The following is a 57,671-nucleotide window of genomic DNA, read 5'->3' as shown; positions in this document are numbered from 1 at the left end:
CGCCGCTTTGACGCGGTGTACGCCTTGGGCGTGTACTCCTGTTTCAGCTGGTCGAAGGTCAGTGCGGCTCCGTGCTGTACCACGTTCACCAGCAGCGTGGCCAGCTGCTTCACGTCGTTCTCGATGACGTAGGTGCGATCGACCGCCTCCTGGGCGCGTGCCGCCTCGTAGGCGAGCTTGTCCTCCCGGGCCTTGCGCTTGGCCTCAGCCTCATCCGCCCTGCGTTCCTTCTCCTGCTCCCGTGCCCGCCGCGCCAGTTCCCTGGCGTACGGATCGCTTCCGCCCGCCCCGTATCCGCCTGCCACCGCACCCCCAGGTCAGTGCCTGCTCCGCCAGCCCCACGTCCGCGGTACTGCTCGCCCGTACGACAGCGTCAAGGGCCACCGGAAATCGCGCAAGACCCACCGGCCGCTCCCAGGGGCACATCCGGCGCACCGGCGCTGTGCCGGGGATTCCGCAACGCCTCGGCGCTGGCCAGATTCGCGCCGGGGTCTTGATGCGGTCGGATGAACTTCAGCGGTCCTCGACGATGAAGCGGGCCCGTTCGTAGAGTTCGTCGAAGGTGATGACTTCGATGTCCTGGAGGGAACGCCTGTACTGCTCGAAGGAGGTGATCCTTTCCGGGTTGGTCGCGCCGCTGTCGGTGAACTCGCTGAGGCTTCCGATCACCAGCACCTGCCGGGGGCGGGCCGTGGAGATTTCAGTGCCGGTCGGGGTGCCGTCGTCCCGGTAGAGCCTGTGCAGTTCGTCACGGACCAGCCGTAGAGCCTTGTGTGCGGTCTTCTGCACCTGCGCCACGGCGCCGACGACATCGGTCGAGACGTGGTACACGTCGGGAGGCCGGTACGGAGTGCGGGCCAGCAGAGGCGTGGTGTGGATCTTAATCTCGCAGAGCAGCAGGCTGCTGATGAAGCCCTTGGAGCGCATGACGGCGTCACTGCGCTTGCCTGCCCCGGTGAAGATGTTGGCGCCGGCCGTGATGCGCTCCAGCTTGCCGTCGTCGAGGGGTTCGCAGGCGACGAGGTTGAGCCCGTATCCGAAGATCCACGGGTTCTCCTCGAAGAAGCCCTGCCAGACCGCCTCCGGTCCTGCAGCCTTGTTGCGCTGCGACTCGAAGTACTCCGGGTCTTTCAATAGTCGGCTGAAGCGCTGGAGCTGCGACTTGCGATTGCTGATGCGCCGGATGTCCGCTTCCGTGAGGGCGCCGCCGATGGCGGTCCTGACAGCTTCAAGGAGCGTGGTGCGGTCCTGGCCGGAGAGTAGCCGGGCCAACTCGGCTTCGTCTCCAACGGTCACCTGGAGGCTGCTCGCTGGGATTTGCAGCCCGACGCAGCTCTGGAGGAATCCGATGACCTTCCAGAAATTCTCGTGGACGTCACTGGTGTCGACGAGCGCCTTGACGATCTGGGCGGCCTCGGCGCCGGGTATCGCTTCCCTGGCCACGGTCCGCGCAACCTTGGTCTTGTCCCTCTTCCACAGCTTGATCCTGGGTGAGAGGGCGCCGTCCTTGTGGATGAGGGTGACGTTGCAGAGCGTGGCAACCTGTGGCCGGTCGTCGAGGAGGAAGTCGGTGATCATCCGGTTCGTGCGGGTGTCATAGAAGTAGGAGAATCCGCTGCCTTGGATCTCCAGGTCGGAGAAGTCCTGCCGTGCTACGTCGAACTCCTTGGACGGAAAGGTGATGCGCAGGCCCCGAACGAACGAGGGGTCCAACTCGGCCGCCTGGTTCCTCCAATCCGCTGCCACGGCCGGCACCGGCTTGATATCCCCTTCGACCACAAGGGACTGCACATCCTCGCGCTGGAGCCGGGTGAGTACGGGTTCCATCCGTTGCCAGATCGCATCGGTGATCGCTTTGGTGAATGCGGGTAGGAGGGCGCGATCCACGGTGAGGACGGCCTCGTACGTGTCGGCCGTCCATCCGTCGCCGGGCATGGGGTGGAAGAAGCCGCCGTCGCGGCGCAGCGTCAGGGTGCTCGGGCGCAGCAAGTCCCGGGCCGCCTCCTCGCCGTCGCGGTCGAGGAGGGAATGGATCTGCCCGAGCACGAGGTCGAGTTTGCCTGTGTCGTCGTCAGCCAGTGGCAGCGGGATCAGTGGGCCGGTGGCCGGTATGGGGACCGCCGTGTAGATCGGCCGGCCCGACAGGAACTCGAAGGTGCGCAAGGCCCAGCCGTCAGGACCGAGCAAGCGGTTCAGGAGCTCGACACGCCGGGTTGACTGGTCGACGTCTGGCTCGTTTTCCGGATGAACCAGCCTTGCAAGAAAGGAAAGGAGCATCACGTCGGGACCGTCGAGGAGCTCGAAGCGCGGGTCCTCGAAGACCCAGTCGTCGGGCCAATCCTCTGGGTTGTTGTACCGGTGCTGGATGATGTCGCCACGGGCGGTCGCGAACCGGGGGTCGGTGGACACCAGCTTGTCGAGGTCGTACAGGCCCTCCAGGAAGTCGATCTCGTCGAGCCGTCCCCACAAGGGGCCGCCTTCGTCGCGCAGGCAGTCGAAGATGTCACGTCGCGTCACCGCCGTGATCCGCGGCTGGTTCTCCGGTGCCGGGGAGGTATTGGGCTGGGTCATGCACTCAGGATGGATGCCGATGGAGTCGCCCGATGGCTATTGGCGACTCTTCGCCGGTTGGAATCAGCCGGGGACATCGCTAATCAAGGCTCTATTGGGCTCCTGGCCCTCGCACCGCCAGGCAAGGGGTGGCGTCATGTTGGGGCAACGGCATATGCATCGCCAGACTACGGGTCAGTGAGGGCTCCTCAGGGATCAGCGCGAGCGAAATCCTCCTCGTCATCGACAATGCGGTTCGCGCAGGTTGTTGGGTCTGATGCCGCTCCGGCTCTGGAGGGCCGGTCGGGCTGCCACGCGAGCCTGGCAGCCCGACAGCCGCGCACGCAGAAGGCACACGCCACGCTCGCGCAGAAGCCGCCCTGCAGATCAGATCTTGCTGGGTAGGGTGATCCGTGTTGCCGCAGGGCTTGGCAACGAGTCAGGAGCGGGGGTGGGGACGGGTGGCGATACCCGCATCGCAGGCTATGGAGCGCGCCAGGGCCGCCGGAGGCCGCCTTGTGGATTTCATTCAGCGGGAGAGCCGCGGCATCGGACAGGTGTGCCCGTGGGACTTGGTGGTAACCATCGGGCCGGAGCCCGAGGACCTTGATGCGGCAGCCTGGATCATCGCTGATGAGATCATGCGGGCTCGCACCGACCTGGACAACCTCGCATACCGGCTCTGGCGCGACAGCGCTCTGGTCGGCACCCCGCTGACCGGCCCCGATCGCACCCACGTCCTGCTGTACGCCGGCCCGGTATTCGAGGCCAACGACACCACCGGCGTTACCGGCTACGTGGGCGAGTGGCTCTGGTACCTCTCCACCCGCGACCTTCCCCCCGAGTCGGGGCGCAGCGTGGAGATCCTGGACCCGCCCTCATCGACGGTGACGGACAGCGGGCCGGACGGGTTGGTGATCCACCGAGTGCCCGGCAGCGAGCTGGGGTTCGTCTTCCGGTTGTGGGAGATGAAGAAATTCACCGCGGAGAAGACGAAGCCGAGCGACACGATCCGCAAGGCATGGATGCAGTTGAACACGTGGGGGGCGCGGTACCTGGGCCAGATCTCGTGGGGAGGCCGGGAGCTGGCCCCCGACACCCGGGAGTTCGTCTCCTCAATCGCTCGGCAATGGGTGGACGCGAAGGCGTCGGGGAACGGCGGGGTCAGCGTCGCACTCGACGCCGCATACACCCCGGATACGGCCTTCGAGCGCTCACACCAGCACTTCACCACCCACACCCACCCGGGCGCGCTGCAGGGCGTGGTGGTGGCGATCGAGGATCTTGAAGACTTCGCGAAGGACGTGAGGAGGTACGTGTGGAGCGCACTCTAGACCCAGAGGTACTCGCGTCCGCGCTCGGCGAGCACCGGGCGGGCGGGGTGCTGCCCAGCGCACAGGACCTGCTGGCGGCGATGACCGAGCTAGAGGTCGCGGCCTTCCGCGGTGAGCGGGAGATCGAGGACGAGACCCTCGCCACGGCGTGGTACCTGCACGGGCTCGCCGCGCTCGCCCCGGAGACTCCTGGCTATGACGCCGTGCGGGTGCGGCAAGCCTTCGCCACAAGCGCGCACCTGATGGACCTCGCCTTGGCCGACGAACGCAGACCCAAGGCTGAACGGCTCCAGATCGCCTTCGCCGCCCAAGCAGGGTACCGGCGCAGCGAGCAGGACCCGAACGCCACCGCTGTCTACCGGCAGGTTCGCGCTCTCGTCGACATCACTGGTGAACTGCGTGGGCACATCGGCACCCTGGCGGTGGAGGCCGGCGTTGTCTTCCTCGGCTTCGACCGCCCGGAGCTGGGCCGCGCGCTGCGTGCGTGGCGGCGGCAGTTGCGCGGGCTGCGGGAGGTGATGCGCCGCGAGTCCCTGGCGGGGACCATGTACGGGCCTGCAGAGGCCGTCGTGGAGGCGGTTGTCCACCTGTACCAGTTCCTGGGGTTCGGCGAGGAACGGGATCTGCTGGCCGCGCAGCGGCTGCTGCGGGACGTGATGACGCAGACGGCTGGCCGAGGCGACCGGCTGGCGCGATGGGTTGCCGCGCACCTGATCCAACTGAGCGAGGAGATAGCGGCCAGCAGCCTGTATCAACTGCTCCCCCCGGGAACTCCCCCAGAAGTGGCGCGGAGCTTCGCACTGTCGAAGCCGCCGGTGATGACGCTCTGGCCGCCGCAGCGCCAGCTCCTGAAACTCAAGCGTGGCAACCCGCTCGACCCGGCGACGTCACGAAGCCTGATCAGCGTGCCGACCAGCGCGGGCAAGACGCTGATGGCCCAGCTGGTGATCTGTTCGCACCTGGCGCAGCGCCCCGGGCGCGTGGTGTACGTGTCCCCGATGCGCAGCCTGGGGCGAGAGATGCGCGGGACGCTGCGAGGCCGGCTGCGGGTGCTCGGGCGGCGCCTGGCCGCAGAGCAACCGGAGTTCCCGCTGGGCTCCTGGACCTCCCCGGCCGAGCCGGACGGCGCGGACGTGGAGATCGTCACCCCCGAGCGGCTCATGCACATGATCCGCAACAACCCCGGCGAAGCACTGGCGGAGGTCGGGCTGGTCGTCGTCGACGAGGCCCACCACCTGGGCCAGGGGCGGCGCGGCTTCGTGCTGGAGAGTCTGCTCACGCTGCTGCAGGCCCGTAGCGACATCCGACTCGTGCTGCTGTCCGCGGCAGTCGGCAACAAGGGCGACATCGCCTCGTGGCTCGACCCGCACCGCCCCGAACGAGAGGTCTACTTCACCGACACCTGGCGGGGCCCGCGCCGGATGCACGGGCTCATGTACCCGAACCTCATGGCGGAGCACGCCGAGCTGACGGAGCGACGGCCGACCGCGAAGCACGCCTCGCCGGTGCTCGCCACCGTGCCCGTCGAGACCCTCCTCGATGTCCGGCCCACCGCCTCGTCCACCATCGCCCGGCTGACCACCGGCGAGGTCGGCACGCGGCGTTTCGCCGACTCCGCAGGCCGATGGAACGCGCGGACCCGTCTGCCAGGCGGGATCGCTGACTACCAGGTCTTCGCCGCCGGCGCCGCGGAACTCACCGCGAACGGCAGCGTCCTGATGGTCGTCGGCACCCGGCGGGCCGCCCGCGACGCGGCACTCGCCATCGCCGAACGCCTGCCCGACCGGGCCGAGTCCGCCGCCCTAACCGACTACCTCGCCGACACCCTCGGCGCAGAGCACCCGCTGGTGCGCTGCACCCGGCACGGCGTCGCCTACCACCACGGCGCCCTACCCGAAGACGTCCTCCACTCTGTCGAGGGCGCGCTGCGCCGCGACGAGCTCCTGGCGATCGCCAGCACCAGTACCCTCACCGACGGCGTCAACCTGCCCGTGCGCACCGTCATCGTCCACCACAAGGTCGACGGCGACCCGCTCGCCTACGACGGCCAGCGCGCTCTGTCCTCCGCTGAACTCCTCAACGCCATCGGCCGCGCCGGGCGGGCCGGCCGGGAGAGCGAGGGGTGGATCTTCCTGACCCGCCCCTACCCGCCCCGCCCCGTCGAGTTCGACTCCCTCAACCCCGACCCGGAGCAGTTGCGCGTCGTCTCCGCGCTGCTGACCGGCGAGGCCCTGGCTGAACTCGCCGCCGCCGAGGACACTCTGCGGCAGGACGCTGACGGAGTCTTCGCGCTGACGGACGGCATCGCCGCGGACTTCGCCTCGTTCGTCTGGCTCGTCCTGCACCTCCATGCAACCTCGCTGGCGCCGCAGGGCAATCCCATCGACGCCCTGGACGCACTGTTCGCCCTGTCCCATACCGGCAACGGGCGGCACACCAGCCGGTGGCTCGCCCTCGCGGACAAGGTCGCCACCGTGTTCGAGAGCACCGACCCCACCCAGGCCGGCCGGTGGGCCGCCACCGGTACCAGCCTGGGGTCGGCCCGCTACCTCGACTGGCTCGCGAAGCAGCTGGCCGTGCTGCTCGAGCGGCACACGGCGGACGACGCCACCGGAACCACGGGGGGCGCCCGGATCACCGAGCCGGAGGAATGGCCGCTACAGCGCACCCTCGACTTCTTCACCGAGCACCAGATTCTCGAGCGTCTGCTCGGCCACGTCCCGGAGGTCGCCAAGACCTGGAGCTTCAAGGACAAGGAGACGCGGGGCACTCCGATGAACGTCCCGATCGCCCCCGCGCTCCGCGAGTGGATCTCCGGCACCACGATCCCCGACCTCGCCCGTTCCTGGCAGCCCGGCGTCGCTGCCGCATGGGCGCTCGAACAGGCGGTACGCAACATCAGCACCGCCTTCGGGCACGCCCTGAGCTGGACCGTTGGCGCTCTGATCAACCTGGTCAACACCAGCCCCGCGCTCCCTCCCGGCGCACCCAGGCTCAACACACACACTGCCTGGCACATCCGCCACGGCGTCGACACCGAGCAGGCCCTGACCCTGCTCACCTCTGGCATCACCTCCCGACGCATCGCCCACTTCCTCGGTCGCGATGCCGCCGGTTTCGGGCACCGGTCGGCCAGCCTGCGGCAGTGGACCGCCCAGCACCACATCGACGGCTGGACGCAGAAGTATGGGGCGAGCGACTACGAGATCCAGGATCTCCTCGACTACGTCCGCACTCCCTCCGACCCGATCAACCAGCTTGTCGACAACCGCGCCGCCACCACTCCGCTGACCCGGCTGATAGCAGGGACACCTGACGGCCCGGTCAGCGTCGCACAGCCCAGCTTGCGTCACCCGACCATCCGCGTTGTCCGCGACCGCCGTCGGGTGGCGATCGTGCCAGCCGACCGCCACCTCGATGTCCTCGCGATGCTCGACAGCGGACTCGACCTCGACCACCATCTTCAAAACGGCCAACTCGTCACTACCCGGCGCACCCGGTAGCACCTGGCCCTGTCGCAGGGAACCAAGCGTGGGACTGCGGGTCAACAGGAGGGCGATTCGCCGCAGCGTCACCAAATTGCCGCCGCCCGTGGAGGCGTTGACACGGACGCACGCACTCCGCGCCCAGGTTGACTGAGACGTCCGGGCACGCTCCGGTAGAAGTGGTCCACCACGTTGGGCGTGAGGTCGACGTCTTCGCCGATGGGTTCATTGATCGGGTCCCGGTAGGTCACCACGGGGGAGTCGAGAAGGGTGTGCTGCGCCCAATGTGGCACAGGGGATTGACCCGTTGGGCGTAGACACGTCACTCCCGACCCGAACTGGGCAGGGGGCTGGGGCACCTGGTGACGCAGTGAGGCGGTCAACAGTGGCCGATGGATCACGCCTCGTGCTTCCTACGGCACGAGAAGTGCTCGGGAAGCCCTTCGGGACCTTGAAGGCTTGCGGGCTGACCGCAGCCGAAGCGGCAGAGCGGGATCGGTTGGCCCGACGCGTCGACTGGAACCCTGGCGGCCTCGGTTTCCTGAGGGCGGGACTCAAGGACGATCGCGCGGCTGCCACGTCTCTGATTCGGCTCACTCCGCACCTCTGAAGCCGGACGGTCCTCGGTGCACCTGTCGCGTCGGTCCCCGCGTCGTACGGATGACCGGCGCTCCTTGTCGTCCAGGGCGGGCCCGTTCGCCTCGAGGTATCGCTGCCACTGCCGTGCGGGGAGCCAACCGTGGTGGCCGCCGTGCTGGAACGGGATCCGTTCACCGGCCGCCGCTTCCACGATGAACCGAGTGAGAGTCAGACCGCCTTCTCCTGTGAAGGTGCTCGACTGATGGGCGGGCATGAGGACGCGGTGCCAGCCCCCGCAGTACCCGGCGTCGGTCGGGTTCTCCGGGTCGTAGGGCCTCTCCGGGCACCGGGTGAGCGCGCCGTTTTGGCTGCACTGGCCTTCCTCCAGGACGAAGTTGCCGTCCTGCACCGCGATGGGGTTCTTCTGTACGCGGATAACGGAGGCTGGCAGGTTGGGCGTGCGGACGTAAGGGACGGTGCCGATGCCTGCGTGGTCGGGGTCGGCGAAGTCCCAGACCGACTGGATACCGCCGCGGCGCCGGAACCCTTCCCGTGCACGCATACCACGGGCTGTCTGAGCGCTCAGCTGAGGCTCGTAGCCCAGGACGAGGCCGTTGGCGCCGCTGATGCGTACATCGAGGCGCGCGTGCCCGTCGGCGGTTTGCGACTCGATGTCGGCGTGGAATCCGTGATCTTCGGAGTCCTTCGCGATGCGTTCCTTGCGTGCGAGATGCTCGTCGGATTCGTGGCTGATGGGCTTCTCCCCGGGTTTGCGGTAGTGGGAGGCAAGCCATACACCGTCCCGCTGGACGAGGTACATGGGGACGCGTCGGCCTCGGAGGGCTCGGCAGTCGGGACAGATGAGCCCGCGCTTTTCGACGGGGACACGCCCCCTCATGCGCAGCAACACGTTCAGGAGGTCTTGGCCTTGCGGGACGCCGAGGTCAGGACGGTCCAGGTCGAGGTTCCGGCCGGCCGGTTCGTAGTACACGGGGTTGCGGAACAGGTCTTCGTCGCTGTCGATCTGAAGGTCGTCGTCCATCAGGGCACCCCGCAGCCGCCACAAGTAGGAATCACAACGCTACGGGGAAGGTCTGACAATCGAGACTGAACTGCGGAAACAGGGCGCACCGAGCGGCACACGGGGCAGTTGGCCACGGTGCAGGTGAAGGAGTGGACGTCGACGCCGGGCCGGTGCGGATGGGCCACAGACGCGGAACGGGGCTGCAGTGTGATGTTCTGAGCGCGGGCATGCGTTCGGACTGGGAGCACTCGCCGCATAGGCGGCATGTCGCGGACGAGGCAGTGGACGGCTGCCCAATGGTGATCGACCAGCCCGTACGTCGATTGACTGCGAGAACGCGAAGCGCTGGAAGGCTCGCTTTCGTGGCGCGCGGGTGGCCGGGCTGACAGTCCGCTACCAGCGGCGTACCCCGGCGTGGAAGCGGGTGGTTGCCGCCGTCGCGGTGGCACTTGCCGGGTCGGCGGGGCCCGTGTGCTGGTAGTGCTATATGACGTGCTGTCCTGGGCGGCAGTGCTGAACTGCTTGATACCCATCGCCATGCCGACGTGCCCGGCCCCGCGAGCGCTGGGGATCGACGAGTTCACCCTGCGGCGCGGGCACCGCTACGCCGCCATCCTGATCGACACTGGCGGCGGCGCAGGCCTGCGTCCGGTTTACATTCGGTGCGGCTTCGTGTGCCGACCGGTGTGGTGTGGCCTTGTTCCCGCCATCATGGGGGTGAGCCAGCGCCCGGATCCCATCGACGTCTATCCCGGGATGGAGCGATCCCGGAACAGGGGAGATGCCTGCCATGACCCGTACCCTGATCACCGGTGGCCTTGTCATCACGGCCACCGACGAGATGCACGCCGACGTTCTCATCGAGGGCGGGCGGGTGGTGGCCCTGGCGGCGCCCGACACGCAGAGCTGGACGGCGGAGCGCACGATCGACGCCACGGGGAAGTACGTGATTCCCGGTGGCGTCGATGTACACACGCACATGGAGTTGCCATTCGGTGGGACGTTCGCGTCGGATACGTTCGAGACGGGGACGCGGGCGGCGGCGTGGGGCGGCACGACGACGATCGTCGACTTCGCCGTGCAGAGCGTCGGGCATTCGCTGCGGGAGGGCCTGGACCTGTGGCATGCGAAGGCCGATGGGCGCTGTGCGATCGACTACGGCTTCCACATGATCATGTCGGACGTGAACGAGTCCTCGTTGAAGGAGATGGACGGCCTCGTGGCAGAGGGGCTGACCTCGTTCAAACTCTTCTCTGCTTATCCTGGGGTGTTCTATTCCGACGACGGGCAGATCCTGCGGGCGATGCAGCGGGCTTCGCTGAACGGCGGGATGATCATGATGCACGCGGAGAACGGCATCGCGATCGACGTACTGGTCCAGCAGGCGCTGTCGCGGGGCGAGACGGACCCGCGCTACCACGGCGAGGTGCGCAAGGCGCTGCTGGAGGCGGAGGCAACGCACCGGGTGATCAAGCTGGCCCAGGTGGCCGGCGCCCCGGTGTACGTCGTACACGTCTCAGCCCGCGAGGCGGTGGCGGAACTGGCCCGGGCTCGCGACGAGGGTCTCCCGGTGTTCGCCGAGACCTGCCCGCAGTACCTCTTCCTGTCCACGGACAACCTCGCCGAGCCGGACTTCGCGGGCGCGAAGTACGTGTGCTCCACGCCGCTGCGCCCGAAGGAGCACCAGGCGGCGCTGTGGCAGGGGCTGCGCACCAACGACCTCCAGGTGGTCTCCACCGACCACTGCCCGTTCTGCTTCGTGGGCCAGAAGGAACTGGGCCGCGGCGACTTCTCGAAGATTCCCAACGGCCTGCCCGGGGTGGAGAACCGCATGGACCTCCTCCACCAGGCGGTCCTGGACGGCCACATCACCCGCCGGCGCTGGATCGAGATCGCGTGCGCCACCCCGGCCCGGATGTTCGGCCTGTACGGCAAGAAGGGCACCATCGCCCCGGGTGCGGACGCGGACGTGGTGATCTACGACCCGGCGGCCGAGCAGACCATGTCAGCGGACACCCACCACATGAACGTCGACTACTCGGCGTACGAGGGCAAGCAGATCACCGGGCAGGTGGAAACAGTCCTCTCCCGCGGCGAACCGGTCATCGACCAGCGCAAGTACGTCGGCCGCGCCGGCCACGGGGTGTACCTGCCGCGGGGTGTGAGCCAGTACCTCGGTTAGCAGTGCCGGGCAGTGCCGGGCAGTGCCGGGCAGGCCGGAGGGGGCGGAATTCCTCCGTGCAGTCGGACTGGAGCTCAGCTTCGTGCGGAGGCAGGAGTTGACGGGCGCATTGGGGGAGCGCGCCACGCCGTTGCTGGGCGGGCGGGCGGGCGGGCGGACGGGCAGGCAGGCAGGCAGGCAGGCAGGCAGTGCGCCGATCCTCGCCGGGGCGTCGACCGTATGAGAGCAGCGCCCTGCGACACCGATCACTCGCGGTGGGTTGTCACGGTGGTCCGTCAGGCTTAACGAATGTTCGGTATACAATCGCCGTGCTGCACCCGAACCATCCGCCACTCCGGACCTTGCACGAGGAGTCACGCCATGGCTGACGTCGTACTCGCCGAACCGCGTGTCTGCGGGATCGCGTTCGCGTGGGAGGTCCGGTGAACGGGCGGCTTCGTTCCCTCCTCTCCGTACCCGGCAGCAGCGAGCGGTTCATCCGCAAGGCGCGGGACGTCTCCGCCGACGCGCTGGCCTTCGACCTGGAGGACGGTGTCGCGGCTGCGGACAAGGCGGCGGCCCGTGAGCGCGTGGCCGGTGAGCTCGCCGGGTTTCCCGCGCGGGGGCGGGAGCTGTGGGTACGTCCCAATGGGCTCGACTCGGGGCTGCTGGAAGCAGACCTCGACGCCGTCGTCGGCCCCGGACTGCACGGCTTGCATATCCCCAAGGTCGACACCGCGCAGGACCTGGTGCAGATCGACCACTACCTCACCTATCTGGAAAGCACCCGGGAGCTCTCTCTCGGCTCCATACGCCTCATGGCCTGGATCGAGTCCCCCCAGGGGCTCGCACGGATCGAGGACATCTGCCGCGCCTCGCCACGGCTGACCGCAGTGTCACTCGGGTCCGAGGACTACACGGCCGCCCTCGGGGTGAGCCGCACCCGGGGCGCGGACGAGCTGACCTACGCGAGGGCCCGGATCGCCAACGCCGCCGCGGCCGCGGGAATCGGTGCCCTCGACGGGGCCGAGGCCGACTTCCGCGACCTCCACCTCTTTCTGGAGCAGGCCCGGCGGGCCCGCGCAATGGGATTCGGCGGGAAGTTCTGCGTGCATCCCGATCAAGTGGCCGCCGCACACGAGGTGTTCGCGCCGGACAGTCATGAAGTCGCCTGGGCGCGTCGGATCGTCGAGGCGTTCGAGGCGTTCGAGGCGGAAGGGGAGAGGGCGGGGGCCATCGCCCTGGACGGCGCGATGATCGACCGGCCCGTCTATCTGCGAGCACTCCGTGTGCTGGGGCGGTGAACCCTGGCCGGTTCGTGCCGCTCGCCCGACCTCACGCGCACGGACGCCGCGTTTCGCCAAGGTGGCCGACTGCGGTCAGGACGTCCCCGGTCTGCTCGCGGAGGTGGATCGGCGGCAGGTAGCGCACGTTCTCCGTGCGGAACTGCCACGCCGTCGTCCCCTGCCGACGAGGTCACCGGCACCCCTGAAGGCGCCGCCACTCTGTTGGGCACGTGGCCTTCGATCGCTCCGGCGCCTCCCGGGGGGATGGGGAGGTCGGGTGACCTGCGAGGCTGAACTTCGGGCTCGGAGGTCACCCGCGGGCCCGCGTTGGGCGAGGGTGCGTCAGCCGGCCCATCGCCCCGTGAGGAAGGTGAGGGCGAAGACCGTGCTCAGGGGTGTGACGAGGCAGAGGTAGACCGTCTTGACCCGGGTTCTGCGCAGGCTCCAGGTGGCCAAGGCGATCCACAGAGGCCACCACAGGAGGGTGGCGCGGGGGATGGACATGTACCAGTAGGAGGTTCCCAGCGCCCACAGCGTGAGGCCGACGTAGGTGGCTTCGGGCCAGCGGCGTTGCTTCAGCAGCAGGGCGAACAGCAGGAGCCCGACGAGCAGGGCGAGCAGTTCGGCCTGGAACATGAACGCGTAGCCGGTGCTCTGGGTCTGGCCGAAGGCGCCGGTCCAGCTGTGTGACCACGTGCCCCAGGGGGCGTGGACGTCGCGGTACCAGCCGCGTTCCTGGGCGTGCTTCCACGCCAGCCAGTCGCCGGTGTGCGCATGCAGGTACCAGGCGTAGAGGGCCGCGGGAAGAGCCGGCAGGGCCAGCCATGGCAGTGCGCGCCAGTGCCGGTGCGAGCCGAGGAGGAAGTGCACGGCGACAGCCGCGGCGAGGAAGAGGCCGCTGATGCGTACGGAGGTGGCCAGGGCGGTCAGCGCGGCGGCGAGGGGCCAGTCGTGGCGTTGGGTGGCGAGCCAGGCAGGCAGGGCGAGGGCGAGGAAGAGCGCCTCGGTGTAGCCGAGGGCCAGGAAGACCGCACAGGGGGAGAGGAGGAAGAACAGCACCGTGCGGCGGCCCGTGTCCGCGCCGGGCAGGTGCAGCCGGGCGATCCGGGCCAGTGCCACGACCGCGACGCCTCCCGCGACGAAGGATATGAGCAGTCCGGCCGCCGTCCAGTCGGGGACGACGACGTGCACGGCGCGCAGCAGGAGAGGGAAGCCGGGGAAGAACGCCTCCCGGTTGTCCCAGTTGCTCAGCCACGGGCCTGACCCGTCGGGAAAGTAGCCGTCGCGGGCTATGTGCAGGTAGTGGTGCCAGTCCCAGTGCTGGAAGGGTGCGAGGACCGAGCTGGACCGGTGGGTGTCCGGGTCCGCGGGGAACAGCCACCGCGCGCAGTACGCGGTGACCCACAGGCCTGCCCGGGTCAGCAGGTACAGCCACAGCACCTCACGGTCGTCAGGCGGCAGCCGGAACACTCGTCGGCCCAGGGGCTCGGGAGGGGCTTCCGCCTGTCCACGGGAGTGCCGCTGGGGCGGTTCGGCCGGTTCGGCCGGTTCGGACGGTTCGGACGGTTCAGGGCATCTTCCGAGCGGGGACGGATGCCGGCGCAGCTCGGGTGACATAGAACGCATAAAGGGATCTTTCGCAAGTTCCTGGGCGTGCGGGGCCACCCCGCGACGACCCGTCGGGTCACCGGGAGGGTCGGGCCGCGATCAGGGCGGTGAGGTGCTGGCTCCGGGAGCCGGGGACTGTGTCGCCGACGCCCCGCTGGGAGGCGAGGCCGACGTCCGGCCGGGAAGGGGCGTACCGCTCACCGTCGGCAGAGGTTTCAGCGGGTCGGGCGTACTCGGCGAGGGGGTCGTGGCCGGGGCGACGGGCGCCGGGCGCTGAGTCAGGAGAGCAGCCGTGGCCGCGCCGCCGCCGGCCAGCACCAGGCACGTTCCCACGGCCGCGACGGCAAGCCGGCGCCGGTGGGACCGCTTTCCCCGTTCGACGATGCTCGCGGTGGGTGCCACGCCGGCGTGGGTCTGCCCGTAGTCCGCGGCCTGCTGGAACAGCGACCGCAGCGGATCGTGGTGCTCAGTCACCGGAAGCCTCCTCGCGGCGGGGGTCCTGGAGACGCAGCGCGAGCGCACCGCGTCCGCGCGCCAGATGCGTCTTGACGGTGCCTGCGGACAGGTTTGTCTCATGGCTGATCTGCTCGACGGTGAGATCGCACAGATAGTGCAGGGCCAGTGTGCGGCGCTGCTGCGGAGGCAGCTCCCGCAACGCCGTCATCATCGCCACCTGCCCCGGCCCGGGACCCTCGACGTCCGGTGGCGCGCCGCTGCGGCGCCAGGCCTCCGCGGTGCGCCGCCGAAACCGCCACCGGCTCACCGCCAGCCGCCAGGCGACGGTACGGATCCATGCTTCGGGCCGGCCGTCGGGGTCCAGTTGCCGGCGTCGGCTCCAGCCCTTGACGAACGCCTCCTGTACAACGTCCTGAGCCTCGTGCAGGTCACCGAGCATCACGTACAGCTGTCCCGTGAGCCGTGAGACCGTCTCGGCATAGAACTCTTCGAACTCCTCGACAGTCAACAGCCGCTCCCGGGTATCTCGTTTCACAGGGCATACGCCCGGCCCGGGGCATCCGGTTGACACCGGGCGGGAAAATGAAGAGTGGCGCTCATCACGGAACCGGACGCGGCGGACACGCGTGGAGTGGCTCTCCCGGCGGGGTACCGTACGTTCGATCAATGCTGATTGCAACGCCTATGAGCGCAGCGGCAGGAGCCGCGAGGCGGACGGTGGAGAGATCCGGGCATGATCAGTGATTTGGGCTTCAGCCGTGAGGACGAGATCGTGTACGAGGCCCTGCTCGCTCTCCGGAACGCCACAGCGGTGGCGCTGGTCGACCGGTGCGGCCTGCCGCCGGACGCGGTGACCGGCTCCCTCACCGCCCTGGTCGCAGGAGGGCTGGTCGACGGCCCCCGTTCCGGGGACGACTGTTCCGTCTACGGTGTGCTCAGTCCGGACCTCGCCTTCGAGAGCCTCATCGCACAGCGGGAGGCCGTCCTGAAGCGCGTCAGGCTCGAAGCGGCGGCCCTGACGGACCGGCTCCGCGACCGTGCTGCCGGTGAGAGCGCGGACGACGTGGTCGCGGTGATCCGGGGGGCGGGCGACCACCGTGATTGCTTCCACGAACTGCAGATGTCCGCGCGCAAGCAGCTCCGCTTCTTCGACAAGCCGCCCTATGTGGTGGGTCAGGGGAACGACGCCGAGCCGCTGCTGCTGCGCCGGGGGCTGGCCTACCGCACGGTGTACGCCAGTGAGATCTGCGACATACCCGGCAAGTTGGAGGGTATCCGCGAGGCGATCAGCGCGGGTGAGCAGTGCCGGCTGTCACCCGAGGTGCCGGTCAAGCTGGTGATCGCCGACGAGTCGACCGCACTGCTCGCGCTGGATCTCACCGAGCAGCCGACGAGCGCTCTCGTTCGCCGGTCCCCTCTTCTCTCTGCACTGTGCGCGCTGTTCGAGCTGGTGTGGACGCAGTCTCTGCACATCCCGGGAGCGCGCCCCGCGGGCGCGGCGGACAGCCTGGCCGACGAACGCAACGTCCTGCTGCAGTTGCTCGCGGCCGGCCAGAGCGACCAGGCCATAGCCCGGCGTCTGGGGTTGAGCCCGCGCACCGTTCAACGGCGCGTCAGCAGGCTGATGCAGGACCTGGGTGTGGTCTCCCGCTTCCAGCTCGGCATGCGTGCCGTCGCCATCGGCGACCGTGCGGTCTGGGGCGACCCCGATGGTGCCTCCGTGCGGACACACCCGCCCGGGGAACGGCCCTGACCGCGACGGAGCCCGGCCGCCTCCCCGATGAGGGTGGGGCCGGGCTCCGGGTGCGCGCTCCTCGTCAGCGGATGGCCACCGCGTGGAGCACGGTCTGCTCCAGCGTGCTGCCCGCCGAATCGGCCGCCTTGATCCGCACCGACATGCCCTCGGCGTTCCGCGGCACGCGGATCGTCGCGGTGAGCTCGGACGTGTCGCGCCACACGTGCTGCGACGTCCAGGTGGCGCCGTTGTCGTACGACACCTCGATGCTGCCCCCGGTGAGCCGCGCCGACGTGTCGCCGGCGTTGCGGATCTTCACGGTCAGCGTCTGGCTGCTGCCCGCGGCCACGCTGGAGCTGAGGTCGACGCCTGTCAGCTCGTACGAGGGCTGGAGGAGCCCCAGCGGGATCTGCTCATCGGTGCCGGACGCCTCGGACTCGAAGCTCCAGGACGTGTGCGATTCCGCACTCACGGTCCACCAGTCGGCGACGCGCTTCGCGTCGGTCTCCAGGCGGTAGCGCGCCTTGCCGTCGGGCAGGCCCTTGAGGAGGAAGGAAGGCAGCGCGGTGGTGGCGGCCAGCTCGTCGTCGATGTACATCCTCGTGGCGTAGGTGTCCCCACTGCGCTGACGGGGGTGCTCGTACGACGGAGCCGTGCCGGACGCCCACAGTGGCACCTGGACGCCCACGTCCGCGCCGCTGCGGTAGCTCTGGAAGGCGCCGACGGGCGCTCCGGGGTGCATGAGCGGCTGGAAGAAGTCGAGCTTGTAGCGGCGCCCGGCCTCGTACGTCACCGCCGGACTGGTGTACGAGATGCCGCTCACGTACGGGTTGACCGAGCGGCCCCAGATCACGCCGTTCGACGTGTCAAGGTACGTCGTGCGCTGGACGCCCATGGTGACCCAGCTCGGCAGGCCCGCGCCGCCGTTCGGGCCGATGCCCGACCACAGCTCCTGGGTGCGGCGGTCGGACCCGGACGGGACGGTGTCGTAGTCGCGGGTCGTCACGGCGGCCATGTCGTCTTGGTCCGCCTCGTACACCGCGTCCTTCGGGATGCCGTCGGCCGAGTAGTTGTACAGGCCGTAGCCGTAGGCGGCAGTGGTGCGGAACGCCAGACGCACCTCCACGGTCCCGTTCTCGGCTGCCGCGGCGACCCGGTCACCCTCCTGCGAGGGTACGGTGAACACCGGCATCGGCGCGGCGACCTGCTCACCTGCGGTGAGCGCCGGGCTGCCCACGATCATGATCGCGTACGGTCCTGCGGCCGCGACCCGCGCGACCATGTCCGATGTCGTCCCCTGACCCGCTCGGACCAGCGCCAGCGCGCCGGTGACGGAGTGGGCCGCGAGGTCCTCCGCGGTGCCGTGACCCGCGTCGACCACCTTGACCGACCGCCGCTGGTCGGCGAGGCTGCCGCCGGCCACCGGGTCGGCGGTCATCGCGAGGTCGCCGGAGGGCAGTTGGGCGGTGGCGTCGACGAGCGGGCCGAGGTGCCGGGTCTGCAGCGAGTAGGTCAGGCTGCCGCCGTCGTTGGCGGGCGTGGGCAGCGCGGAGAGGGGGCCGACGTTGCCGATGAGTATCGAGGACACGCCGACCTGCTGCTCGTCGGACCTCCTGGAGACGGTGGACGCGGCGTTGGTCAGAGTGGTGCGCTGCGGGGTGACGTTGCGCACGGGGACGGCGTCGGCGGTGTCGAGACTGACCGTGATCTCCTCGTCCTGGTCGGAGACGTAGATGTCGGGGACCGAGAGGGCCATGAACCCCTGGCCGGTGCGGACGTGGCCGATCAGGGTGTAGCGGCCGGCCTTCACCGACAGCGTGGTCTCACCGTCGGCGTTGAACGCGGGGAAGGACACCGGGGGGACGAAGTCGGTGCGCAGGTTGTACAGCGAGGGCGTGAGGGACGGGCTGAGCTTGACGCCCTCCGGGGTGGCGATCTTGAGCTTCACCTTGATGTCCGGAGTGTCCCGCACCATGCCCAGCACGGCGTGCGCCGTGACACCGGCGCCGGTCGCGGTGACGAAGCCGGTGTAACTGCCGGGCTGCGGCGCCGCGTCGGGCGCGACGGTGACCGCGACGTCAGCGGTGCCGCCCGCGGGGACGGTGATCTGGTCCGCGCCGAGTGTGAGCGCTCCGGTGACCTCCTGGCCGGTGCTGTCGTTGCGCAGCTTGCCGCTGACCGCCAGGGTGACCTGCTGGTCGGCGGTGTTGTGGAAGGTCACGGTCCGGGTGACGGGTGCCGAGGTCTGCTTGGACGTGAACACGCCGATCGAGGCGTTGCCGGCCCACACCGACTCGCCGAGGGCGGCCGGGACGTCGACCCGGCCGGAACCCACCTCGAAGGCGCCGCCCGTGACGGTCTTCGCCGACGACATCAGGACGCCCTTGATGTCCGCGGGGCTCCAGCCGGGGTGCTTCTGCACGAGGATGGCCGCGGCGCCGGCGAGGTGCGGGGTGGCCATGGACGTGCCGCTGGCCGCGGTGTAGTTCGCGTTCACCGGGCTGCCCATCGAGGTGCCCGCGGCGCGGGCGGCGACGATGCCGACGCCGGGGCCGGCGATGTCCGGCTTGACCGCGAGGTCGCGGAAGCGGGGGCCGCGGCTGGAGAAGGACGCGGTGGCGTCCTGGCGGTCGACGGCACCGACGGTCAGCGCCGCGTCCGCCACGCCCGGCGTGCCCAGCGTGGTGGCCTTGGGCCCGGCGTTGCCGGCGGCTATCACGAACAGGGTGCCCGTGTCCGCGGTGAGCTGGTTGACCAGGACGCTGATCGGGTCCGTACCGTCCGTCTTGTTGCTGGCGCCGAGGCTCATGTTGACGACGTCCGCGCCGCTGTGCGCGGCCCAGTCCATCCCGGTCATCACGACGGAGGTGGGGGCGGAGCCCGAGTCGCCGAGGACCTTGCCGATCAGCAGGTCCGCCTGCGGTGCGACCCCTTTGTTGCGGCCGTCGGACGCCGCGCCGCTGCCCGCGATGGTGGAGGCGACGTGGGTGCCGTGGCCGTGCCGGTCGACGGTGTCGGGGGAGTCGCTGAAGTTGCGCAGTTCGCTGATGCGGCCCTGCAGATCGGGGTGGGTGGCGTCGACCCCGGTGTCGAGGATGGCGACCTTGACGCCCTTGCCGTCGTATCCGGCCTGCCAGGCCTCGGGGGCGCCGATCTGCGGCACGCTGCGGTCGAGGGCCGGGGTGATCAGCGCGTCGAGCCACAGCTTGTCGACACCGCCGCTCAGCGTCGTCTTTCCCGCACCCCGCCTGCTGTCGCGCAGCTCCTTCCAGAACGCCCCGGCCTTGGTGGCCGGCACCTTGGCCGCCAGCGACCGCGCGCTCCGCAGCTTGCGCAGCCCACGCGACTCGCTCGGCAGGGCCGGTGCTCCCTGGGCGTCGCGTGCGATCACGGGCAGGTCGGCGCCGTCGGCGTACCCCTGGGCGATCAACCCGTCGACATCGAAGAACTGCTCGTCGAGGACGCCGGCGTCCAGCAGGGGCCGCACACCATCGGGTATGACGGTGATGTCCTTGCCGTGGCGGAGCACTTCGGCGGTCTTGCCGGGGTTACCGGGCTCCGCGAGGAAGCTCACCGTGGGGTTCGCACCCTCGCCCACCAGGACGGTGTCACCCGTCACCAGGGTGACGGAGTGCTGCGCGGCCCCCGCCGGGGGCCGACTGAGCGCCTGGACGGTGGCCGGGGATCGCCCGGCCGCACCGCTGGCGGGTGCCGTCGTACCCGCCAGCGCCGCGACCGCGATGGCCGCGGCCAGCGCCGCGGCCGGTCTCCTTCTGATCCACATGGGGTCTCCGTACTGGGTGAAGGGGTGTGTTCGGGCCTACGGCGCCAGAGTTGGCCGTGGGGCGGTCGGGTCGCAAGGGTGTCCGGTGTCCTCTTTAAGACAGGCGACCGAGTGCGACACGAGGCACTCGGTGTACGCGACAAGGACGTAACGGTTCGGAGGGTTATGGCCTTTGGTGGGCGGTATCCACCGGTCGGCCTGTCTGTGTCGTCCGCGGCGCGCGATGCCGCCGGAGCTCGGAGGGGCGCTCCAGCAAGAACGTTTAATCATCTGCGTCGCACAGGGTTGCCCCCGGCGGGAGGTGGCTGGTAGAACTCTCGCCATCAGATGATTAAACGTTTAGGGGATGCGGCATGGCGAAACGCTCCAGGCCCACCGTCAGGGACGTCGCGCAGCGCGCGGAGGTCTCCGTGGCCACGGTGTCCGTCGTCCTCAACAACCCCAGCGGCGGCACCGTCCGCGTCGCGGAGGAGACCCGGCGCCGGGTACTCGCCGCGGCGGCCGACCTGGGATACGTGGCCGACCAGGCCGCGCGCGGGCTGCGCAGGGGCAAGACGGAGCAGCTGTGCCTGGTCATGCGCTGGCCCGACTCGCCGTGGGCGCAGCAACTCGCCACCGACGTCTCCCGGTTCGGGGAGCCCAGGGGGTACTCGACGCTGATGTTCGTCGGCGGCGACTGGCGCCGGCATGTGCTGCGCCGCGGCGCTGACGGCGTGATCGTCGACGCCGTCGGCCAGCAGCAGCCGGACTTCGAGGACCTGCGTACGGCGCTGCGCGGCGGCCTGGCGATGCTCGTACTCAACGACGAACTGGAGCCGGACGGTTTCGATGTGCTGGCGACCAACGAGTACGCCTCCTGCCGCGAAGCCGTCGAACTGCTGGTCGCCGCGGGGCACCGGCGGATCGGCTGCCTGCGCCAGCGCCCGGAGGAGCCGCCGCTGTACGCGGCCGCCCGCTTCGCGGCCTGGAGCGACGTGCTACGGGACGCCGGGCTGCCGCACGACGACAGCCTCGTCCGCGACGGCTTCGGATCCCGCGAGCGCGCCTACACGGAGGCAGTCGACCTGCTGACCGGGCCGTCGCGGCCCACCGCTGTCTTCGCGACCTCGGACCAGGCGGCCATCAGCGTGATCTGGGCCGCGCGGCACACCGGGTTGTCCGTGCCGGACGACCTGGCCGTGATCGGTGTCGGCAACGCCGCAGAGGGCCGCCTCATCGAACCGGGGCTGACCACGGTCGGTCCCGCGGAACCGGACTTCACCGCGGTCGCCGAGCGGTTGTTCCGGCGCATCACCGAAGGACCGGAGCTGCCGGGGGAGCGGCTCCGCCAGCACTGGTCCCTGATCCGCCGCGGAACCGCCTGAGCGGAGCCCGGCCCACCCCACCACCCACCCCACCCATCACCCCCAACCCCCTGCGGGCGGACCGTCATGCCCTGGTCCAGGGCCGCCTGTCGCGTACCCGCCCGCTCCGCACCTCCCTGCCTGCTTCTCGCCGACCTCCTGGAAAGGCCCACTCATGCCCGGAATATCACGCCGCGCGATCCTCTCCTCCTCCGTCGCGGGCGCCGCCGCCCTCGGCCTCGCGGCCTGCGGTCAGAAAGTCGACGGCGACGGCGACTCCGGCGCGGACAAGCCGTCCGGCCCCGTCGTCTACTGGTCCGCCTGGGCCCAGGGCACCCCGCAGCAGAAGATCCTTGACGCCGCCTGCCAGGAGTTCACCAAGGCGACCGGCATCGAGGTCGACATCAACTGGCTCGGCCCCAACCTGGCCACCAGCCTGCCCACCGCCGTCCCCGGCGGCACCGGCCCCGACCTCTTCGACTGCACCGCCGACAAGCTGGGCGGCTACCACGTCTCGGGGTTCACCACCGATCTCTCGGACCTGCTCACCACCAAGGTCACCGGTGAGGCGAAGACCCTGGGCGAGGTGCTGCCCGAGGGCGCCCTGAAGGTCTGCCGCACCGCCGACGGCCAACTCGGCTTCGTCCCCCACACTTTCCTCTCCACCACCCTGTGGTTCGACGGTGCCGCCCACGCGGATCTGGCGAAGAACCCGCCGAAGGACTGGAACGCCTTCCTGAAGGCGCTCGACGCCGCCGCGCACGACAAGCTGGTACCGATCGCCCAGGACGGCACCGTCGACAACCTCAACATCCGCTGGTTCTACTGGCCGCTCCTGCGGCTGAAGGGCGCCGGCGCCCTCGCCGCGCTGGGTACCGACAAGACAGCCGCCGCCTGGCGCGACCCGGCCGTCCGGCAGGCCGCGGAGGCCGTGGAGACGCTGGCGCGCGGCGAGTACTTCCAGCGGGGCTACGCGGGCTCCAAGTACCCCAACGCGCAGAACCAGTGGGCCGGCGGGGAGGTGCTGTTCAACCTCAACGGCAGCTGGCTGCCGCAGGAGACCGCCGCCCAGCAGAAGTCCGGCTTCAAGCCCGTCGCGCTGCCCTTCCCCCAGCTGCCCGGGGGCGGCACCCGGCCGGTCGTCGAGGTGGGCGCGCTGGGCTGGGCGGTGAGCGCCAAGGCGAAGAACGCGCAGGCCGCGCGCCTGCTCATCCCGTTCCTCATGCAGAAGAAGTACGAGGAGCAGATCGCCGGGCAGGCGCAGAACATCCCGGCGCGCAGCGACGTCCAGGCGCCCGAGGTGCTGGCCGGCGTGCGCGAGCAGATCATGACGGCCACCGAGCCGTTCCCCAGCTTCGACAACGCCCCTGCCGCCGCCGGGACCTGGTATGTCGACGTGATGGGCCCGCTGGCCACCAAGCTCGCCACCGGTCGGATCAGCGCCGGTAAGTTCGTCGCCGAGGGCGCCGCGCAGACCGCCGCGTACTGGAAGAACCACGGCTGATGAGCCAGCTCGCACCACTCCGGAGGCCGGCGACGGCCCGGCCTCCGGCGGCCGTCGCGCCGAAGACCCGCAGCCGTGCACCCGGTGGACCGCTGGACCAGGCCAGAGCCCGCCTGTTCTGGCCGTTCCTCGGCCCCGCGCTGGGGCTGTACGTGCTGCTGTTCATCGTCCCCGCGCTGTTCAGCGTGGCGGTCAGCCTCACCCGTTGGTCCGGCCCCGGCACGAGCGCACAGTGGCGCGGACTGGACAACTACGTGCGCCTGTTCGGCGACCCGGTCTTCCTGCGCTCCTTCCGCAACACCCTGGTGCTGCTGGGGCTCGGCGCGGTCCTGGTCGGCGCGGTCACCGCGCTGTCCATGGTCGTGCTGCGCCGCACCCGCGGCCGCCGCTTCCTGCGCGCCGTGGTCTTCTTCCCGGTCATCGTCTCACCGATCGCCGTGGGTACGGCCGTCGGCTTCATCCTCGACCCGCGCGGTCTGCTCAACCAAGGCCTCGGCACGATCGGGTTGCAGGCACTCGAACAGACCTGGCTGGCGCCCGACATGGTGATGTGGTGCATCGTCGCCACCCTCGCCTGGGCGAGCGGCGGGTTCTACGTGGCGCTGCTGATGTCCGCCGTCGACGCCGTGCCGCAGGAACTGTACGAGCAGGCGCAGATCGACGGCACCACCCGCTGGGAGCAGTTCCTGCACGTGACCTGGCCCGGCTGCCGGGAGATGGCGTCCGTCGCGGCGGTGCTGTGCCTGGTGAACCTGCTGAAGGTCTTCGATCTCGTGTACGCCTTCACCGGCACCACCGGCAACCCGCCCATCGAGGCGCGGACGCTGTCGGTGCAGCAGTTCCTCACCGTCTCCGGCGAGGGCAGCGTGCCGGACCTCGGCTACGGGTCCGCCATGGCCGTCTTCCTGGTCGTGGTGGCGGGCGTGCTGCTGATCGTGATGCACCGCTTCCCCGGACGACAGGAGGAACGATGAGCACCGCCACCGAACCGGGGACCACCGCCCGGGACCGCCGGCTGGCCTTCCTCGTCGGCGACCGGCTGCTGCCCGGTGCCGTGACCGGCGGGCTGTGGCTGTGGGGTGCGCTGAACATCGCCCTCGTGGTGTGGATCGCGGCGACCTCCCTGAAGACCTCCAAGGACATCTTCGCCCACCCGTTCTCCGTGCCGCTCGACTCGCAGTGGGACAACTTCTCCCGCGCCTGGTCCACCGCCGGCTTCGGACAGGCGTTCCTCAACACCGCGCTGGTCGCCGTCGTCGCGGCCGTGCTCGGCGTCGTCGTCGCCGCACCGGCCGCGTACGCGCTGTCCCGGTCGCGGCGCCGGCTGTCCGCTTCCGTGACCTTCCTGTTCGCGCTCGGGATGAGCATCCCCCACCAGGCGCTGCTCGTGCCGTACTACTTCGGCAACGTCGAACTCACCCGGCTGATGGTCGACTGGGTGACGGGCTGGTGGGACCCGCGCGTCTCGCTGACTCTCGCGTACGTCGTTATGTCGCTGCCCTTCACGGTCTTCGTCCTCACGGGCTACTTCCGCGGGCTGCCCGCCGAGCTGGAGGAGGCGGCGGCGCTGGACGGCGCCACCGGATTCACCGCGTTCCGCCGGGTCATGCTGCCGGTGTCGATGTCCGGGCTGCGCACGGTCCTGGTCATCAACCTCATCGGGCTGTGGAACGAGACGCTCCTCGTGCTGCTCCTCATCCAGGACAGCGACCGGCGCACGCTGGGCGCCTCGCTGCTCAACTTCTACGGCTCCATGCAGTACACGGCCGACTGGGCCGGACTGTTCGCCGGCATCGTCATCGTCGTCTTCCCCATGCTGGCGCTCTACGCGTGGCTCAGCCGCCACATCGTCGAGGGCATGACCGCAGGCATCGGCAAGTGACCGCCACACCGCACCGCTTCTGATCCACCCGATCCCAGGAGAGGTAGTACAGGCATGCCCGAGAACCACCCCCGCACCGTGGACCGCGCCCGCCGCCGCGTCGTGACCGGGGCGCTCGCCCTGTCGCTGGCCTTCGCCGGCGCCGTCTCGGCCGCCGGGTCCGCCATCGCCGGGAGCGCGCCCGCCACGGGCACCTCGGCCGTCGGCGACTTTGCAGAGCGGCCCGTCGACGACGTCCTCGCCCAGGGCGGCTACCAGCAGGTCTGGGCCGACGAGTTCGACTCCACCGCCCTGGACGGCACCCAGTGGAGCCCCGTCTTCCGGTCGAAGGCCGGGGACTTCATCCACCCCAACGACAACTTCGGCTACTTCGCCGACCAGGTGTCGGTCGGCGGCGGCACGCTACACATCGACACCACAGCGGCGTCCGGCACAGTCGACGGCCGCACCGTCTCCTTCAGGAGCGGCTCCGCCTCCACCGCCGGGCACCGCACCTTCACCTACGGCTACCTGGAGGCGCGCATCCGCTACAGCGCCATCGCCTCCGGCTACGGCCCGGCGATGTGGCTGGACGGCGTCGGCGACGCCGACAACCGCCGCTACCACGACCCCGACCTGCCGAAGGCGGCGCTCGCCCCGGGCGGCGCCCAGGAGGTCGACGTGCTGGAGGCGTACCCCGGCTACTCCGACTTCGTCGTCCACCGTACGGACGGCGAGGTCCGCGCCGAGTCGAGGCTCGGCTACTTCTCGTACGCGCAGACGGCCAAGGCGGGCGAGTGGCACACCTACGGCCTGATGTGGAAGCCCGGCGGATACGAGCTCTACTTCGACGGACAGCTCGCCGGAACGCTCAACGGCACCGCCACGGACCCCGTCTCGAACACCCCGATGTACCTGATGCTGTCGGCCGCCGGCCACACCGCGCCCGGCGGCAAGGCAACGATGGACGTGGACTGGGTGCACTACTACCAGACGAGCGCCGACGACACCGCCCGGGCCGCGATGCCGCAGTGGACACAGGTCGACCGCGGCCCGTGGCTGACCCGCGCCTCCTCCACGGACGGCACGCAGTACGCGGCCAGGACCGTCAAGGTGCACGGGGTCGGTGCCAGCCACTACTGGCGCAGCGCCGACAGCCAGAGCGGCGACGAGTGGTTCATGGTCGACACCGGGAAGGTGCAGGACCTCGGACAGCTGCGCGTCGTCGCCCCGCAGGCGGTGACCACCGGCGGCACCGGGTCGAGCGACGCCACGGGCGCACCGGCGACCTCGTACGAGGTGTACGCGACGGACGATCCGGCCGGCTGGTCCGACGCGTCCTCACCGTCCTGGGGCACCCCGCTCGCCTCCGGCGCCGGCTCCCCGACCATCGACGCCTGCCTGCCGCAGGGCACGCAGGGGCGCTACCTGATGATCCGCCAGACCGGCATCAACGCCGCCAAGAAGTGGTCGGTCCGCGACGTGTACGCCTTCAACAGCGCACCGCTGACCGGCGTCTCCTGCTTCTAGCGCACCGGTCAGTGCCCACCCGCACGCCCCGTGGTGCGCGCCGCCCGGCCCGGCGCGCACCACACGCATGGAGAACTCCACGCATGCCTGCCGCAGCCCTCAACACCGCCCACGCAGTCCTCACCCGCCGTCTCGGCCCGGCGCTCGCCGCCCGCTTCGGCCTGGCCCTGGTGTCCGAGGCGCCGCCCGGCTTCGAGGTGGCCCCGGACCTCCGCGACAACCGCACGGTCACGGTGACCGCCGCGACCGTTCCCGACCTGCTCGCCGGCGTCCGTCACCACGTGACGCACCACGGCGGGGGCCACCTGGGCCGGCACGGCGACCGGCTCCCGGCCGACCTGCCGCCCACCCCGGCCCCGTACCGCCGCGGCTCCCCGCTGATCGTCCGCTACGCCCACAACCCCTGCGTCACCGGCTACTCCGCCCCGTACTGGACCTGGGAGGAGTGGGAACGGGAACTGGACCTGCTCGCCCTCACCGGCTACACCCACGTCTTCGCCCCCGTCGGCCAGGAGGCCGTCCTCGCCGACTTCCTCACCGCGCACGGATACACCCGCGCCGAGGCGCTGGCCTGGATCAGCCTGCCCGCGCACCAGCCGTGGCAGTGGATGGGCAACCTGTACGGCTTCGGCGGCGGCGTCAGCGAGGACCTCCTCACCCGCCGCGCCGCGCTCGGGAACCGGATCGTCCAGCGCATGCGCCGGCTCGGCATCACCCCGGTCATGCCGGGCTTCGCCGGTTACGTGCCCGCTGACCTCGCCGCGCGCGCGGCGGACTGCGTTCCCGTACCCCAGAGCGACTGGCAGGGCTTCGACCGGCCGCTGTGGCTCGACCCCGCGGCCTCCGCCGCCTTCCCGCGGCTCGCGCGGTCGTGGTACGAGGCCCAGCGGCGGCACTTCGGCGAGGGTCGTGCCTGGTCGGCCGACATCCTGCACGAGGGCGGCACCGCGGGCGGTGTCGACATCGCCGCGGCCGGGGAGCGCATCCAGCGCGGCATGCTCGACGCGTGCCCGGACGGCCTGTGGGTCGTCCAGGGCTGGGGCGACAACCCGTCGAAGGAACTGCTCTCCCGGCTAGACGCGGACCGGCTCCTGATCGTGGACCTCAACGCCGACGACACGCCGCGCTGGGCGCGCAAGGAGGCGTTCTGGGGCGCCCCCTGGGCGTTCGGCACGATCTCCAACTGGGGCGGCAGGGGCTACGTCTTCGGCAAGCTCCCCGAGATCGCCTCCGGTCCGCCCCGGCTGCTCGCCGCCGGTACGGTGCTGCGCGGCCGGCTGACGGGCCTCGCACACGTGCCGGAGTCGCTGGAGAGCAACCCCGTCGTCGACGAGCTCGTCGCCGACATGGTGTGGCGCGACACCCCGCCCGACCTGGACGCCTGGGCCGCCGACTACGCGGCCCGCCGCTACGGCGTGCGCGATCCGCACGCGGAGCGCGCCTGGCGCGGGCTGATGCGCACCGCCTACGGGCTGGGCATCGGCGACGACGTCGACGGTTCCAACGCCGGCCCTGACTCGCTGTTCAACGCGCGCCCCGACCTCGCGGCCGAGCGGGCGCTGCCCTGGCGGCCCCGGATCCTGCCGTACGACGCCGAGGACTTCGAGGCGGCGTGGCGGGAGCTGCTGGCGGCGTCCCTCGCCGGCAGCGACGCCTATCTGCACGACCTGGTGGACGTCACCGTCCAGGTGCTGTCCAACCACAGCCGCGACCGGCTGCCCGCCGTGCGCGCCGCCGCCGAGGCAGGCGACGTCGAGGAGTTCGACGTACAGTCCACCGCCTTCCTCGACCTGCTCGACGCCTGCGACCGGATCCTGGCCACCCGCGCCGAGTTCCGCCTCGGCGGCTGGCTGGCCCGGGCACGCCGCTGGGCCGCCCCGGACGCCGGCACGCCTGCCGAACCCCTGCTGTACGACGCGCTGAGCCTCCTCACCACCTGGGGCGACACCCGCGAGACGGCCCGCGTCCTGCACGACTACGCGGCCCGGCACTCCGCCGGGCTGGTCGCCGACTTCTACGGAATGCGCTGGCGGCGTTACTTCGCCGCCGTCCGCGAGGGCCTGGCCGAGGGCCGGCCGCCGCGGGACATCGACTGGTACGCGGTCGAGGAGCAGTGGTCCCGTGACGCCTGCACCCGGCCGTACGACCCGGCACCGGAAGGCGACACGCTCACCGTGGCCCGCGAGATCGCTGAGGTGCTTGAACCCGCTGTCACCCCGCACGACCTGCGCCTCGACCTCGCGGCCGGTCCGGACACGCCCGGAGCGGCCAGGGTCGAGCTTCTCGTGGTCAACCGCTCCGCCACGACCCGCCTCGTCGACCGCGCCCGCCTCACCGCCCCCTGGCCGCTGCGCGGCGCCGGCCTGGCGCCGTACCGGCCGGTGGAGCTGCCGCCCGGCGGCCGGCTCACCTTCACCTGGTCCCTCACGGGGCCCGCCCCGGACGACGGCGCCCTGGAAGCGGCCGTGAGCTACGACCCGTCCTCCCCGACCACCCGTACCGTCCGCACCACCTGCCCGCTGCCGCGCGGCCTGGGCACGGCCGACGCCTCTGTGGAGACCGCACGTTGACCACCCTGACCCACACCGTCCTCGACATCCCCGCCGCCCCGCTCGGCGACCTCGACCCGCTGCCGCCCGTCGCGGGGCTGCTGGGCCCGCCGTACACCCTGCGGACGGACGACCTGCCACCGGAGATCGCCGAGGCCGCGGCGTACGGGGGCGTGCCGAACGCCTTCCCGTACCGGACACAGAACGGCTACGGCCGCGAGCTGCGTGACGCCCGACTGCCCGCCGTGGTGCTGGAGAACGAGCACCTGCGTGCCACCTTCCTCACCGGTCTCGGCGGCCGCCTGTGGTCGCTGTACGACAAGGACTCCGGCCGTGAGCTGCTGCACCGCAACCCCGCCGTGCGTCCCGCGAACCTGGCGCTGCGCGGCGCCTGGGTGAGCGGCGGGGTCGAGTGGAACATCGGCACCCGCGGCCACTCGCCGCAGACCTGCGACCCGCTGTTCGCCGCCCGGGTGCGCACCGCCGACGGCACACCGGGACTGCGGATGTGGGAGTACGAGCGGATCCGCGGACTCGTGTACCAGCTCGACGCCGAACTCCCCACCGGCTCACGGGTGCTGTACGTGCACGGCCGCGTCACCAACCCCGGCTCCGCCACCGTCCCGCTGTACTGGTGGACCAACGCCGCCGCACCCCAGTCACCCGGCACCCGGGTGCTGGCGCCCGCCGACTCGGCGTTCCACACCTCGTACGCCGGGGAGATCGAACGGGTCCCCGCCCCCGCGGCGGCGGCCGGTGACTGGACGCGGCCCGGGCGTACGCCGTACGCCGGCGACTGGTTCTTCGACATGCCGGAGCTCGACCGCCCCTGGATCGCGGCGGTCGACCCCGAGGGCGGCCACGGAGTGGCGCTGGTCTCCACCCGGCGGCTGCGCGGACGCAAGCTGTTCTGCTGGGGGACCTCTCCGGGCGGGCAGCGGTGGAACGACTGGCTGGGCGCTCCGGCGGACGGCGGCGCCGCGCGGCCGTACATCGAGATCCAGGCGGGCATGACCCGCACCCAGTACGAGCACCTGCCGATGCCCGCGGGCGCCGAGTGGACCTGGACCGAGGCGTACGGCGCGGTCCGCGCCGGCGCGGAGGCGTTCGGGGCCGACTGGGGCGTCGCGGTGGCCGCCGGGGCCGAGGCCGTCGACGGCCTGGTGCCGGCGCGGGAGCTGGGCGACGCCCGCCGGCGGGCGGACACCTGGACAGTGGCGCCCCCCGAGGAGCTGCTGCGGTACGGCAGCGGGTGGGGGGCGCTGGAGGCCGCGCGCCGCGCCTGTGCCGCGGAGCCCTGGCCGGACGACCCCGCTGTCCCGTTCCCGGCTGAAACCCTTGGCGACGAGCAGCGGCCGTGGCTGGCGCTGCTCAGCACCGGCGCACTGCCGGCGTCCGCGCACGCGCCGGTCTCCGCGCACGCGCCGGTGTCCTGGATCGCCGGAGCCGACTGGGAGGCCCGCCTCGAGCACGCGCCCGAGCAGGGCGGCCGGTCCCTGCACCTGGCCGTGATGGCGCACGCCCGTGAGGATCTCGACCGGGCACGAGAGCTGTACGAACGTTCGATCGCGGCAGCGCCGACGCCGTGGGCGCTGCGCGGGCTGGCCCATGTACGGCGAGTGCAGGGCGCACCGGACGAGGCCGCCGGCCATCTGCTGGAGGCGTGCCGGATGGCGCCCGACGGGCACCGGCTTCTGGTCGAGGCCGGAGAGCTGCTGCTCGCGGTGGGCCGGGCGGCGGAGTGCCTGCGGTTGCTGGCGCACGTCCCGGGTGCGGACCGCGGCCGCCTGCGGATGCTGCGGATCCGGGCGGCGCTGGACGACGGCCGACCGGACCAGGCCCGGGAACTGCTGTCGGCGCCGTTCGAGATCCCCGACCTCAGGGAGGGGGACACCGGATTCGACCAGGTGTGGGCGCGGGCGTTTCCCGGCGTGCCGCTGCCGGCGCACTACGACTTCCGGATGCGCGCGCCCCGTTGAGGCGGGCCGGCCGGGAACAGAGGTGTCGCATCCCGTTCACTGGGTGGAAACGGTCTGGACAAGCCGGCGTGATGTTCCTAGATTATCGATCGTTCAATAAGGGCTCGGTGCGGTGCCCTGGACCTGCTCGCGGGTGAGCCGGTCACGCCCCACGCCGGACGGGCCCGCTTCGGTGCGTGACGACCCCCTAGTTCCAGAGGATGTCCGAATGAGCCCCATCCACCCTGTCGGTATGCCCGCCGGACTCGACTACCCCGACGCCCTGGTCGGGGACATCCTCGCCGGCACGGCGCGCCGCTATCCGGAGCGGGTCGCGCTGCGTGACGGCGAGCTGTCCCTGACCTACGCCGAGCTGTACGACCGTGCGCTGCGTGTCGCGCAGGGGCTCCGGGAGCGGGGGCTCGCGGCGGGGGACGCGGTCGCGCTGCACCAGCCGAACTCGCTGTGGTACACGGTCTCCTACTTCGGCGTCGTCCTGGCGGGCTGCACCGTCGCCCCCCTGAACCCGACCCTGCCGCCGGCGCTGCTGGCCCAGCAGATGGCCGACGCCGGCGTCGTGGCCGCGTTCACCCATCCCGCCACCGCGCCGGCGCTCGGCCAGGCCGGCACCGATGCGCTGAAGCTGGTGGTGACCGTGCCGCCGACTCCGGCCGCCCCCGCGCCGCAGGACGCACAGCCGCCGGCCGACGCGGTACCGCTGGCCGACCTGCTGCTCGCCGAGGCCGCCCCGGCCACCCGGGTCGCCACCGACGCGGTGGTCCACCTGTCGTTTACCGGAGGCACCACCGGCCGCTCCAAGGCCGTGCGGGTGCTGCACCGCAACGTCGTGGCCAACGTGATCCAGATGAACTGCTGGCGCTCCGGATCCCTTCCCGCCCTCGACGCCCACGGCGGCGTGGTGCTGGACCCGGTGCCCGAGGCCCAGACCGACAACACCATCCGGGTCGGTAGGGACACCTTCGTGGCCGTCGCCCCGATGTTCCACGCGCTGGGACTGGTCAGTCAGGTCGGAAACGTCCTCAACGCCTGCACCACGGTGGTCATGGGGCGCTTCGAGCCCACGCTGTTCCTCGAACTCGTCGACCGCCACCAGGCCAGCACCATGGTCGGCTCCCCGGCGCTGTTCCACGCACTGATGGCCGTCCCGCGGGACAAGGAGGGGGGATTCCCCTCAGTGCGTTCGGTGGTCAGCGGGGCGGCCCCGATCGACACCACCACGCTGGCAGGGATGCAGAAGCTCTTCCCCAACGCCTGGGTGGCGGAGGGCTACGGCCTGACGGAGGCCACCATCGGACTGTCCACGGGGACCCTTGAGCGCGATCCGTCCGTACCGCTGGGCACGGTCGGGGCCCCCGTCTTCGACACCGAGATCGAGATCCGCGGCCTCCTCGGTACGGACGGCGCACTGCCGACCGGGGAGGTCGGCGAGATCTGGGCCCGCGGCCCGCAGATCGCCGACGGCTACCACGGCGCGCCGGAACTCACCGCCGAGCAGTTCCGTGACGGCTGGCTGCGCACCGGCGACCTCGGCTGCTTCGACGAGCACGGGCTGCTGCGCATCGTGGGGCGGGCCAAGGACATGCTCATCTACAAGGGCTACAACGTCTACCCGACCCAGCTCGAGGAGCTCCTCAGCGCGCACCCGGCGGTCGCACAGGTGGCGGTGGTGGGCGCCGCGCGCAGTGACGCCGGCGAGATCCCGGTCGCCTACGTGGTGCGCACACCTGGCGGCTCCGGGACGTCCGCCGAGGAGCTGATGGCGTACGTGGCGGAGCGGGTCGCGCCGTATCAGAAGGTCCGCGAGCTGCACTTCCTCGACAGCCTGCCGACCTCCGCGGCCGGGAAGATCCTCAAGACCGAGCTGCGGAAGCTCCGCCGGGGCGCCGAGGGCGCCTGACACAGGGGGCGGCACCAACGCCGGGGCGGCGGGCAAGCCGGGGGCGCCCGCCCCCGGCGACGCCCGCTTCCGGGGCTGTCCGCTCCGGCGGCGCCCGCTCCCAGGTTGCCTGCCAGGGGCTGCGGTACAGGCCCGGGTTTCTGCAAGGGAAGGCGCAGTAGAGTGCCCCTCGCCATGAGCAGTGATCAGCGGGACGGCGGTGTGCGGCGCGACGCGCCGCTGCTCACGCTGCGCCTGCTCGGCGGGTTCCGGGCGGAGCGGCAGGGATTCGGGCCGGTCGCGGAGCGTTGGCGCCGCCCCAGCGCCCGTACGGTGGTCAAGCTGCTCGCCCTGGCGCCCGGGCAGCGGCTCCACCGCGACCAGGTCACCGAGTGGTGCTGGCCCGGTGCCGACACCGGGGCCGCCCGGCGCAGCCTGCGGGTCTGCCTGCACACCGCCCGCCACACCCTGGAGCCGGAACTGGCCTCGCGCGCCGCCTCCGCCTACCTGGCCACTGACGGCGACCTGCTGTGCCTCGTGCCGGGCGCGGTGCAGGTCGACGTGGCGGTGGCCGAACAGGCCGCGGTCGTCGCGCTGGACGCAGGCGACGAGCCGGCTCTGACGGCTGTCTGGGCGGCACTCGACGAGGAGTTGCTGCCGGAGGACCGGTACGCCGACTGGGCCGCCGCCCGCCGCCGGGAGCTGGACGCGCTGCGCCGGCGGGTCGCCGTGGCGCTCGCCGAGGCCAGAACCGCTGCGGGCCTTCCCCGGGCCGCCGTCACGGTGCTGGAGCGGGCGGTCGCCGACGCCCCGACCGACGAGCCGCTGTACCGGGCGCTGATCGCCGCCTGCCTGGCTGCCGGCGAGCGAGCCGAGGCAGCCGACCACTACCGGCGGCTGACAAGGGCGTTGCACGAGGAGCTCGGTGCGGAACCGGAGGCGCAGACCCGGGAGCTGTACAGCCGGGCCGTACGCAGGCGCCCCGCGCCGACCCCGCCGCCGGTGCCGCCGGCCGCGGTACGGCGCTCCGCGGGCACCCCGTTGCGCGGCCGTGACAGCACACTGGCCGCGCTGCTCGCCGGGCTGCCGTCGTCCGGGACACGGCGCGCGCAGGAGTCCCGGTCCCAGGCCTCTGCGATACCGCTGACCGTGGTGAGCGGGGAGAGCGGCGTCGGCAAGACCCGACTCGTCACGGAGGCCGCGCGGACCGCCGCCGCTACCGGGACCGCCGTGCTCTGGGGCGCGGCCCACGAGGCCGAGGGCCCGCTGCCGTACGGACCGTTCGCCGACGCGCTGGCCGGCTGGTTCGCCGACCGGCCCGCCGCCGAACGGGAGGCGGCGGCCGCCGCCCATCCCGACCTCGGCGCCCTGCTGCCCCAACTCGCAGCCCCGGGGCCGCCCCAGGTCCGTACCGCCGAGGAGGAGCGCGCCCGGCTGTACCGGGCGGTGGGGTCGCTGCTGGCCGGCCTTTCGACGCAATGGCCGCTGCTGGTGGTGCTGGACGATCTGCACGCCGCCGACCTGGGGAGTCTGCGCCTGCTCCACCATCTGGTGCGTACGGTCGACGGCCGCCCTGTGCGGTTTCTCGCCACGTTGCGGGAGGAGGACCTGCCGGAGGGCGACGAGCGCCGGACAGTACTGGCCGCTGCCGCCCGCCAGGGCCTGGCACACCGTGTCGAGCTGATGCGGCTCTCCCGGTCGGACTGCGACCGGCTCGCGGCGGACGTCGCCGGCGGTGACGGCATGCGGGGCGACGGCGCGGGGGCGCTGGAGGCCGACGTACTGGACACCGTCTATCGGCTCTCCCGCGGCAATCCGCTGTTCGCCGCCGAACTGGTGCGCGCCGTCGGCGAGGCCCCGAGCCGACGGGGGCCGCACGCCGAGCCGCTGCCCGGTCTCGGCGGCGGCATTCCCGAGTCGGTACGCGAGGTGGTGGCACTGCGGGCGGCCCGGCTTGCCCCACACGTCCGGCAGACCCTGGGGGTGCTGGCTGCCGCCGGCGGTGAGGCGGCGCTCGCGGAGGCCGCGGAGGTCGCCGCCGCCGGGCAGCACCCGCCGGTGGACGGCCCCCGGTTCGCCGCCGCTCTGGAGGACCTGGTGGCCGCCCGGGTGGTCGAGGAGTGCGAGGTCGTCCACTCCGGGCGCCGCGTGCCCGGCCTGACGTTCCGCCATCCGGTGGTGGGCCTGGCCGTGTACGAGCGGCTGACCGTGGCCACCCGCAGGCAGCTGCACCTCGCCTACGCGGCAGCCGTCCGCAGGCACCGGCCGGACGCGGTGGACGCGCTCGCCCACCACCTGGACCGGGCCGACGACCCCGAGGCGGCCGTCTGGCTGCGCCGCGCCGCCGAACGCGCGGCATCGCTGTACGCCGATGACAGCGCGGTCCGTTACTACGGCTACCTCGTCGCCAGGCTCGACGCCGCCGCCGAGGACGCCCCTGGGAGCACCGAGGCGGCCCTGGCCCGGCTTGCGATGGCCGAGGTGCTGATCCGGCAGGCTCGCCACGAACAGGCGGAACAGGTCCTGCGCGCCGCACTGTTGGCGCTGCGGACGGCCGGGGACCGGGATGGCGCGGTGGGCGCGGCCGCCCTGCTGGCTGAGACCCTGGGCCGGTCCGGCCGGGCGTCCGAAGGCGTCGCGCTGCTGCGGGAGGAGTACGGGTCGCCGGACGGCGGACCGCCGTCCGGGCTTGGACCGCAGGCTCTCACCAGCCACCAGCTCGCGCTCGCCGCCCTCTGGTTCCAGGTCGGCCGCTACGAGGAGGCGTTGGTCTGCGCGGCCCGGGCCGCGGAGGCGGCCTCTGCCGGCCCGGTCCGGGCTGCGGAGGCGGCCTCTCCCGGCGCGGCGCGGGCTGTCGAGGCGGCCCCTCCCGGCGCGGTCCGGGCCGCTGAGGCGGCCTCCCCCGGCGCCGCCGCCGGTCCGCGGTCCGACCTGCGGCGAGCATCCCTCAGCCGGGCGCTGCACATCCGCGCGGCCTGCCTGCTGCTCACCGGCCGCCCCACGGCCGCGCGTGCCTCGGCCGAGGAGGCGCTGGTGATCGCCGAGGCGTCCGGTGATCTGGCCCTGCAGTCACGGCTGTGCTCCATCCTGCGTGAACTGGCCGAGCGGACCGGGCGCGTGGACCGGGCCGCCCGCTACGCCCACCAGACGATCGCGCTGGCCGAGCGCACCGGCGACCCCGCCGCCCTTGCTTTCGAACGGGCCAACCTCGCGCGGATCCAGCTGGCGCTCGGCCGTCCGGACGAGGCCCGGAAGGCGGCGCGGGCGGCAGTCGACGCGGCCCGTCCGCTCGGCGCCACGTGGTGCCTGCCGTACTGCCTGCTCTCCCTCGGCGAGGTCGAACTGCGCGCGGGCCGGACCGAACCGGCCGGCACGGCGCTGCGGGAGGCGGACCGACTGGCGCGGATGGCCGGTGAGAGCTCCCAGGCGATCGAGGCGGCGCAGCTGCTGCTGGCGGAACTCGAGCTGGCTCAGGGCCGTTTCGCCGAGGCGCTGGCCCGGGTGGACGGCCTGCGCGGGGCGGCGGACGCGGCATCGCACGCCGGCGCCGGGCCGGCGGGCAGCTCCGCCGTACACGCCGTCGAGGCGGCGGCGCTGCTGGCGCTCGCAGACGCCGCCGGTGGTGAACGGGCGGCCCGCCGGGCAGTGGCTCAGGCGCGGGCGGAACGGGACCGGCCTGCGCAGACGGAGGCCCGCCGGGTGCTGGGACTGGCGCTACACAGCCTCGGCGACCGGGCGGCAGCCGAACGGCAGTGGTCCGCGGCGCTGCGGCTGGCGCGGGCGATGGGCCACCGTGCCGCGGAGGACCGGCTGCTGAGGGCAGGCGCGCGCTGAGGGGAACCGGCGGCCCACCGGACGCCTCCCGCGCGGGTGGCGGCCGGGCGGCCCGGTGGCGCGCCGCGCAGGACGGCTGTTCACACCTCGTACGCCTGGGAACTCCTCGGTAACACCCACGCCCTACGGTCACCGGAGATCCGGAACCGGCACCGAGGAGCCCCATGTCAGCGCAGCTTCCCGCAGCGGCCGTCGTGGTCGAGGCGGGTGGGGAGCCCTGGTCGAGGGTCGAGCCGCTGCTCGACCGCCGCACCGCGGAGGTCGCCGCGGGCGGGGTCATCGAGGTCGTGACCTCGGACCCGGGCGTGCGAACAGCGGTCGTCCGCTGGTGCGCCGGCCGCGGGGCAGCGCTCGAGGACACGGCGCACCGCGACGCCTCGACCTGCTTCCGGATACGCGTCGGACAACCGCCCCTCCCGGAGGAACTGTGAGACTCGCCCGTTCCGCGCTGACCGCCGCCACGGTGGTCGCGCTCGTCAGCTCGACCGGCCTGACCGGCGCGGGCGCCGCACCCGCGACCGCACCGGACAGCCCGGGTTCCGCCGAACCCGGCGCGACCACGGTGACGCTGATCACCGGCGACCGGGTCACCGTCACCACCGGCGCGGACGGCGAACCCGCCTACTCCGTGTCCCCGGTGCCCGGAGCCGACCGCACCAGTGTCACCTTCGAGGTCACCACGGTCGGCGAGGACACGTACATCCTGCCGTCCGACGTGGCCGACCTCACCGGCGCCGCAGCCGTGCTCGACCGCGAACTCTTCAACGTCACGCGGCTGCTGGCCGACGGGCTCGACGACGCCCACACCACTGCCCTGCCGCTGATCGTGCAGCGGGCGGACGGCGGCGCGGTGTCGGGGGTCGACGGTGTGCGCCAGGGCCGTGCGCTGGACGTGCTCGGGGCCCGCGCCGTCAAGCTCGACAAGGACGCCACCGCGGACTTCGGCGAGCACCTGGCCGCGGCGGACACCACCGCCGTTCCGGCGAAGGATGTGCGGGCGGCGAAGGAGCGGGGCTCGGTGGCGCCGCGGCGCCAGCTCGACGCGGACGCCGACGATCTCGCCGGGGTGAGCCGTATCTGGCTCAACGGGAAGGTGGAGGCCGCGGCCTGGGACACCAACCTCACGCAGGTCGGCGCCCCCGCCGCCTGGGAGGCCGGCGTCACGGGGGCAGGCGTCAAGGTCGCCGTGCTGGACACCGGTATCGACGCCGGGCACCCCGACCTCACGGGCAAGGTCGACGCGCAGGCCAACTTCAGCAGTTCGGCCTCGATGACCGACGTGGTCGGCCACGGCACGCACGTGGCGGGCACCATCGCGGGCACCGGCGCCGCGGCGCCCGGCATCCGGCAGGGCGTAGCCCCGGACGCCCGGCTGCTGATCGGCAAGGTGCTCGGCGACGACGGCCGCGGCGACCTGGCAGCGTCGGTCGAGGGCATGGAGTGGGCCGCCGAGCAGGGCGCCGACATCGTCAACATGTCGCTGGGCGCCGCTCCTACCGACGGCACCGACCCGGTGAGCACCGCGCTCAACCAGCTCAGCACCGAGCACGGCACGCTGTTCGTGGTCGCCGCCGGCAACGCCGGACCCGGCAGCAGCACCGTGGGCTCGCCGGCCAGCGCCGACGACGCGCTCGCCGTGGCCGCGGTCGACGCCACCGGCACCGTCGCCGCCTTCTCCAGCCGCGGTCCGCGGGTCGGCGACAGCGCGATGAAGCCGGAGATCGCCGCACCGGGTGTCGCCATCACGGCCCCCAAGTCCTCGGCGATGAAGGCAAGCACGCCCGACCCGAAGTACGTGACCATGAGCGGCACCTCCATGGCCACCCCGCACGTCGCCGGTGTCGCCGCCCTGCTCGCGCAGCGGCACCCCGACTGGTCCGGGCAGCGGATCAAGGCCGTGCTGATGAGCACCGCCACCGCCGCGAGCGGCGGGATGGACGCGGTCGGCGCGGGCGCTGCCGACGCCACCGCCGCCCTGGGCGCCCAGATCGTCGCGGAGGCCGGCAACGTCGGCTTCCAGCTCGCCGGCAACACGGGGCCGGTCTCCAGGACCGTCACCCTCACCAACACCGGGTCCGAGGCGGCCACCGTCAGCCTCGCAACGTCCGTCGACGGCACCGACCTGCCCGCGACGGCCCTCAGCGTCTCGCCGGCCGCGGCCGACATCCCCGCCGGTGGCAGCGTCACCGCCACGGTCACCGTGGACGGCTCGCTGGTCGGCACGCAGGGCGCCGCCGCCGCTCTGACCGGCGCGCTCACGGTCACCCCGGCGACCGGAACGGCCCTGCGGCTGCCGGTGACCGCCACCCGGACCCGCTGGCTCAACGTCACCGGGCACACCACCACCGGCGCCCCCGCCCCCGGCACCACCGTGTACGTGCTCAACCTCGACACCGGCGCCTACACCACGAGCCGGCTCGGCGCCGACGGGACCGCCCGCATCCCGGTCCTGCCCGGGCGGCTCGCGGTCTCCGGCACAGTCCAGGAATGGGACGACGCCGGCCGGCCGACCACCAGCCTGGTCACCACAGAGGTCACGGAAACGGGCACGACCGCCGAACTCGACGCGGACGCGACGGTGCCGATCGGCGCCCAGGTCGAAGGCAGGGCCACCCGCGAGGAGATGGCGCTCGTCAGGCTCACCCGGGTGAACGAGAGCACCCGCACGATCATCTCCAACGGCGTGCTGGCCGGCGGCGCGTACGGCCTCATCGAACGCGGCAGCCTGCGGATCACGCCCACCGAGGGCAGGGCCGCCGACGACACCGTGTGGCTCGACGAACACTGGGTGCTCGCCAACAAGGACAGCGACAACCGCACCGGCGACGCGACCCTCGTCTACGACCTGCTCTTCCACCGCGACACCGTGCCCGCCGACCCGGTGCACAAGCTCAACGGGACCGATGTCAGCAAGCTCGCCCGGCTGGACGTCGACTTCCACAGCATGAACGAGGACAGCCACCGCAACCAGGTGGCCACGACGGCGATCGGCGAGCAGATCTCCGGCCTCAACACGGTCACCCCCTCGTACGTCGCTGTCCCGCTGCACCAGACCCGGTACACCACCGCCGAGGACGTCCTGTGGGCGACCCAGGGCTTCCACTCCGACACCGTGCCCGGCGGCAGCCTGACGATGAACGTCGCGCAGGGCTACACCGCCTACGGCAGCGGCGAGCGGTACGAGCAGGACTGGTGGGGCGGCCCGCTCGGCGCCACCGCATCGGCCACGCTCTCGACGGGCAGGCTCGCGGTCAGCGGGACTAGCATGGTCGACTCCGACGGACACCGCGGCGGCTTCGGCGAGTTCACCTCACCGCAGCGGGGCAGCGGCGGGACCCGCGTCTACCGCGACGGGGTACAGCTGCCCTACTCCTCCGCGATCACCGTGGACGGCCGCACGGCCGCCTCGTACCGGCTGGAGCGCTGGTACGACGGTCAGGACGTCTTCCCCCTCGGCGGCCGGACGTCGACGGTCTGGGAGACCGAGCCGGTGGCCGTCGGCGCCGACGGAGCGGACACCGCGCTGCCGCTGGCGGAGCTGCGGTGGGACAGCCGCGACCTCGACCTCGCCAACCGGGCCCGGGCCGGTCGCGACACCCGGGTGGACGTGTACGCCACGAGCCAGGCCCTGGCGCCCGCGGACCGGCACGTCACCGAGGTGGAGGCCGCGTACACGACCGACGGCGGCGCCACGTGGAAGACCGCCGAGGTGTACCGCACGGGCTACCCGAAGAACCACCGGTTCACCATCGCGGGAGGGGAGCTGACCGCCGGTACCTGGGTGGGACTGCGCTTCCGCGCGGTGGACGCGGCCGGGAACTCCGTCGCACAGACGCTGCTGCGCGCCTTCCAGGTCCACTGATCCGCCACCGCGTGTCGCCGCTCGCCCCCGCCCGTATCGCACGGGCGGGGGCGAGCGCGTCCGTTCCCGCACCGCGCGGCGCACCCGGAACCGTCACTTCACCCCCCGGAGTCCCCCGACCGCATGCCTACGGCGTGGGCGCCTCCGTCCACGTGGATGACGGTGCCGGTGGTGGACGCCAGCAGGTCGGACAGCAGGGCGACGCACGCGTCGCCGACCGGGGCGGGGTCGCGGACGTCCCAGCCCAGGGGCGCACGGGCCGTCCACTCTCCGGCGATCTCCCCGAAATGGGGTTCTCCGTGCGCGGACACGGTGCGGACCGGGCCGCAGGAGACGAGGTTGACGCGGATGCCGCGTGGCCCGAGTTCGGCGGCGAGGTAGCGGGCCGTGGCGGCGAGCGCGGCCTTCGCGACGCCCATCCAGTCGTACCCGGGCCAGGCCCGCGAGCTGTCGAAGTCCAGCCCCACCACCGAGCCGGGCCCGGGCATCAGCGGCAGCGCAGCGGTGGTCAACGCAGCCAGGGAGTGTGCCGAGACGCGCAGCACGGGGCCGGCGTGGGCCCAGTCGGCGCGGGCGAATCCGGGGTAGTCGCAGGGGCGCGGGGCCCAGCCGACGGCGTGCACGACGCCGTCCAGGCGGTCGGTGTGCGGGCGCAGGCGGTCGGCCAGCGCCGCGAGGTCCCGCTCGTCGGTGACGTCGAGCGGGATCACCGGAGGCTTCGACACCAGCCGGGCCGCAGCACGTGCCACCAACCCCGGCCGCTGGAAGCACGTCAGCACGGTCCTGCCGCCGTGCTCCTCGACGGCGCGGGCGGCCGCGTACGCCAGGGAGTGCTCGTTCAGCACCCCGGCGACGAGGATCGTCCGGCCCGCAAGCAGCCCGCTCACGTGGCTCCCTTGCGCTCCAGGAGCGCAAGTGCGGCGCGGAAGCTGTCCATGTCGAGGGACTGCTCGATCTCGATCTCGATGTCGAACTCGTTCTCGATGGAGGAGACCAGCAGGACATGGCCCAGCGAGTCCCAGGTCCGCACCTGTTCGTAGCGCAGCTCCTCCACCACGATGTCCGGCGGCAGTTCAAGCGCGTCCACGAACACCTGGCGCAGTCGGGCTTCGAGCGACAAGGCAGTGCCCCTTTCGTGAGGGAGTACGGACGGCGGTTCAGCCGCCCGCGACGGCGGTGAGTACGTCGACTCGGCTGTCCCCGGTGAGTTCCACCTCGTGCGCGCGGCTCGCGGGCAGCAACTCGCCGTCGAGGCACAGGCGTACGGTCCTGCGTACGCCACCCGCCTCGTCCACGACGACCGGGCGCAGCCCGGGGTGCTCGTCGAAGAGCTGGCTGAGCGCGTCGCCGACCGTGCCGGCGTCGTAGTCGAGAGTGCGCTGGTAGTCCACGTAGCGCAGCAGGAAGCCGGAGAACTGGAACTGCACGCGATCACCCCTGTCGTGGCGGGTCCGGCGGCTGCGCCGCCGGGACGGGAACGGTCTCCACGGCGTGGCCGGCGAGGTCGCCGTCCGCCGTGAGCAGGTCGTGCTCGAATCGCAGTGAGGCGCCGAGTGAGCGGACCCGGGTGCGCACGGTCCCGTCGTCCAGGAAGCCGTACGGGCGCCGCAGGCCGTACTGCACCCGGCGCAGCGGGGCGCTGAGACCAGGCAGGAGCGCCGGCGTCGCACGGGCGTGGGCGAACACCAGGGTCTCGCGCGCGGCGCCCAGCAGGTCGGGGACGCTCTCGAAGTACCACTGGTCGCCGATCTCGCACATGCCGCGGTGGATGGTGAAGGGGTACGCGTGGCCGTCGTGGACGAGTTCGCCGTCGTCCGGTGGCGGGGTGCGGCTGAGGTAGCGCGGGGGCGGGTCGGCGGCGCGGCCCGGAGCGAGGAGCAGCGGCGCGAGCGCGGCCGGCATGGTGCCCGGGCGGGCGGCCAGGCTCGCGTCCGACTCGATGCGCACGCAGATCATCTGCAGCAGGACCCCGGCGAGGCGGCGCGGGCCCACCCGGATGTCGCAGCGCACCTGCTGGCAGGTGGGGAAGCGGCGCGGCTGCCAGGTGTCCACGTCCGTGCGCACCGAGAACGCCTCCCCGTCGAGGAAGTCGTGCGGCTCGTCGTAGTCGACCCGCACGCCCACCGGTACGAAGCCGGTGGCGTGGCGCGTGATGAGCGCGGCATGGCTGACGCCGCGGCAGCGCAGCCAGTGCGCCCAGCCGGTGAAGGCCAGCGACACCGCGGTGCGCGGCTTCAGCTGGTGGGCGGTGAACATGCCGCTGGTGTAGGTCAGTTCGTAGTGTCCGGGGTCCCCCGGGACCGCACCCGCCGTCATGCGCCCGCCGCCGCTTCCCGGTCCCCGTCCGGCCGGTGGCCGTTGTCCCGTGCCCGGACGCCGGCCCGCGCGTACCTCGAGAGGTCCGTGGCCGGGTCGAAGGCACGCGAGCGCGGGAGTCCGGCCGCCCGCCCCTTGGCCACGACCATGGAGGCGACGCGGCGGGTCGCCTCGTCGATCATCTGCGAGCCGAGCATCGCGGCGCCCAGGCCCAGCTCGCGGCTGCAGTACTCGTGCGCCTCCAGGACGAGTTCGGCGTGCTCGTACTGCGCCTGCGTGGGCACGTACACCCGGTTCGCCGCCTCGATCTGGGCCGGATGCAGCACCACCTTGCCGTCAAAGCCGAGAGCGGCGCTCGCCTGCGCCGCGCGGTCGAACCCGGCCGCGTCGTGGATGCGGAAGTACGCCCCGTCCACGGCCTGCAGGCCGTGGGCGCGCGCGGCGAGCAGGATGGTCGTCAGCGGCTGGTGGAAGGCGTCCGCCGGATAGCCGGGCGGCGGCTCGCCCACCTCCGCGTGCGCCATGCCCACGGAGGCCGAGTAGTCGCCGCTGCCGAAGACGATCGCCTCGGTGCGGCCGCAGGCGGCGGCGATGGCCGGCGCCGCCAGGACCCCCCGGGCCGTCTCCACATGGGCCTCGATCGCGATCCGCCCGGGCGCCAGGCCCTCGGCCCGTTCCAGCTGGGTCAGCAGGATGTCCAGCCAGTGCAGGTGCGCCGGCTCCTCGGTCTTCGGGAGCATGATCGCGTCCAGCCTGGATCCGGCCTGCTCGACGACGTCGATGACGTCGTGCGCGGCCCAGGGACTGAGCGGTTCGTTGACGCGCACCGAGACGGTCTTGTCCTGCCAGCCGCCGGCCCTGAGCGCGGCGATCACCCGGGCGCGGGCCTGCGTCTTGTGGTCGGCGGGTACGGAGTCCTCCAGATCGAGGAAGACGTGGTCGGCCGGCAACCCGCGGGCCTTGTCCAGGTACCGGGTGCTGACACCGGGCACGGACAGGCAGGACCGGCGCGGTCGGCGGGCTCGTGGGGGGTTCGGGTCGGTCATGGCCGGGAGGTCCTCCGGTACGTCGGGTGTGGTGCCGGTGCCCGCGCGCCGTAGGGGACGAGGGCGGTGAGGCGGGAGAACTCGTGCAGCAGGTCGTAGCCGTCCCACACCGGGTCGAAGTCCAGTGCCTGGCCGAGGGGGACGATGCGGTCGATGCCGTACGGGGCGAGCAGCTCGGCCAGGGCGTCGAGTTCGGGGCGCTCCAGCCCCCAATGGGCGAGCGTCTGGTCGGACGGCCGGATCAGGGGCGGGAGTTCGTCGAGCGAGGCGATGCGCCGCTGCACGAACGTGCCGGGGCCCGCCCAGCCGCGCCACAGCGGGGTGTCCGGCCCCAGCTCGGCGAAAGCGAGCCCGGTGTCGGTGAACGAGAGCGCCGGCACCGTGCCGTCGGCGGCCAGCGAGTACATCGTCACGCGCTGGTGGACCGCGCGCGAGGCGTCGGCCTGCGGCGGGCCCTCGCGTGACACGGTGGTGAGCCAGGAGCGCAGCTCGGCCCGGGCGACGGAGACCGACCCGGGGTCCGCGCCGGCCCAGATCACCGTACGGGGCGAGGCGCACGCGTCCTGGTCGAACCAGAGGGCGTCGCGGTACAGGGCTGCCGCGGCCTCCCGGCGCCCGTCCGCGTCGGCCCGCCGCCAGCCGGCTGCCGACAGCAGGACGAAGGAGGAGCGGTCCGGGAACGTCAGGTCCCGCGCACGCGGGCGCAGGGGATGGCCGCGCAGCGCGGTGACAGTCGCGTCGCCGCCCCAGATGACACGCAGGTCGCAGGCGTACGAGTAGGCCGCCGTGGTCTGGGCGTCGTGGCCGTAGCGCACCGGCCGCTGCGTGTGGCCGACGGCCGGGTCGGCCTCGGCCAGGGACTGCCGCACCAGCGCCACGAGCTCTTCGGAGGCGGCGCTGCCTCCGGTCGGGATCCGCACGATGTTGCTGTTGCCGGCGAGCGCCGAGAGCGCCCAGCCGTACACCAGCAGACCGTCCACGTTGGCGGGCGGGATGTGCAGGACCAGCCCGCGGGGCCGGCGCAGATAGGGGGCGCGGGGGTCCGTCGCGTCCAGCAGACGCCTGAGTCTGCCGCTCCCCAGGAAGGCCCCCAGCGGCCCGAGTTCGGGGTGGCGGCGGGCCGTCGCCGGGGCGCGCAGCAGTGAGCCGAGGCCGTCGAGCCAGGCCAGCACGCGCACGTCGCCGTGGCGCAGCGGGCCGCCGGGCGGGGCCTCGGCGAGGTCCCGCAGTACGCGCACGTGTCCCGGGGCGGCGCTCATGCGGCCGCCTGCGCGGTGCCGGAGGTGTCGCTGCAGCCCCGGGCCCGGGTACGCGGCAGTCTCCCCAGGACGGAGAACCGCTTGCCCGGCCAGTAGCCGTCGTCGACCCCGTGCACCACGCCCCAGTCCTCGGTCAGCAGCAGGTGGCCGGGATGGGAGCGCGGAACGGTGCTGACCACCTGGATGACACCGGGAGTGCCGGGCGTGGCCTCCTGCCAGGAGACCGGTTCGCGCACGATCACGTCGGCGAAGTCGGGGCAGTACAGCCCGTCGCCCTCCGGTCCCTCCAGGAACAGGGTGCCGCCCTGCTCCGTCATGCCGTAGTAGTCGTGGATCCGGGTGGCCCCGGTGTCCCGGCGGAAACGGTCGCGGAACTCGGCCCGGTCCACCGCCCGGTCGGCCAGCCGCTTCCAGCCGCCGCCGTGCAGGACGATGCCGTGTGTCAGGTCGAGCCCGTGCCGGTGCGCCAGTCCGTGGCCCAGCTCCCAGACCAGGGCGGTGACACCGCAGAGCAGGAAGGGCCCGCCGCCGTGCTCGGCGAGGAAGGCCCGGGCGGCCGGCGCGTCGGGGCCGCCCTCGCCGTCGAGCAGGAACACGTGGTCGCGCCCCAGCTGCATCAGCGCGCGGACGAGTCCGGCCCGCATGGACAGCGCGGTGCCCGAGCGCAGGACGTCGCGGCTGTCGGCGATGAGCATCGGCAGCCGCCGCGGACCGGTGACCTCCTGCAGGGTACGGACCACCTGCCGCATCTCGCCGGCCGCGGACGCCGGGTCCAGCGCGATCCGGGTGGGTGCTCCCGTCGTACCCGACGTCGACAGGGAACGCGTCGCCCGCCCCGGTGCGAGGCTGCTGAAGTCCCGCTCGCGCAGCAGGCCGACGGGCAGCCAGGGGAGGTCGGCCATCCGCTCCGGTACGACTGACGCCGAGTGGCCCAGTGCGGCCAGGAGGTTGCGGTAGGGGGCGCTCGCCCGGCGGTGGTACTCCGTCAGCTCGGCCAGCTCCGGCACCAGCAGGCGTTCCCGCTCGGCCTGGGGGAGGGTGAACACGCTCATCAGGTAGCCTCCAGCGCCCGGTAGTCGACCTTCCCCGTTGCCAGCAGGGGCAGCGGGCTGAGCGGGCGTACGGCGCACGAGCGGGGCGACAGCCGCAGCCGCTCCGACAGGCGGGCGGACAGCGCCGCCCAGTCGGCCGCCGCCACATCCGCCTCGCACCACACCGTCAGCCGCTCGCCGTCGCACACCGCCGCCACGGCGCAGCGCAGCGCCGGGTCGAGGGCGGCCATCAGCTGTTCCACCGAGTCCAGGTCGACCCGGATCCCCCGTACCTTGCCGAGACGGCTGTTGCGGCCCGTGAGGAACAGATGTCCCTCGTCGTCGAGCCTGCCGCGGTCACCGGTGCCGAGCACGCCGCCGAGGTCGTCGCCGCGCGCCAGGTCGGCGGCGGTGTGCGCGTACCCCATCATCACGTTGGGCCCGTGGAAGACGACCTGGTCATTACTGTCGATGGTGAACCGCGTCCCCGGCAGCGCGGCGCCGACGCTTCCCGCGAGTTCGTCGAGGCGGTCCGCCGGGAGGACGGACATCCGGGCGGTGGCCTCGGTCTGCCCGTACATCACGTACAGCCCGGTACGTCCGGCACCGCGCATGCGCCCGCCCAGCTCCCGGGCCAGTGGCGGCCGCAGCCGCCCGCCCGCCTGGGTGAGACTGCGCAGTGCCGGATGCGCGAGCGGGTCCCAGTGCAGCCGGGTGAGCATCTCGTACGTCGCGGGTACGGCGCCGAACGCCGTCGCCCGGTAGCGGTCGGTGTCGCGCCAGAATCCGGCGGAGACCGGGGAGTCGGGGGTGACGACCAGCGTGGCACCTGCGAGGAGATGGGTGTTCAGCACGGCCAGCCCGTAGCCGTAGAACAGGGGGAGCCCGGTCAGGGACACCTCGTCGGGGCCGATGTGCAGAGCCTCGGTGATCCCGAGCGCGTTCGCCCGTAAGCCCCGGCCGGACAGCCGCACCAGCCGGGGACTGCCGGTGGTGCCCGAGGTGGCGAGGAGCACGGCGAGGTCGGGATGGGGGCGGTGGGGCATGGGCGTACGGCGGGTCCAGCCGTCGCCGTCCCGTTCGTAGCCGGCGGGCGTCCCGATGCCGTCGGGTGGGCCGAGGGCCAACGCCGGCTCGTGGCACCGCACGAGCTCCGCGACCGCTGCCGGCGACTGCTCCGGATCGGCCAGCAGCACGGGGCGTGAGGTGCGCAGGGCGGCGAGGTAGCGGAGCACGCTGACCAGGTCCCGACGGGCGAACAGCACCAGCAGCCCGGGGGGCCGTGCGGCCAGCTCCGCGGCGGCGGCGTCGACTGCCCCGTCGAGTCCGGCGCCGCACAGCGCCGCGCCCGAACGGGCGTCGACCAGCATGGCGGTGGGGGGACAACGCCCGAGAGGACCGGCCCTCACAGCTCCGCCCCGTCCACGCGCAGCACCTGGCCCGACACGTACGAGGCGGCGTCGCTCGCCAGGAACGCCACCACCTCGGCGACCTCCCGCGCCGTACCCACGCGGCGCAGCGCGCAGCGGGCCTCGTACGCGGCGACGGTCTCCTCGGGCAGCGCCTTGGCCATGTCCGTGTCGATCAGACCCGGCGCCACGGCGTTCACCCGGATGCCGCGCGGCCCCAACTCCAGTGCCGCGGAGCGCGCGAGCGCCGCCACTGCGGCCTTCGAAGCCGCGTACACCGCCTGTCCCGGCGCCCCGCGCTCGCCCACGGCGGAGGCGAGCAGCACCATCGACCCGCGCCGGCGCGGCATCATCAGCCGGGCGGCGGACTGCACGCAGGCGAGCGTCCCGAGCACGTTGACCTCGACCGTCTTGCGGGCGGTCGCGGCCGGGGTGCCGCCGAGTGGCGAGGACCGGAGCACTCCGGCGTTGGCCACCAGGACGTCGAGCCGCCCGAGGTCGTGCCGGACCACGCGGAAGAGCGCGGCCACCGACTCCTCCGCGGCCACGTCGAGTTCACAGCCCCGTACGTCGGCTGCGCCGGACGCCTGCTGGATCTCCTCGGCCCGGCGGGACGCCACCTCGGCATCTCGTCCGGTGAGGACGACGGTGAAGCCGCGCTCGGCGAAGACAGAGGCACAGGCGTGGCCTATGCCCCGAGTGGCGCCCGTGATCAGGCACACCGGGTTGGTCACCGCCACGTTCATCCAACCCCCGACAAGTTGGTGACGCTTGGTGTCTTCAGGGTCACCGAACGCGCCCGGCGTGTCAACGGCCGCCCGGCGGGCAGGCGCGGGGCGTCTGCGGTTCGGCAGCGCGCCGCGCCCCCTCACCGATCGCGGTGAGGGGGCGCGAAGGCGCCGGCCGGTTCCTCCGTCAGGCGGTGGCCACCGGGTGCGGCGGGGCGGCCCCGGTCGCGTTCGGCGTCACTCCACACCGCCCGCGAAGGCGCCCAGCACCCCCTGGATCGCGTTCGCCGGGACGGAGAGGTTCAGACCGGGGCGGACGGCGCCGGGGGTGAGCTTGTTGAGCTCCCAGCCGCCGCGGTTCTTGTCCGTCGCGCGGAGGTTCCAGCTGCTGGCCATGCCGGCGTAGAGGAAGCCCTTGTCCTCGAAGGGAAGGAATATGCGGACGCCGTGCTGGGCGCGGTTGCCGAAACCGTTCAGAGTCTCGGCGACCGCCGGCTGTGCCGGGTCGTCCATCCGCCAGACGTCACCGCCGCCGATGGAGTTGAACAGTGCCGGGCCGACCACCTTCTCGAGCGAGGTGCGGGTCGCGGAGGAGAGACCGAGGACGCGCTGGGTGACGAAGGCCGCGGGGGCCAGCGTGCCGGAGGCGTCGAAGGTGGACATGTAGAGCTTGTCCTGGAACGTGGTGAACGTCCAGGCGTACTGGTTCGCCGGGTTGCCGAACCCGGACAAACCGAACTTCGGGACCTGGCCGAGTCGGTTCGGCTTCTTCACCCAGAGCCTGGTGTCCGGGTTGTACACCGGCAGCAGCGTGTCTCCGTAGAGCAGGGTGACCTTCTGCTCCGGGGTACCCGGCTTGGAGATCCGGAAGATGGTGGCGGGGCGGGCGGAGTTCGTCATGTCCAGCATGCGCGCCGCCTCCGTGGACGGCCGGCCGTACGCGGACCACAGCGAGGCGGTGGCGGTGCCGGCGATGTGGTTGTAGCTGCCGACGTACAGGTCGCCGCGCCACTCCTTGATCGCGCCCCACACGATGGACTTGCCGACCACCGGGTCCGGGTCGTACTGGTCCCAGGAGAAGAAGGGCTGCCAGGAGGCCGCGTCGGCCGCGGTCAGGCCGCCGGCCGGGATCTCCGGGCTGATCCAGAGCTTCGCCGACTCGCCCACCGCGCGGGCGTCCTCACCCCACTTGATGCCGGGCCAGCCCGAGACCACCAGGCGGTTGCCCATGGTGGTGAGGTAGCCGGCGTCGTTGGCGAGCGTGCCGACCGTCTCGAACCGGAACGGGTCCGCCTTGTCGCCCGTCCAGCGCAGGATGGTGCCGGAGGTGCCGTTGGACGAGCGGCCCGCGATGTAGAGGTTGCCGTCGGAGGCCACCACGGCCTGGCGCGCGCTGATCAGGTCCGTACGCAGCGCGGACCCGAGGAACCTGCCGGTGCTGCCCTCGAAGGCGAAGACCGACAGGCCGGCGCGCGGGTCGGTGGGGTTGGCCGTCTTGATGCCGAACATGAAGACGACGTCGTTGGCCGCGGCCGCGCCGCGCAGGCCCGCGGCCTGCTGGAAGAGGGTGTCGTCCGTGGGCGAGACGTCCTCGGTCCGCTGGGTGTCGGCGTTGACGCGCAGCACCCGCGACAGCCGGGAGTCGCCCATCCGAGGGCCGAAGACCGGTGTGCCCGCTCCCTCGCCGAACTCGCAGACGTTCCCGTCCTCCAGCAGGGCGGGCGTGGGCTCGGGGTTCATCTGGCCCTCGGCGCCGCAGATGGCGTTGGCCGAGGTGCCGAAGTACGCGAAGTCGCCGGAGCGGACGCCGCTCCACATGTAGCCCTCGTTGATCTTCTCCTGGTAGCCCGTGGCGCAGGAGCCGTCCGCGGCGGGGGCGATGTCGTCGCCGATCGACTTGAAGCACTCGTCGACCGGGGCGGTGGCTGCCTTGGTCACATCGAGGGCGGGGCCCGCGAATACTCCGCCCAGGGGGCTCTCGGTGGCCGCTCCGGCCGTGCCGACGGAGGTGGACCCGAGGATTGCCGATGCGGCCACGGCCACGGCGAGTGCCTTCGGCGTGCGGGCGACGCGCCCCATGGTGTGGCTGGTGTGGTGGGTGGTGTTCAAGGGCAGCGTTGACTCGTCCACATTAGACAGAGAGGGACAGCACCAACTCGGCCATGGGCCGTCCTGTTCGCGTCACGGCATTCAATCTAGTGACTTCTTCGTGCCTGATCGGACTCGGGTTGCCTGTAGCGGGAACGGGCGGGAACGGGCGGGAACGGGCGGGAACGGGCGGGAACGGGCGGGAACGGGCGGGAACGGGCGGGAACGGGCGGGAACTGTAGTCCGTGCCCGGCTCGGATCTGGATCCGCCCTGTGCGGGCATGCCCGCCGACACCGCTGATTGGATCATTTCACACGGCATAAGGTGATGATTTACGGTATATGCGCTCAAATAATCGCCAGGCTGTGATCCTCTCCGTACGGTCGCCTCCATGGACTCCCGGTACTCGGCCATGCGGCGACGCGACCTCCAGACGCCACGACGGAAACAGACGCAGAGGCGCCGCCGGCGCTGGACCCGGGGGGCGGGCGCGTTGCTCGCGGCGGCGGTGCTGTGGGGTGGTGCCGCCCTCCCCGGCGCGGCGTCGGACGACGGGGCCGCAGGCCGGGCACCAGGTACCCGGCACGCGGCACCGGACGACGGCGCCCTGATCGCCTGGGTCGGCCCCACCCGGCCGCCGACGCTGATGACCCTGCAGGCCGCGCTGACAGCCGCGGCCGACGGGGACACCGTGAACGTCCTGGACGGCAACTACGTCTTCGCCAATACACTCACCGTCACCAGCCGGGTGACGCTGACCGCCGCGGGCTCGGCGCAACTGACCGCCCTGCTGTCGGTCACCGGCGGCGGCCTCACCACCACGAACACCACCCTCGCGCCCACCGCGTCCGCCAAGGCCGTGGTCACCGCCACCGCGAGCGGAGCGGAGCTCACCGGTCTGACCGTCGTCAACCCGGCGAACCTGGCGAGTGTCACCGGCATCCTGCTCAGCGGCACCACCACCGCGACCACCATCACCGGCTTCGGCTTCGACAACGGCGACAACGCCGCCAACGGAACCTCCCAGGGCATCAACGCGGCCAACGCCACCGGCGTCGTCGTCGACGGTGCCGACATCAGCGGCGTCACACGGGGCTTCACGATGACCGCCGCCCGCACCGGCACCGGCCCGCGGTTGTCCGACTCCACGATCGAGGCCACCACCCTGGGTGTCCACACCGGCGCGACCACCGGAGCCACCTTCGACCAGGTCACCGTCACAGGCACCTCCCACGCCGCCTCGTACGGCGTCAACCTCGCCGGTTCCACCGGCGTCGTCATGACGGACGTGACCGTCACCGGCTACCAGTACGGCATCGCCACCGCCGGCGCGACGACCGGCACCGGGCCGCAGCTGACGGGGGTGACGGTCAAGGAGATCACCACTACCGGCATCAGCCTCGGCGCGACCACCGGCGCCGCCCTCACCCGCGTCACCGCCGAGGGCACCTCCGCCAGTCCCTCCACCGGCATCCAACTGGCCGGTTCCAGTGGCGTCGTCATCGACAACCCCGTGGTCAGCGACTTCGCCACCGGGATCGGTGCGACCTGGGTCGCGGCCGCCGGGCAGACGCGCACCGGCCCCACTGTGACCGGCGGCCGGATCGAGCGCTGCAGCAGCGGCCTCGGCGCGGCCAACACCACCGGGATGACCGTCAGGGGCACCACCATCGCCCTGACCCCCGGCGCCTCGGGCAAGGGCGGGACCGGCATCGCCGGCCACGAGGTGGCCCAGGCCACCGTCGAGAACGTGAGCATCGACGGCGTCTCGTACGAGCCGATGCCGTCCGGCGGCTCCAACGCGATCCGCTTCTACTACTCCGACGGCGTCACCGTGCGGGACGTCACCCTCACCGAAGGCGCGACGGGTTTCTACTGGGACATGACGAGCGACGTCACCGTCACCCGCGCCACCGTGCGGGAGATGGACTGGTACGCGACCTACACGGAGTCCGTCACCGGACTCACCGTCACCGACTCGACGTTCGAGGACAACGAGGGGGTCGCCAACCTCACCATCAACCCCTCCAGCAGCGCCAACGGCCTGAACAGGATCCAGAACAGCAGCGATGTCACCTTCGCCGACAACGTGCTGACCGACAACCCCTTCGGCGTCTACATCCCGTACGGCTCGCACGACGTGCGCTACCTGCGCAACAAGGTCGCCGGCGGCCCCGCCGACTTCGTCCTGCTCCTGTCTCCCGCGCACGACGTGCTGATCGAGGACAACGACATCGCCTTCACCCCGCGCACGGACTCCGCCGCCGCGGTGAAGGTCACCACCCTGTACGAGAACCTCGACCCGGCGACCTACCCCAACACCCCCGAGGACCAGCAGTCCCGCTCCTCCTCGGACATCGGGATGCTCGGCAACACCTTCACCGGCTCCGGGCCGATGCTCCAGCTCGGCGCACCGGCCTCCCCCACGCGGGCCGCCGTCTCCGACTGGCGGGTGATGCGGGACACCGTCGAGGTCTCCGGCAACACCTTCCCCAGGGACTCGGTCGCGATCCGCACCTACCCCAACGCCGAGCAGGGCCAGGACGCCTACCCGGGCAACGACATGATCGGCGGGAACACCGCCGCCGACGCACGCGACGGCGGCAGCCGCGGCCCCAACGACTGGGGAAGGCCCTGCGGCCCCCGCGTCACCGCCGGCGGCACCCAGAGCTCCGCCGACCCGATGATCTACAACGCCGGTGGGGCGTGGATCCACGAGACCCGTGAGCCGCAGGTGCTGTACCCGACCCGGTGCGCCGAGGCGAACCTGACGCTCACCCAGACTCCGCCGCAGCCCTCGCCCGCCCGCCCCGGCGACGAGGCGACCTTCACGCTCGTGCCGCACAACGACGGCCCCGCCGAAGCGGGGGCCGGATGGACCGTCACGGTGGTGCTGCCCGAAGGGCTGGAGCTGATCTCGATGGCCGGCCCGGAGTACACCTCCGACGGGGCCACGGCGACCGGCGGTGCACCCCTGGAGGCCGGGACCGACGGTCCGGTGCTCACGGTGCGCGTCCGCGTCACGGCGACCACCGCTACGGAACTGCACAACGTCGCCTACATCACTCCGGCCCCCGGCGACGTACCCGAGAGCAACCCGCTCGTCGTGCCGGACCTCACGACGGACCCGGACACCAGCGCGACGGACAACGACGCTCAGGGCTACCTCCTCGTCTCCCCGGTGGAGCCCACGCCCACCCCGACGCCTCCCACACCTACGCCCACACCTCCGACGCCCACCCCGGACCCGCATCCCACGGACGACCACCACGCACTGCCGGACACCGGCTCCACGCCGTGGGCCCCGCTGCTGGCGGTGGTCGGCGCGGGTCTGCTGGTGTCGGCCGGGCTGGTGCTGACCGCATACCGCAACAGGCGTCGAGTGCGCCGCTGACCGCGCACGCGCCGCGCCCCCCACCCCCCGCCCAGGAGGGGGTGTCACACGCCGGCGACGACGGCGTGGCGTCCGGTGATCCCCAGGTCCGCCTCGATCCGTGCGGCCGTGTGCACCAGTGCCGGGAGCAGTTCGTCCCGGCACTGGTCGTGGGAGCGGCGGTCGGCGTGCATCGCCACGTTGACTGCGGCGACCACCCGCCGGTGCCGGTCCCGGACGGGGACCGCGACCGAGCGCAGGCCGTCCTCCAGTTCCTGGTCGACGACGGCGTGTCCGTCCGCGGCCACCTGCTCCAGGATGTCCGTGAGCCCGGCCACCGAGGTGACCGAGTGCCGGGTGTACGGCGTCAGCCGGGCACCGCTGACCACCGAGGCCCGCTGCCCGGCGGGGAGTCCGGCCAGCAGCACCCGGCCGGTGGCCGCCACATGGGCGGGGCCGCGGGTGCCGACCGGGATGCCGACGCTCATGACGCCCCCGGCCGGGACTGTCGCCACATAGCGGATGCGGTCGCCGCGCAGCACCGCCAGCGACGCGGTCTCGCCCACACGTCCGGCCAGTTCCACCAGATGGGGCCGGGCGACCTGGGGAAGCGTCAGCGCGGACAGCGGAGCGTACCCGAGTTCCAGCACCTTGGAGGTGAGCCCGTGGCGCCGGCTCTGCGAGGCGACGTACCCCAGGTGCTCCAGGGTGATCAGGGCACGCCGGACCGTGGGCCTCGGCAGCCCTGTGAGCGCGGCGACAGCCGCCAGCGTCAGGTGTTCGCGGCCCTCCCCGACGGTCGTGAGCACGGTCAGGCCGCGGGCGAGGGACTCCACGGACTCCGGCCCGAGTCCGTCCCGGCCCGGGTGGGGCTGGTCCCCGGGCGGCGGCGGGGCCGTCGAGCAGGCCGGGGCGGGAGGAGCGTCGGACAGCGCTCCGGCCATCTCCTCGACGGTGCCGCGCAACCGCGGCAGCACGGCGTCCGCCAGTGACGAGGCGGTGCGGTGCCGGCTCGTGTGGCTGACCACACTGACGGTGTACAGCGGCCGCCCGCCGGAGGCAGGAACCGGCATCGCGACGGCGATCAGCCCGGGTTCGAGGAGCTCGTCGTCGAGGGACCAGCCCTGCCTGCGGGCGGCCTCCGCGCGGGCCCGGAAGCGCGAGGCGCGGTCGCCGGGAGACGCCGGGCGAACGGTGTCCGGGCCCGCCGCGGACTGCCCGCCCCGGAGCTGCCAGGCCTGCTCGTCCCACGCCGCGGCGAAGAGGCTGCCCGCCGCGGTGCGGTCGGCGGGCAGCAGATCGCCGGTGCGGAACGCGGGGGAGACCGCCCGGCGCCGGGTGGCATGATGCACCACCCGCACCGCGTCCGATTCCGGTACGGCGACGACGACGGACTCGTCGAGCACCGCGGCGAGGGCGTCGGTGGGCGCCCCCAGCAGGTCGGGGATCCGGCAGGCGGCGAGCCAGGCGTTCCCCAGCTCCATCGGCCGGGGCGTGAGGACGGCCTCCCGCCCCTCGAGGCGCACATGTCCGGTACGGACCAGAGTGCCTACGACGCGGTCGGCGGTGGACCGGGCCAACCCGGTACTGCGGGCGAGGCCACTCACCGCGCACCGCCCGTTCCCCGCCGCGAGTTCGCGCAGCACCGCGAGCCCGCGGATCAGGGGTCGCACGGCCTCCGGGGGAGGGGCGGCGGCGAACGGGGACATGGGCGCTCCGATGGACAAGATCTCGCGAATACCAGCGAATCGTCCTATGCGCCGTGGACCTGCGTCACTGTGACGTCCACCGCTCCGGGAGCGGTCGCGGCTTTGCGACGCGCCCCTGGGGCGGGGGTGTCGGCTGCGACCTGCGTCACTCGCAGGCCGACGTGACATCAAGAGCACCCGGGGATAAGCGACATATGTCGAATTTCGACGTCCGTCACAGCGCGGTGTACGCGTGGCGAACAACCGTCCGTTGGTGGCAACGGGCGGTGCCTCCACAGGATGCACACAACCTCCGCGATCGGCGCGTCGAGGACGAGAGAAAGCACAGAAGTGACGAAGCGTAGATTTTCCGGACCCGGCGCGCGGAGCAGCAGAGGCAGGCGGCTGCTGGCCGTCGCCGCCGCGGCCGGCGCCCTCCTGAGCATGACCTCCGGTCTGTCCTCGGCGGCCCCCGCACCCGAGGGCAGCACCTTCCAGTACGGCCCGGCCCTGAAGTCGACCGAGGTCGCCCACGCCGCGGTCAGCGAGTGCTTCCAGGCGATCGGCGTGCACGCCCAGCCCGACGCCGACGGCTCCTGCCCCACCGGTTACCAGCGCAAGATCGACGGCGCCTACGTCTGGGCGGGTGCCCGCTCCGGCGACCACGCCTACTTCGGCACCCTCTCCAACGCCTTCTGCCAGGCCACCGCGGGCCTCATCGGGCAGCCCGGCCCGCACCTCGTCGAGGACCAGAACGTCTGCGAGTTCGGGGAGAGCAGCGGCGCCGCGGTCTACGGCCCCAAGATGGGCGACCTGCGCAAGCCGCAGGTGCTGCGGGTCAACGCGGACACCCAGCAGACCGAGGACATCACCCCCGACGACCCGCTGCTGGAGAACGTGGTCGGCCTGCGCGGCGCCGCCGCCGCCAACGACGTCGTCTTCATGTTCGGCGTCAAGTACCCGACGCTCAACGACTCCCGCCTGGGCCTCGCCGTCTTCGCCTTCGAGGGCAGCACCGGCAAGTACCTCGGCTCCCAGCTGCGCACGGACCTGTACTCCGCCCGCGGCGGCATCGAAGGCCCCGACGGCAACCTCTACCTGGCCGCCCGCCGGGCCCCCGTCGCCGGGGACACCACCGGGGGACTCGGCGGTGTCATCGAGAGGTGGACCGGCACCAAGTCGGACCCGTTCCACTTCGAGACCGTGGCCGTGCTGCAGAACGACGCGGGCTACCTCAGCACCTTCGGCAACCGCCTCGTCGTCTCGGGCTGGATGGGCACCCTGCCGGACAAGAAGTCGGCGGCGGTCGGCGGCCCGTCGAAGATCTGGATGAGCCCGGAGATCCCGGCCGGCGGCCTCACCTCCGCCGACAAGGACTCCTGGACGTCGGTCTTCTCCTGGGACCAGTACGACCCGGACCCGGTGCTGGGCAAGTCCGTCGTCTGGGGCGGCATCACCGAGTGGCGCGGTGACCTGTACGTCGGCAGCTACAACCACGCCGGCGTGACCGCGACCGAGTCGCTGTGGAACGCCTACGGCCAGCCGGCCACCGAGGCGGCCCGGATCCTGGACGTCACCAAGTCCAACCGCGCCACCGCGATCTTCAAGATCTCCAAGCCCGGTACCCCGGAGCAGAAGGTCACCGTCCTCTACGGCGACCGCGCGCTGCCGGTCTACAACCCCGAGACCAAGCTGTGGGGGAACAAGCCGAACCTGCTGGGCCAGACGCCGAAGTTCGGCGCCTCGGGCTTCGGCAACCCGTTCAACATCTACTCCTGGACCTTCCAGGTCTTCCAGGACAAGCTCTACATGGCCACCGCCGACATGTCCGGCAGCCTGATGGCGACCGCGTTCAGCGTGGACGCCGCGTACGACGTCTCCGACGCGACCGTCACCTCACTGGAGAAGGTCATCGGCCCGACGCTGTTCAACACCATCGGCGGCGGCGACGTCTGGCGCATGGACGACCCGGAGAAGCCGGCCGTCGCCGAGACCCTGACGGGCTTCGGCAACCACGCGCAGCACGGCGTCCGGGTGTTCCTCCCGTTCGAGGACAAGGGCGTGCTGTACGCGGGCATGGGCGGCGGCTACAACCTCCGTGACGGCGACAACAGCAAGGGCGGCTGGTCGGTCAACGCCCTGAAGCCCGGCACCCCGCGCACCCCGCTGACCTTCACCCTGCCGAACGGCGCGCTGCAGGGGCTGCTCGGCGCCGGCACGCTGACGGTCGGCTGAGCCGACGGCGGCAGCCGACTGTGCTGCGGCCCCGGGCCCGTCGCCGACCACGGCGACGGGCCAGGGGGTGGTGCCGGGTCTCCTCCCGAACCGCGAGAAACGCGTGGCAGATCGGAAGAGCGGCGTGTTGGGGAAGAGTGTAGATAAGCGGGTGTAG

35 protein-coding genes (1 of these 35 running past the window's edge) are annotated in these 57,671 nt (G+C 72.2%); 18 read left to right on the top strand and 17 right to left on the bottom strand.

Annotated features, from left to right (window positions below):
- Positions 1–305: the 5' end (the start) of a restriction endonuclease gene (locus AB0M28_RS14185; RefSeq protein WP_365403065.1), read on the bottom strand. The gene continues 1,279 nt to the left of window position 1, outside the view; the window shows 305 of its 1,584 coding nt (coding positions 1–305); it begins with the start codon at positions 303–305; its stop codon lies beyond the left edge, outside the window.
- A 208-nt stretch (positions 306–513) separates the two neighbouring features.
- Complete coding sequence (locus tag AB0M28_RS14180) at positions 514–2,571, bottom strand: Shedu anti-phage system protein SduA domain-containing protein (RefSeq protein ID WP_365403062.1); 2,058 nt, start codon at positions 2,569–2,571, stop codon at positions 514–516.
- Positions 2,572–3,068: 497 nt separating this feature from the next.
- Here AB0M28_RS14180 and AB0M28_RS14175 point away from each other — a divergent pair, with 497 nt between their 5' ends.
- Positions 3,069–3,884 (top strand): hypothetical protein, encoded by an 816-nt coding sequence (locus AB0M28_RS14175; protein ID WP_365403059.1) that lies wholly within the window; start codon positions 3,069–3,071, stop codon positions 3,882–3,884.
- On the top strand, positions 3,869–7,387 hold the full coding sequence (locus tag AB0M28_RS14170; protein WP_365403056.1) for a DEAD/DEAH box helicase: 3,519 nt from the start codon (positions 3,869–3,871) through the stop codon (positions 7,385–7,387). The genes AB0M28_RS14175 and AB0M28_RS14170 overlap by 16 nt, the downstream gene beginning before the upstream one ends.
- A gap of 379 nt (positions 7,388–7,766) precedes the next feature.
- On the opposite strand, the gene AB0M28_RS14165 is transcribed toward AB0M28_RS14170, so the two are convergent.
- Positions 7,767–8,990 carry a hypothetical protein gene (locus AB0M28_RS14165; RefSeq protein ID WP_365403053.1) on the bottom strand — a complete coding sequence of 408 codons (1,224 nt, stop codon included), beginning with the start codon at positions 8,988–8,990 and terminating at the stop codon, positions 7,767–7,769.
- Positions 8,991–9,762: 772 nt separating this feature from the next.
- On the opposite strand from AB0M28_RS14165, the gene hydA reads away from it, so the two are divergent.
- Together hydA and AB0M28_RS14155 are read left to right on the top strand one after the other, a co-directional pair.
- Positions 9,763–11,154, top strand: a complete 1,392-nt coding sequence (hydA, locus tag AB0M28_RS14160; protein WP_365403050.1) for a dihydropyrimidinase — start codon at positions 9,763–9,765, stop codon at positions 11,152–11,154.
- Positions 11,155–11,576: 422 nt separating this feature from the next.
- Positions 11,577–12,437, top strand: a complete 861-nt coding sequence (locus AB0M28_RS14155; RefSeq protein WP_365403047.1) for a CoA ester lyase — start codon at positions 11,577–11,579, stop codon at positions 12,435–12,437.
- 324 nt (positions 12,438–12,761) lie between these two features.
- Here AB0M28_RS14155 and AB0M28_RS14150 read toward each other — a convergent pair whose 3' ends face one another.
- Together AB0M28_RS14150 and AB0M28_RS14145 are read right to left on the bottom strand one after the other, a co-directional pair.
- Positions 12,762–14,045, bottom strand: coding sequence for a mannosyltransferase family protein (locus AB0M28_RS14150; RefSeq protein WP_365403044.1), 1,284 nt, complete (start codon positions 14,043–14,045; stop codon positions 12,762–12,764).
- Between the two features lie 448 nt (positions 14,046–14,493).
- Positions 14,494–15,018 (bottom strand): SigE family RNA polymerase sigma factor, encoded by a 525-nt coding sequence (locus AB0M28_RS14145; protein ID WP_365403041.1) that lies wholly within the window; start codon positions 15,016–15,018, stop codon positions 14,494–14,496.
- A 198-nt stretch (positions 15,019–15,216) separates the two neighbouring features.
- On the opposite strand from AB0M28_RS14145, the gene AB0M28_RS14140 reads away from it, so the two are divergent.
- Positions 15,217–16,236, top strand: coding sequence for a helix-turn-helix transcriptional regulator (locus AB0M28_RS14140; protein ID WP_365403038.1), 1,020 nt, complete (start codon positions 15,217–15,219; stop codon positions 16,234–16,236).
- Between the two features lie 64 nt (positions 16,237–16,300).
- On the opposite strand, the gene AB0M28_RS14135 is transcribed toward AB0M28_RS14140, so the two are convergent.
- Positions 16,301–20,002 (bottom strand): S8 family serine peptidase, encoded by a 3,702-nt coding sequence (locus AB0M28_RS14135; RefSeq protein ID WP_365403035.1) that lies wholly within the window; start codon positions 20,000–20,002, stop codon positions 16,301–16,303.
- 353 nt (positions 20,003–20,355) lie between these two features.
- On the opposite strand from AB0M28_RS14135, the gene AB0M28_RS14130 reads away from it, so the two are divergent.
- The 11 genes from AB0M28_RS14130 (at position 20,356) to AB0M28_RS14080 (ending at position 40,340) form a co-directional block, all read left to right on the top strand.
- Positions 20,356–21,366, top strand: coding sequence for a LacI family DNA-binding transcriptional regulator (locus tag AB0M28_RS14130; protein WP_365403033.1), 1,011 nt, complete (start codon positions 20,356–20,358; stop codon positions 21,364–21,366).
- Positions 21,367–21,520: 154 nt separating this feature from the next.
- The gene (locus AB0M28_RS14125) at positions 21,521–22,849 is read left to right on the top strand and encodes an ABC transporter substrate-binding protein (RefSeq protein WP_365403030.1); all 1,329 of its coding nucleotides are present in this window, start codon (positions 21,521–21,523) and stop codon (positions 22,847–22,849) included.
- Positions 22,849–23,823 (top strand): sugar ABC transporter permease, encoded by a 975-nt coding sequence (locus tag AB0M28_RS14120; protein WP_365403027.1) that lies wholly within the window; start codon positions 22,849–22,851, stop codon positions 23,821–23,823. Before AB0M28_RS14125 ends, AB0M28_RS14120 begins: the two co-directional genes overlap by 1 nt.
- On the top strand, positions 23,820–24,731 hold the full coding sequence (locus AB0M28_RS14115) for a carbohydrate ABC transporter permease (protein WP_365403024.1): 912 nt from the start codon (positions 23,820–23,822) through the stop codon (positions 24,729–24,731). The genes AB0M28_RS14120 and AB0M28_RS14115 overlap by 4 nt, the downstream gene beginning before the upstream one ends.
- Before the next feature lie 54 nt (positions 24,732–24,785).
- Positions 24,786–26,240: a family 16 glycosylhydrolase gene (locus AB0M28_RS14110; RefSeq protein WP_365403021.1), complete on the top strand. Its 1,455-nt coding sequence runs from the start codon at positions 24,786–24,788 to the stop codon at positions 26,238–26,240.
- A gap of 83 nt (positions 26,241–26,323) precedes the next feature.
- Positions 26,324–28,810, top strand: a complete 2,487-nt coding sequence (locus AB0M28_RS14105) for an alpha-N-acetylglucosaminidase (protein WP_365403018.1) — start codon at positions 26,324–26,326, stop codon at positions 28,808–28,810.
- On the top strand, positions 28,807–30,768 hold the full coding sequence (locus AB0M28_RS14100; RefSeq protein ID WP_365403015.1) for a DUF5107 domain-containing protein: 1,962 nt from the start codon (positions 28,807–28,809) through the stop codon (positions 30,766–30,768). The genes AB0M28_RS14105 and AB0M28_RS14100 overlap by 4 nt, the downstream gene beginning before the upstream one ends.
- Before the next feature lie 208 nt (positions 30,769–30,976).
- Complete coding sequence (locus AB0M28_RS14095; RefSeq protein WP_365403012.1) at positions 30,977–32,665, top strand: class I adenylate-forming enzyme family protein; 1,689 nt, start codon at positions 30,977–30,979, stop codon at positions 32,663–32,665.
- Between the two features lie 174 nt (positions 32,666–32,839).
- The gene (locus AB0M28_RS14090; RefSeq protein ID WP_365403009.1) at positions 32,840–36,478 is read left to right on the top strand and encodes an AAA family ATPase; all 3,639 of its coding nucleotides are present in this window, start codon (positions 32,840–32,842) and stop codon (positions 36,476–36,478) included.
- A 164-nt stretch (positions 36,479–36,642) separates the two neighbouring features.
- Complete coding sequence (locus AB0M28_RS14085) at positions 36,643–36,909, top strand: hypothetical protein (protein ID WP_365403006.1); 267 nt, start codon at positions 36,643–36,645, stop codon at positions 36,907–36,909.
- The gene (locus AB0M28_RS14080) at positions 36,906–40,340 is read left to right on the top strand and encodes a S8 family serine peptidase (RefSeq protein ID WP_365403003.1); all 3,435 of its coding nucleotides are present in this window, start codon (positions 36,906–36,908) and stop codon (positions 40,338–40,340) included. Before AB0M28_RS14085 ends, AB0M28_RS14080 begins: the two co-directional genes overlap by 4 nt.
- 98 nt (positions 40,341–40,438) lie before the next feature.
- Here the strand turns inward: AB0M28_RS14080 and fabI are convergent, their stop codons facing one another.
- The 10 genes from fabI to AB0M28_RS14030 form a co-directional block, all read right to left on the bottom strand.
- The gene (gene fabI / locus AB0M28_RS14075; protein ID WP_365403000.1) at positions 40,439–41,227 is read right to left on the bottom strand and encodes an enoyl-ACP reductase FabI; all 789 of its coding nucleotides are present in this window, start codon (positions 41,225–41,227) and stop codon (positions 40,439–40,441) included.
- Positions 41,224–41,460, bottom strand: a complete 237-nt coding sequence (locus AB0M28_RS14070) for an acyl carrier protein (protein ID WP_365402997.1) — start codon at positions 41,458–41,460, stop codon at positions 41,224–41,226. Before AB0M28_RS14070 ends, fabI begins: the two co-directional genes overlap by 4 nt.
- A 37-nt stretch (positions 41,461–41,497) precedes the next feature.
- Positions 41,498–41,767 carry a MoaD/ThiS family protein gene (locus AB0M28_RS14065; protein ID WP_365402994.1) on the bottom strand — a complete coding sequence of 90 codons (270 nt, stop codon included), beginning with the start codon at positions 41,765–41,767 and terminating at the stop codon, positions 41,498–41,500.
- Between the two features lie 4 nt (positions 41,768–41,771).
- Entirely contained in the window at positions 41,772–42,596 is an 825-nt protein-coding gene (locus AB0M28_RS14060) for a hypothetical protein (RefSeq protein ID WP_365402991.1), read from the bottom strand.
- Positions 42,597–42,652: 56 nt separating this feature from the next.
- Positions 42,653–43,702: a CoA ester lyase gene (locus tag AB0M28_RS14055; protein WP_365402988.1), complete on the bottom strand. Its 1,050-nt coding sequence runs from the start codon at positions 43,700–43,702 to the stop codon at positions 42,653–42,655.
- The gene (locus AB0M28_RS14050) at positions 43,699–44,961 is read right to left on the bottom strand and encodes an acyl-CoA reductase (protein ID WP_365402985.1); all 1,263 of its coding nucleotides are present in this window, start codon (positions 44,959–44,961) and stop codon (positions 43,699–43,701) included. The genes AB0M28_RS14055 and AB0M28_RS14050 overlap by 4 nt, the downstream gene beginning before the upstream one ends.
- Positions 44,958–46,013 carry an acyl-protein synthetase gene (locus AB0M28_RS14045; protein ID WP_365402982.1) on the bottom strand — a complete coding sequence of 352 codons (1,056 nt, stop codon included), beginning with the start codon at positions 46,011–46,013 and terminating at the stop codon, positions 44,958–44,960. The genes AB0M28_RS14050 and AB0M28_RS14045 overlap by 4 nt, the downstream gene beginning before the upstream one ends.
- Positions 46,013–47,362, bottom strand: coding sequence for an AMP-binding protein (locus AB0M28_RS14040; RefSeq protein ID WP_365402979.1), 1,350 nt, complete (start codon positions 47,360–47,362; stop codon positions 46,013–46,015). Before AB0M28_RS14040 ends, AB0M28_RS14045 begins: the two co-directional genes overlap by 1 nt.
- Before the next feature lie 35 nt (positions 47,363–47,397).
- Positions 47,398–48,147 (bottom strand): SDR family NAD(P)-dependent oxidoreductase, encoded by a 750-nt coding sequence (locus tag AB0M28_RS14035; protein WP_365402976.1) that lies wholly within the window; start codon positions 48,145–48,147, stop codon positions 47,398–47,400.
- Between the two features lie 219 nt (positions 48,148–48,366).
- Complete coding sequence (locus tag AB0M28_RS14030; RefSeq protein WP_365402973.1) at positions 48,367–50,238, bottom strand: hypothetical protein; 1,872 nt, start codon at positions 50,236–50,238, stop codon at positions 48,367–48,369.
- Positions 50,239–50,609: 371 nt separating this feature from the next.
- Here AB0M28_RS14030 and AB0M28_RS14025 point away from each other — a divergent pair, with 371 nt between their 5' ends.
- Positions 50,610–53,612, top strand: a complete 3,003-nt coding sequence (locus AB0M28_RS14025) for a right-handed parallel beta-helix repeat-containing protein (RefSeq protein ID WP_365402970.1) — start codon at positions 50,610–50,612, stop codon at positions 53,610–53,612.
- 44 nt (positions 53,613–53,656) lie between these two features.
- On the opposite strand, the gene AB0M28_RS14020 is transcribed toward AB0M28_RS14025, so the two are convergent.
- On the bottom strand, positions 53,657–55,300 hold the full coding sequence (locus tag AB0M28_RS14020) for an IclR family transcriptional regulator C-terminal domain-containing protein (RefSeq protein WP_365402967.1): 1,644 nt from the start codon (positions 55,298–55,300) through the stop codon (positions 53,657–53,659).
- Positions 55,301–55,723: 423 nt separating this feature from the next.
- Between AB0M28_RS14020 and AB0M28_RS14015 the strand changes: the two genes are divergently transcribed.
- Positions 55,724–57,514 (top strand): hypothetical protein, encoded by a 1,791-nt coding sequence (locus AB0M28_RS14015; protein WP_365402964.1) that lies wholly within the window; start codon positions 55,724–55,726, stop codon positions 57,512–57,514.
- Positions 57,515–57,671: the final 157 nt, after the last annotated feature.

This window comes from Streptomyces sp. NPDC051940, assembly GCF_040680895.1.
Classification (GTDB): domain Bacteria; phylum Actinomycetota; class Actinomycetes; order Streptomycetales; family Streptomycetaceae; genus Streptomyces.
This window is presented reverse-complemented; position numbering and strand designations above follow the sequence as displayed.

Bases quoted from the DNA above. Each gene is read 5' to 3' on its own strand.
- AB0M28_RS14125 (WP_365403030.1), top strand. From the start codon at position 21,521: ATGCCCGGAATATCACGCCGCGCGATCCTCTCCTCCTCCGTCGCGGGC.
- AB0M28_RS14110 (WP_365403021.1), top strand. From the start codon at position 24,786: ATGCCCGAGAACCACCCCCGCACCGTGGACCGCGCCCGCCGCCGCGTC.
- AB0M28_RS14140 (WP_365403038.1), top strand. From the start codon at position 15,217: ATGATCAGTGATTTGGGCTTCAGCCGTGAGGACGAGATCGTGTACGAG.
- AB0M28_RS14090 (WP_365403009.1), top strand. From the start codon at position 32,840: ATGAGCAGTGATCAGCGGGACGGCGGTGTGCGGCGCGACGCGCCGCTG.
- hydA (WP_365403050.1), top strand. From the start codon at position 9,763: ATGACCCGTACCCTGATCACCGGTGGCCTTGTCATCACGGCCACCGAC.
- AB0M28_RS14135 (WP_365403035.1), bottom strand. From the start codon at position 20,002: ATGTGGATCAGAAGGAGACCGGCCGCGGCGCTGGCCGCGGCCATCGCG.
- AB0M28_RS14115 (WP_365403024.1), top strand. From the start codon at position 23,820: ATGAGCACCGCCACCGAACCGGGGACCACCGCCCGGGACCGCCGGCTG.
- AB0M28_RS14120 (WP_365403027.1), top strand. From the start codon at position 22,849: ATGAGCCAGCTCGCACCACTCCGGAGGCCGGCGACGGCCCGGCCTCCG.
- AB0M28_RS14105 (WP_365403018.1), top strand. From the start codon at position 26,324: ATGCCTGCCGCAGCCCTCAACACCGCCCACGCAGTCCTCACCCGCCGT.
- AB0M28_RS14130 (WP_365403033.1), top strand. From the start codon at position 20,356: ATGGCGAAACGCTCCAGGCCCACCGTCAGGGACGTCGCGCAGCGCGCG.
- AB0M28_RS14040 (WP_365402979.1), bottom strand. From the start codon at position 47,362: ATGCTGGTCGACGCCCGTTCGGGCGCGGCGCTGTGCGGCGCCGGACTC.
- AB0M28_RS14050 (WP_365402985.1), bottom strand. From the start codon at position 44,961: ATGAGCGCCGCCCCGGGACACGTGCGCGTACTGCGGGACCTCGCCGAG.
- AB0M28_RS14095 (WP_365403012.1), top strand. From the start codon at position 30,977: ATGAGCCCCATCCACCCTGTCGGTATGCCCGCCGGACTCGACTACCCC.
- AB0M28_RS14180 (WP_365403062.1), bottom strand. From the start codon at position 2,571: ATGACCCAGCCCAATACCTCCCCGGCACCGGAGAACCAGCCGCGGATC.
- AB0M28_RS14045 (WP_365402982.1), bottom strand. From the start codon at position 46,013: ATGAGCGTGTTCACCCTCCCCCAGGCCGAGCGGGAACGCCTGCTGGTG.
- AB0M28_RS14015 (WP_365402964.1), top strand. From the start codon at position 55,724: ATGACCTCCGGTCTGTCCTCGGCGGCCCCCGCACCCGAGGGCAGCACC.
- AB0M28_RS14055 (WP_365402988.1), bottom strand. From the start codon at position 43,702: ATGACCGACCCGAACCCCCCACGAGCCCGCCGACCGCGCCGGTCCTGC.
- AB0M28_RS14020 (WP_365402967.1), bottom strand. From the start codon at position 55,300: ATGTCCCCGTTCGCCGCCGCCCCTCCCCCGGAGGCCGTGCGACCCCTG.
- AB0M28_RS14060 (WP_365402991.1), bottom strand. From the start codon at position 42,596: ATGTTCACCGCCCACCAGCTGAAGCCGCGCACCGCGGTGTCGCTGGCC.
- AB0M28_RS14025 (WP_365402970.1), top strand. From the start codon at position 50,610: ATGGACTCCCGGTACTCGGCCATGCGGCGACGCGACCTCCAGACGCCA.
- AB0M28_RS14165 (WP_365403053.1), bottom strand. From the start codon at position 8,990: ATGGACGACGACCTTCAGATCGACAGCGACGAAGACCTGTTCCGCAAC.
- AB0M28_RS14035 (WP_365402976.1), bottom strand. From the start codon at position 48,147: ATGAACGTGGCGGTGACCAACCCGGTGTGCCTGATCACGGGCGCCACT.
- AB0M28_RS14085 (WP_365403006.1), top strand. From the start codon at position 36,643: ATGTCAGCGCAGCTTCCCGCAGCGGCCGTCGTGGTCGAGGCGGGTGGG.
- AB0M28_RS14150 (WP_365403044.1), bottom strand. From the start codon at position 14,045: ATGCGTTCTATGTCACCCGAGCTGCGCCGGCATCCGTCCCCGCTCGGA.